Origin of the sequence: Vibrio sp. Vb1729, from assembly GCF_033338655.1 — a bacterium.
In the GTDB taxonomy this organism is placed as follows: Bacteria; Pseudomonadota; Gammaproteobacteria; order Enterobacterales; family Vibrionaceae; genus Vibrio; species Vibrio alginolyticus.
Genome location: NZ_JAWOTB010000048.1, coordinates 1 through 52481, shown reverse-complemented (window position 1 = coordinate 52481; position 52481 = coordinate 1). Strand labels below are relative to the sequence as shown.

General features: G+C 45.9%; 31 protein-coding genes. 13 read left to right on the top strand and 18 right to left on the bottom strand.

Features of this window, described 5'->3' with window-relative positions; genetic code table 11:
- Nucleotides 1-160: 160 nt before the first annotated feature.
- Both R7E29_RS19535 and R7E29_RS19530 read left to right on the top strand, forming a co-directional pair.
- Nucleotides 161-1603 carry a diguanylate cyclase domain-containing protein gene (locus R7E29_RS19535; RefSeq protein WP_054577116.1) on the top strand — a complete coding sequence of 481 codons (1443 nt, stop codon included), beginning with the start codon at nucleotides 161-163 and terminating at the stop codon, nucleotides 1601-1603.
- 333 nt (nucleotides 1604-1936) lie between these two features.
- Entirely contained in the window at nucleotides 1937-2827 is an 891-nt protein-coding gene (locus R7E29_RS19530; protein WP_017635872.1) for an RNA polymerase sigma factor RpoD/SigA, read from the top strand.
- A gap of 26 nt (nucleotides 2828-2853) precedes the next feature.
- Here the strand turns inward: R7E29_RS19530 and R7E29_RS19525 are convergent, their stop codons facing one another.
- The 7 genes from R7E29_RS19525 to R7E29_RS19495 form a co-directional block, all read right to left on the bottom strand.
- A complete protein-coding gene (locus R7E29_RS19525) occupies nucleotides 2854-3228 on the bottom strand; it encodes a hypothetical protein (protein ID WP_005375619.1) in 375 nt (124 codons plus the stop codon).
- A 105-nt stretch (nucleotides 3229-3333) separates the two neighbouring features.
- Nucleotides 3334-5472: an ATP-binding cassette domain-containing protein gene (locus R7E29_RS19520; protein WP_054577117.1), complete on the bottom strand. Its 2139-nt coding sequence runs from the start codon at nucleotides 5470-5472 to the stop codon at nucleotides 3334-3336.
- On the bottom strand, nucleotides 5469-7055 hold the full coding sequence (locus R7E29_RS19515; RefSeq protein ID WP_054577118.1) for an ATP-binding cassette domain-containing protein: 1587 nt from the start codon (nucleotides 7053-7055) through the stop codon (nucleotides 5469-5471). The genes R7E29_RS19520 and R7E29_RS19515 overlap by 4 nt, the downstream gene beginning before the upstream one ends.
- On the bottom strand, nucleotides 7045-8469 hold the full coding sequence (locus R7E29_RS19510) for a TolC family protein (protein WP_054577119.1): 1425 nt from the start codon (nucleotides 8467-8469) through the stop codon (nucleotides 7045-7047). The genes R7E29_RS19515 and R7E29_RS19510 overlap by 11 nt, the downstream gene beginning before the upstream one ends.
- Complete coding sequence (locus tag R7E29_RS19505) at nucleotides 8444-10675, bottom strand: response regulator (protein WP_054577120.1); 2232 nt, start codon at nucleotides 10673-10675, stop codon at nucleotides 8444-8446. The genes R7E29_RS19510 and R7E29_RS19505 overlap by 26 nt, the downstream gene beginning before the upstream one ends.
- A 3-nt stretch (nucleotides 10676-10678) precedes the next feature.
- Nucleotides 10679-12028 carry an HlyD family type I secretion periplasmic adaptor subunit gene (locus tag R7E29_RS19500; RefSeq protein WP_054577121.1) on the bottom strand — a complete coding sequence of 450 codons (1350 nt, stop codon included), beginning with the start codon at nucleotides 12026-12028 and terminating at the stop codon, nucleotides 10679-10681.
- Between the two features lie 9 nt (nucleotides 12029-12037).
- Nucleotides 12038-12406 (bottom strand): hypothetical protein, encoded by a 369-nt coding sequence (locus tag R7E29_RS19495; protein WP_031777210.1) that lies wholly within the window; start codon nucleotides 12404-12406, stop codon nucleotides 12038-12040.
- Nucleotides 12407-12589: 183 nt separating this feature from the next.
- Here R7E29_RS19495 and R7E29_RS19490 point away from each other — a divergent pair, with 183 nt between their 5' ends.
- The 4 genes from R7E29_RS19490 (at nucleotide 12590) to R7E29_RS19475 (ending at nucleotide 34954) form a co-directional block, all read left to right on the top strand.
- Nucleotides 12590-31267 carry a tandem-95 repeat protein gene (locus R7E29_RS19490; protein ID WP_054577122.1) on the top strand — a complete coding sequence of 6226 codons (18678 nt, stop codon included), beginning with the start codon at nucleotides 12590-12592 and terminating at the stop codon, nucleotides 31265-31267.
- Nucleotides 31268-31699: 432 nt separating this feature from the next.
- A complete protein-coding gene (locus R7E29_RS19485) occupies nucleotides 31700-32053 on the top strand; it encodes a hypothetical protein (protein ID WP_054577123.1) in 354 nt (117 codons plus the stop codon).
- A 121-nt stretch (nucleotides 32054-32174) separates the two neighbouring features.
- Nucleotides 32175-34175: a methyl-accepting chemotaxis protein gene (locus tag R7E29_RS19480; RefSeq protein ID WP_054577124.1), complete on the top strand. Its 2001-nt coding sequence runs from the start codon at nucleotides 32175-32177 to the stop codon at nucleotides 34173-34175.
- A gap of 299 nt (nucleotides 34176-34474) precedes the next feature.
- Nucleotides 34475-34954 carry a Dps family protein gene (locus R7E29_RS19475; protein WP_005388254.1) on the top strand — a complete coding sequence of 160 codons (480 nt, stop codon included), beginning with the start codon at nucleotides 34475-34477 and terminating at the stop codon, nucleotides 34952-34954.
- A gap of 108 nt (nucleotides 34955-35062) precedes the next feature.
- Here the strand turns inward: R7E29_RS19475 and R7E29_RS19470 are convergent, their stop codons facing one another.
- From R7E29_RS19470 to R7E29_RS19450, 5 genes are all read right to left on the bottom strand, one after another.
- Entirely contained in the window at nucleotides 35063-35677 is a 615-nt protein-coding gene (locus R7E29_RS19470; protein WP_005375585.1) for an HAD family hydrolase, read from the bottom strand.
- A gap of 142 nt (nucleotides 35678-35819) precedes the next feature.
- Nucleotides 35820-36896: a PQQ-dependent sugar dehydrogenase gene (locus R7E29_RS19465; RefSeq protein WP_054577125.1), complete on the bottom strand. Its 1077-nt coding sequence runs from the start codon at nucleotides 36894-36896 to the stop codon at nucleotides 35820-35822.
- A gap of 150 nt (nucleotides 36897-37046) precedes the next feature.
- On the bottom strand, nucleotides 37047-38195 hold the full coding sequence (gene yiaY / locus R7E29_RS19460) for an L-threonine dehydrogenase (RefSeq protein WP_039988101.1): 1149 nt from the start codon (nucleotides 38193-38195) through the stop codon (nucleotides 37047-37049).
- Between the two features lie 333 nt (nucleotides 38196-38528).
- Complete coding sequence (gene elbB, locus R7E29_RS19455) at nucleotides 38529-39179, bottom strand: isoprenoid biosynthesis glyoxalase ElbB (RefSeq protein ID WP_054577126.1); 651 nt, start codon at nucleotides 39177-39179, stop codon at nucleotides 38529-38531.
- 12 nt (nucleotides 39180-39191) lie between these two features.
- Nucleotides 39192-39341, bottom strand: a complete 150-nt coding sequence (locus R7E29_RS19450; protein ID WP_170960375.1) for a hypothetical protein — start codon at nucleotides 39339-39341, stop codon at nucleotides 39192-39194.
- A 120-nt stretch (nucleotides 39342-39461) separates the two neighbouring features.
- On the opposite strand from R7E29_RS19450, the gene yddG reads away from it, so the two are divergent.
- A complete protein-coding gene (gene yddG, locus R7E29_RS19445; RefSeq protein ID WP_042521459.1) occupies nucleotides 39462-40364 on the top strand; it encodes an aromatic amino acid DMT transporter YddG in 903 nt (300 codons plus the stop codon).
- A 151-nt stretch (nucleotides 40365-40515) separates the two neighbouring features.
- On the opposite strand, the gene R7E29_RS19440 is transcribed toward yddG, so the two are convergent.
- Both R7E29_RS19440 and R7E29_RS19435 read right to left on the bottom strand, forming a co-directional pair.
- Nucleotides 40516-41409: a cation diffusion facilitator family transporter gene (locus R7E29_RS19440; RefSeq protein ID WP_054577127.1), complete on the bottom strand. Its 894-nt coding sequence runs from the start codon at nucleotides 41407-41409 to the stop codon at nucleotides 40516-40518.
- A gap of 176 nt (nucleotides 41410-41585) precedes the next feature.
- Nucleotides 41586-42464 carry a LysR family transcriptional regulator gene (locus R7E29_RS19435; RefSeq protein WP_005375568.1) on the bottom strand — a complete coding sequence of 293 codons (879 nt, stop codon included), beginning with the start codon at nucleotides 42462-42464 and terminating at the stop codon, nucleotides 41586-41588.
- Nucleotides 42465-42635: 171 nt separating this feature from the next.
- Between R7E29_RS19435 and R7E29_RS19430 the strand changes: the two genes are divergently transcribed.
- On the top strand, nucleotides 42636-43211 hold the full coding sequence (locus R7E29_RS19430) for a class I SAM-dependent DNA methyltransferase (RefSeq protein WP_005375567.1): 576 nt from the start codon (nucleotides 42636-42638) through the stop codon (nucleotides 43209-43211).
- A gap of 149 nt (nucleotides 43212-43360) precedes the next feature.
- On the opposite strand, the gene R7E29_RS19425 is transcribed toward R7E29_RS19430, so the two are convergent.
- Nucleotides 43361-45334 (bottom strand): acetoacetate--CoA ligase, encoded by a 1974-nt coding sequence (locus tag R7E29_RS19425; RefSeq protein WP_054577128.1) that lies wholly within the window; start codon nucleotides 45332-45334, stop codon nucleotides 43361-43363.
- Between the two features lie 222 nt (nucleotides 45335-45556).
- Between R7E29_RS19425 and phhA the strand changes: the two genes are divergently transcribed.
- A complete protein-coding gene (phhA, locus tag R7E29_RS19420; RefSeq protein ID WP_005375564.1) occupies nucleotides 45557-46351 on the top strand; it encodes a phenylalanine 4-monooxygenase in 795 nt (264 codons plus the stop codon).
- The gene (locus R7E29_RS19415; protein ID WP_054867569.1) at nucleotides 46341-46679 is read left to right on the top strand and encodes a 4a-hydroxytetrahydrobiopterin dehydratase; all 339 of its coding nucleotides are present in this window, start codon (nucleotides 46341-46343) and stop codon (nucleotides 46677-46679) included. The genes phhA and R7E29_RS19415 overlap by 11 nt, the downstream gene beginning before the upstream one ends.
- 68 nt (nucleotides 46680-46747) lie before the next feature.
- Here the strand turns inward: R7E29_RS19415 and R7E29_RS19410 are convergent, their stop codons facing one another.
- Nucleotides 46748-48517 (bottom strand): choice-of-anchor I family protein, encoded by a 1770-nt coding sequence (locus tag R7E29_RS19410; RefSeq protein ID WP_213906716.1) that lies wholly within the window; start codon nucleotides 48515-48517, stop codon nucleotides 46748-46750.
- A 199-nt stretch (nucleotides 48518-48716) separates the two neighbouring features.
- On the opposite strand from R7E29_RS19410, the gene R7E29_RS19405 reads away from it, so the two are divergent.
- Nucleotides 48717-49061: a HopJ type III effector protein gene (locus R7E29_RS19405; RefSeq protein WP_046873686.1), complete on the top strand. Its 345-nt coding sequence runs from the start codon at nucleotides 48717-48719 to the stop codon at nucleotides 49059-49061.
- A 38-nt stretch (nucleotides 49062-49099) separates the two neighbouring features.
- Here R7E29_RS19405 and R7E29_RS19400 read toward each other — a convergent pair whose 3' ends face one another.
- Nucleotides 49100-49408 (bottom strand): cysteine-rich CWC family protein, encoded by a 309-nt coding sequence (locus R7E29_RS19400; RefSeq protein ID WP_213906715.1) that lies wholly within the window; start codon nucleotides 49406-49408, stop codon nucleotides 49100-49102.
- A 142-nt stretch (nucleotides 49409-49550) separates the two neighbouring features.
- On the opposite strand from R7E29_RS19400, the gene R7E29_RS19395 reads away from it, so the two are divergent.
- Together R7E29_RS19395 and R7E29_RS19390 are read left to right on the top strand one after the other, a co-directional pair.
- Nucleotides 49551-49766 (top strand): DUF3820 family protein, encoded by a 216-nt coding sequence (locus R7E29_RS19395; protein WP_005375557.1) that lies wholly within the window; start codon nucleotides 49551-49553, stop codon nucleotides 49764-49766.
- Nucleotides 49767-49806: 40 nt separating this feature from the next.
- Nucleotides 49807-50052, top strand: a complete 246-nt coding sequence (locus R7E29_RS19390; RefSeq protein ID WP_046873683.1) for a hypothetical protein — start codon at nucleotides 49807-49809, stop codon at nucleotides 50050-50052.
- A 240-nt stretch (nucleotides 50053-50292) separates the two neighbouring features.
- Here R7E29_RS19390 and R7E29_RS19385 read toward each other — a convergent pair whose 3' ends face one another.
- Nucleotides 50293-51687 (bottom strand): BspA family leucine-rich repeat surface protein, encoded by a 1395-nt coding sequence (locus R7E29_RS19385; RefSeq protein ID WP_053303747.1) that lies wholly within the window; start codon nucleotides 51685-51687, stop codon nucleotides 50293-50295.
- Nucleotides 51688-52481: the final 794 nt, after the last annotated feature.

Here is a 52481-nt window from a genome sequence, read left to right as displayed (position 1 = left end):
TTCAGCGAACCAGGCGTTGAAAGTACTAATTAAGTACTAAAACTTACTAAGTTAGATTCATATCAATAAGCGTCACTTCCTGTATTATGCAACTCTACTATATCTTTAGTCTAATCAAACAGCCGAGATTATGGTTTAAAAAGACTGGTGAGAAGTAGGTATGTCATCGACGAGTTATGGTACTTATGGTTGCAAATGTAAAAAAGCGTGTGCTTCTTTATTACTACTGTGGCTGTCCATTTGTCCGATGGCGCATGCACACAAGTCAGAGTCTCATTCTTTAATTGTTGCTAACTCCAAAGCGTGGAAGCCGTTCTCTTACCTTAGCCCAGATGGTGAACCTAAAGGTATTTTAATCGACTTTTGGAAAGAGTACGCGGCGAACAACCAAATCGACGTTCAGTTTCTCCTTTTGGATTGGGATGCTTCTTTGCAAGCCGTAAAAGAGGGTAAGGCTGACTTTCACGGAGGACTTGTCTACTCGCCCGAAAGAGCGAAGTATATGGACTTTGGCGCAGTCATAATGCCTATCCAAACCAAATTGTACGTAAATAAAGATGTACTTTCGGTTGATATCAGGAGTGTTTTAACTGGCGAAATGACGCTGCCAATTGGCGTTGTTAAAGGAAGTTACGAGTCTGAGTTTGTTCAGACGAATTATCCGAATGCACCTATCGCAGAATACATTAACAATGATTCGATGATACAAGCCGCCGTCGATAAAAAGGTGCTGTACTTTGTTGCAGACCTGCAAGTTGCTAACTTTTATATGGCAACCACGCCGGGAGCGGGTATGTTTGTCCCGACAATTAGCTTATATAGTAAAGATCTTCGGATTGCAGCAGGAATGCACAGTGCAACTTCCATTTTAGAGGTATCACGAGCGTTTGAAAAAGTCATCGATACGGATCGTGAGCGGATCCTCACCCGTTGGAGTGTGGTGAAAACGGTTTATCCACTTTATCTTTTCCCTATTGCTATTTTCATTATGGCGGTCGCAACGCTTTATCATATTTTTGCTCTCAAACGTATGGTTGCTCTTCGGACAAGGCAATTAACGATTGCCAATCAGCAATTGCTGGAGATGACGTTGACGGATTCTCTCACAAAGCTATACAACCGTAGACACCTGATTGAGCAATTGGCGCTACTGAATCATTTGAAGCGAAACTTAACGGTGATGGTGTTTGATATTGATGATTTTAAATCAATCAATGATCGATATGGCCACCTTGCTGGAGACCGAGCAATAGTTGCCATCGCAGAAGCCGCTAAGTCGATGACTGATGACCGAATGACATTGGCGAGAATTGGAGGAGAAGAGTTCGCACTCGTTACGTCGTCTCTGTCAGAGCGAGAAGCGCTCAATTTTGCCAATATGCTTTGTAAAGCCGTTTACGATCAGCCTGTTATACTGGGCGGACAAGCAATTCATTTGAGTATCAGTTTGGGCTGTGCTTACTATCCTGAGTTTACCCACATCGTGAGCTTGCAAGATGCTGACGACTTGATGTATCAAGGTAAGTCTGAAGGAAAGAATCGTGCAGTTTTCCAAGTTATAACAGACTGTCAGCTTCAACCTGCGCTTCGTCAAGTGAATTAGGTCTCGCTAATTCAACTGATACTTCAAACCATCCTCAAGCCTCAAAGGTTTAGTCAGAGTAACGTGGTAAGCGTTGACGATTACGTTGCGTTGTTTTCTTTGAGGCCAATTTGCGTACAAATATTCGCACTTTCATATATATAACCCCCCACCTGCTCACGTTTTTATCATAGAAGCAGTAATTGTTTTAAAGTGATAAGCGATTTCTTGGTAAAGATCAGAACCCCTGTCTACACTCAGTGTAAAGTAATGCATATAAAGCATGATGCATACGGTGTTGTACAAAAACAATTAAAGAAGATAAGAAATAAGTTGGCTTGAGAAGGACGGGGAATGAACAACGAATGCTTTGCTAGGTTCCGAGCTGTCACGGATGAACTGTCAATGAAAGAATCGTTGTCAGTTGGGAAAGACCCTTATGCTCACTATCTCAAAGATATTGTGGGGATTGATTTGTTGTCTCGTGAAGAGGAGTTGCATTACGCCAAACTTAATCGAGCTGGTGATGAAGAAGCGCGCGAAATGTTGATTGAGTCTAATCTTCGACTTGTTGTGAAAATCGCAAAAGGCTACCTCAAACGGCCAGGCAATAACTTTACTCTGCTCGATTTAATAGAAGAAGGTAACATTGGTTTGATAAAAGCGGTCGATAAGTTCGATCCTGAGCCAGGCTACCGTTTTTCTACTTATGCGGTATGGTGGATTCGCGAGAATATAGAAGCGGCATTAATGAACAATGGCCGCACGGTACGTTTACCTGCTCATGTGTGCAAAGAGATAAATAGCCTGGCTTTAAAAAAGCTCGATGCGTCAAAAAGTGAGAGCAAGGAGTTGTCTATTTCTGAACTCTCACGCTGCTCAGGGGTGAAAGCAGAGCGTATAGATGAACTTGTTGCTCTTAGTGGTTTTATTGATGTATCGACCACTGCGGACCTTCATCGTGTTCCATTTGTTCTTGAACTGTGTGAAAGTGAGTATACGCCAGATCCACAACAAGACTGTGAAAACCAGTGCTTTACTCAAGCTATTGAAAATATTATTAAAACCTTGCCAACTAAGTTGCAGAAAGTCTTAATCCATCGATTCGGATTATTTGACCAGAGAGTGAAAACCTTGTCGGAAATAGGCCTGTTGTTAAACGTGTCTAACGAGCGTGTTCGTCAGATGCAGATAGAGGCGGTTGAACGCGTGCAGAAACGTCTCCGATTCGATGGTTGGGTTTAAGATTTTTAGCCCCTTATCCTAGCCGATTAATTTACTGGCTTGCTACTCTGTTCTTCCGTAAGTAACAGCAGCTCAAGCTGTGCTTTAGCTGCTGCCTCCAATCTCCATACACTCAATAATCGGTTAAGTGCTGCGCGATAAGTACGACTTTTGAGTAAAAAAGCGAGCGTACTTGTGTAGTTGTTTACGACTTGCGCTTGTGTCTCGACTAATGCGGTTTTGTTTTCGATGTCGATGTGTTGAAGGTTAAAGTCAGGAAGAAACGCACACTCATACCATACCTCTACAATTTCACGAATTTCGAGTTCTTCTTCAGGCACGTCAAAGTCTTGTAACTGGTAGTTTTCTGGTATCGTTGATAAATAAACCACATCCAATTTGTCTGCAACAAATGTATACATCGGATTCCTTAGTGTACGCGCTTACAGAGTAAATAGTCTCATCGTTTACATTTTTGTCAATGACCGTGCTCAATTATGAATGATGAACCACACCACATTCCGAACTTAACTTAGACTTTTTAAGTACTTATCGGTTAACCCGAAATATTTCAGGTTGCCATCTGGCTCCAAGACTAAGCTCATGTTGGATGTAGAGATCATGCCCGAATCATTCGTTGAGAAAATAACGGTCTTATTGAGTAGTTTGTCGCTGAATAACCGCTTGAAGTAGTGCGAGTTTTCTTGCTCAGCACCATTAAATGGCTCGTCAATGATAATCAAAGATTGTTCGCAGTTACCTAGCCCTAATGCGAGCCGCAGTCTTTGTTGAATACCATTTGGTAAACTTTTACAGATATCAACGCTCAATTGAGTGTCCAGGCCTTGTGGCAACCATGTATCGAGCTCAAAGAAACTCACCATTTCACGCATTTTTTCTGTTGGGATTAACCCATTATGCAAGATGAAGTTAGTCTCCAAGGAGCCTTCAAAAATATGCAGGTTAAACGGGATGTAGTTAATCGAGGTTCGATAGCGGTAACTGTTGAATTGTTTGATGTTATAACCGTCCACCGAAACTGAGCCTTGATAGCGTTCCTCTAGCCCAGCGATAATAGAAATGAGCGTCGTTTTACCGCAACCTGTTGGTCCACAAATCACAACTTTTGCGCCCGGTGGAATTTTAAAACCAAGATTAGTTAAGCCTGTTGCCGCACCACTATAACGATGGCTCACACCAGAGCCGACGATACTACCTTGAAATAGGCGAATAGGGGGGCTTTTCTCTAACGTTAGCTTATCGTCATTCATCGCCATAAGGTTGTTGATTTGCGCAGAAGACGCCTTAATGGATTGGAACTTAGAAATAGAGTTGTAGATGCCCATAATAGGCCCCAACGCCTTCCAGACTAAAATTACGGTAGCAAGCATTGCACCTGCATCGGAGGTGCCGTCCATCACGCCGATAACGGCCGCGACGATACTTGCGGTACCAATAACCTGAATCAAACTCCCGCCTGCTGCCTGAACCCTGCTATTAGTCACTGAAACATGTTCTGCATCGTTGGTGCTTTGTAAATGCGATGCGCTAAAGCGGGACTGGATAACACGCAATAATGGCAAGCCTTGGATGGTTTTTATACCACGAAGAATCTCATTCCATTGGTAAGAAACCATGGCGTTGGCGCGAGAGCTCTTGGACGTGGCTTGCGAGTAGATGTAACGAGAATAAACACAGAACACCAACATTAGAATCAACCCCGCCATAACGACTAGCGCTGCGGTACCAGACATAAGAGCAATGGCAATAATGAATACGATAACAAACGGCATGTCGAAGTAGCTTAATGTTGACTCTGCGGTTACCAAACGGCGGAAAGTGTCGATGTCCTTCAATCGTGCTAACTGAGAAGAGACACCAGCGGTAGATGTCATCGAATAAGGAAGCCACAACAGTTTGGATATTACGTTTTGAGAAATATGCACCGCCAAATCCTTTCCTGATGTGGCGATGATGTTGACCCGCATTTTCTTGAAAAAGTATTCCGAGAACCCAACAATCACAGCAAATAACGTGAGCCAATAAAGCGTGGCTTGCGAGCTAGAGGTTAAGGCGAAGTTGTACACACTCATAATAAAAAAGGGCTGGAGTGCGCCGAGAATGCTGACCACGAAGCTGAGAATAATCAGGCTTTTGAGTTCATTGTTGTAGCGATAAAACGCGTATTTAATCCAGTTACTGCGGTCTTGAGATTCAGGTGGCGGTTCTCGGAATAAGCGGGAGTATTCGCTGATCGAGACCAACAAGCACGGCTTCTTGCAGAGCGGGTATTCAATGGTGTTGTTATTTGTGTAATCAAACAGGATCAGTTTGCCGTCTTTAGTGCCCAAGAAAATCGCAGTGAGGTTTTCTATCTCGATAAAACAAGGATGAGGATGCCCCTCGATGTGCTCCAACGTTTTTAGTTTGGTGACGTCACAACGGTAACCAAGGCGTTCAATCGTAGCGATAAAACTGTCGCTGTCTTTTGGTTTAGGGATAAAAGCGTCGCTGAGGATAGAAGGTGTGCCTTCCCATTCAAGCGCTATGAGGGTGTAAGCTAAACCACGAATCAAAGGTGACTCATTGTATCGCTCGTCATAACTGCGAGCCTCAAAGTCCAACAAGCGCTGAGGGACATTATTAAAATCAACCAAAATACTCATTGGTCACCTCCGGTAAGTTTGACGCGTTTGAGGCGATGATTGAGTTTGTCCATCTTGTTGCTGACGATGATGAGGATTTTGTCGTTGGCGCGATAGGCGGTGCTGGTCAAAACCAATCGAGCAAAGTCGTCATCATAAACACAGTCGATGTCGTCGAAGATCAACACACGTTTGTTCGCGAGTAAGGCACGCACTAACAACAAGGCATAAGCGACTTGGCGCGAGAATGGGTTGCGTAAATGTCCTTTAAGCTCGGTGTAAAAACCAGCGGGAAGGGCATCGATTTGTGCTTTCATGTTCATGGTTTCGCAAAGCGCAAATGCCGTGTTATTTAAGCTCGGGCGGAAACAAGTCAAGTTGTCGATGATGGTGCCTTCGACGAACGAACTGGTTTTGTCGACCATGAGCACGCTATTACGCCAGACGTTGTAATTGACGTCATCAAGTGGTGTCTCGTTGATTTGAATATCGAGCTTGCTGTCGGTGTTTTGCCGCGTAATGCAATTGGCGAGGTGGGTTTTGCCTGTGCCGCTTTTCCCTGTCAGCAAGTAAGCCTGACCGCGTTCAAACTCGATGCGTTGTTTTTCCGAATACTTCACCGAGATGCGCTCGACTTCTGTCGTGTCATTTTGTTGTTCTACAGATGCCGCAAGCTCAAGCAACTCGGCGATACGTTGAATATGAAGCTTGTTCAACTCCCAGCGGCTCACCGTGCGCATTACTTGCTGGTATGGCGCGAAGTAGCGGTTGGTAAGCATGATGATAGCAGCCATGATGCCTTGGCTAGATTGCATGTTGATAACTGCCGTTGCCAAAACCACCACCACACAAGCTATGGAGAGCTGTTGTATGAGCGACAAGATAAGGCTGAAGTTCGATTCGATTTGCTCGTATTTGATGTTCTCGACTTCACGCTCTTCCACCATTTGTGTCATGAGGCTCTCAACGCGATATTCCATATTGCGCGCTTTGATATCGAGTGGGCTAGAGATGATCTCGATGATTTTCGACGTGGTTAAGCCTTCGATGTCGGATTTGTTTTCTAGACTGTTGATTTTTTGCTTGGAAAGACTGAGTGCGAACACCGCCAAAATGATGGAGGCGAGCAAGATGGTCACCCCTGCCCAGATGTTGATCAGACCGATAATCAGAATGGTCAGTATGCTGACGGCAAGGTTGATCAATGCCCGTACAGATTCTCCGCCAAAGAAGGATTTAATCTCTGGAATGGTCGCAATACGCTCTAGGTATTCACCGGGTTCTAGACGACGAAACTTCGATATCTCAGCCAAACAGATTGATTGAAACACCTTGTTGGTTAAGTTGGTTTCGAATTGCTTCATGATCACCGACGAAATCTTCTCTTCCTGATTCTTTAAGTGATAGTCGAGGAGGATGGTGATCAAGATAATGGCAAACAGAAGAAACAGCGTGTCTTTGGCTTGGTTAGGTAAAACACGGTCAAAGATAATAAGAATCGAAAAGGGCAGCACTAAACCAAACAGTGTTGAGATGACCGTTGAGAAAGTCAGATAACACTTGTCAGCAAAGTTAATCTTTTGGGAAAAGTGCTCAGTTTGCATTGCGACCTCCTTCCTTAATCGATGGTTTAGAGAGAAGGTGTTTTGGAACTAAGTCTTGATTGCTTCTGCCTTCGATATCGCTCATCAACTGCATGATGCTTTCGATAGATTGAACCGATAGCATGCCTTTGATTTGCTCAAGATTGATCGATTCAATGATGTAGTCATAGCGCGCGCTCTCGTAATCACGTAGTGCGCTGAACAGTTTACTTTCCGCTGCCAGTAAGTCGGTAATGGTTCGCGTACCAAGCTGATAGGCGCGTTGAATGCCTTTGTAGGAAGCGTAGTTGGCACGGATGATGTTCTCGTAACTGCTGATGGCGCGGGAGAAGTCGTTAATGTTGAGTACTGAGGTGTTAACGCTATTGCGCGTCGCGAACAATGAATCTTGGTACAGCAGCTCGGTTCGCTCGATGGCAGTCGACGATTTTTGATAACCGTAGTAATCCGAACCGCCGGAGAAAATTGGCACATTCAAGTTCAACCCGACGCTGGTCGAGTTACTGTCCCCTGTTGCGGTTGGGTCGGTTCGGTCATAGTTGTTCGCATCGTCGTAACGGTAACTGGCAGAGAGCGATACGGTCGGCACAAAGTTTGAACCGCTTTCTTTCAAGCCTCTTCGGCTGCGCTCGACGGTTTTCTTCGCAACCAATAAGTCGTTATTGAGCTTCAAAGCTTGTTCAAGAATCTCACGTTGTTCGGATTCGCTGATTTCCTCCAAGGGAACACTTTCGTAGATGTCTTGTGATGGGGTGACTGGGTATTGAACTTGAATCTCTAAACCGTTCAAAATTACGCGCCGGTCTTTCTCTAAGGTTCTTAAGCGATTGGCAATGCCTTCTTTCTGGGCAATTACCTCATACAACTCGCTCGCCGCAGTGTTGCCAAGTTCCACGTTGCGACGCATTTGGCGCTCACGTGTTTCAGACGATTTAAGTTCTACTTGGGTGGCTTTGATTTGCGCGTTGTTTTTGAGGTATTCGAAATATTGCGTCGCGATTTCAGAAATGGTGCTCTGGATTTTGTTCTCGTGTTTGATTTCCTCAATGTTGAAATCCAGCTTAGCGGTGCCGTATTTGAAGATGTCGCCAAGGTTAAACACCGATTGCGATAAAGACACGCTGTAGCTATTTGAGTTGTAGCTTGAACGTTTATCTGGTGTTCCCGTTAATATGGTCTCGTTTTCATTCCATGTTGTATCAGCGGCACCGTTTAAAGAAGGCAGGAACTTAGAACGGCTAATGTCGATGTTGTATTCGTTTTCTTCCACGCCTTTGTCACTAGCGCGCAGAGATAAATTGTTTTCCAAGCCGAGTTTGACCGCCTCAAGCAAGGTGGTCGCCATTGCCGAAGGAGCATTGCTCAATGTAAGCGCTGCCAATACGCAGCTAGTTAAGTTTCTGTACCGCCACATACTTGTTGATCACCTTGATGATTTCGTCGTTTTTATAAGGTTTGCTGATCACGTAATCCATTCCAGCTTCGATACAAGCTTGGTGTTCATTACTGCTGGTCAATGCTGTCGCGCCTATGATGGTGCAAGGGTTTTGTCCGCTCTCTTGTTCGTATTGTCGAATGCGTTTGGTTGCTTCAATACCGCCCATGCCAGGCATGATGCAGTCCATAAAAATGATGTCCGAGCGCTGATTCATGAAGTGCTGAACAGCGTCTGCGCCATCGCCAACGGTGTCGGCTTCGTATTCTTGCTTGCTCAAAATACGTTTGAGTAGAATCTGTTGAACACGGTCATCTTCCACAATCAGGAATGAGCTGTTCTCCATCTGATCTTCTGAGGCTTCCGCTTCCATGATTGCTAAAAGATTGGGGATAAACTCATATGGAATCGCAGGGGAGTTCAGAATCTTGTCGACAAAGGTATGGCTCTCTTGCGCTTGCTGAGTGCTAGTGACCGAGAGCAGCAACTTGGTGTTCGGGTGATTGCGCAGTTGCGATTTCACCGTTTTGCTCAGTGAGGGCAGCTTGTTTGGCTCGAACGTGTCGGTCAGCATGATGGCATCGTATTCGCCAAAGGTTTTTGCCGCAGAGAAGAGTTCGTTCGGCGTTCGAATTGGCGTAATCTCTAAGCCCAAGTTGACTAACATTTTGCTCATCACATCAATGCGCAGCTGAGAGTTGGCACACAGTAATAGGCGCTTATTGTCGAAGCGAGTTTTCTCGGTGTGGAAGCTTTTGGCTTTCAAATCGAGCTGAATTTGAAAACGTTCCTGATTGCCCGATTGATACCAATGGCTCTCGTAATAGCCATAATCTTTCAACACGCTTTTCGCCAAATCGTCTTTGGTTGCAGTGTGCTGTTTATGGTCGCTCCAGTGTAGGGTATTGAGCTTGGCAAGCGGCACATCCAGCGTGGTTAAGAAGTTTAGATTGATGGTCAGGCGAGTGTTTTCAATGTCTGACGCCGCACCTGATTCAATGGTGACAAACAGTTTCTTGTCGGCTTTGAGTTGGATGGCATTTGATAGCTGTAGGAACAACACCCAGAATAAGCTGGTGGATTGTCCTTCAACACGGTTTGGTAGGTTATCCGAGATAAAGCAGTCTAGCTCACCTTCATTTCGCTGCACTTTTGAACTGATGTGAATCATCAATTCAGACAGTACATTCAGCAGTGAAAACTCTTTCGATTTGCTCTCGGTCCCTTGTGAAATGAGTCGGTTGTAGTTCTCTGCCAATTCAGACAGGGTATTGGCAGCCGAGGTTATATCTTGCGCCATCAACACGCCGCTCTCATCGGTCTCTTGAACGAGATATTGCACGCCGCCGTTAATGGTGTTGGTGATGCCACGAATCTCGTAACCAATCAGAGCATAGAGCTGCTTGTAGAGATCGTTATTGCGTTTTTGTTCTTCGAGTTTGCTGAAAATCAGTTTTAGGTGAGAGTAGATCTGACGCTGCTTCGGATTGATGCTCACTTCATTCAGCAACTCTTCCAACCTTTGTAAATCCAGTTGTTTGAGCTCTTGATAAAGCTCATCGAATTCTTGGTCAATGTCACGCTCATTCGAGCTGGATTTTTTCAGCTTAAGGATTGCCACCAAGTTCGATAGCACTGCGATACCAACCAGTACGACAACGACCACAAACAACCAAATGAAGAACTCGTTTTTCTCCATCATTAGGTCGCTCGCATGGTTGTTAAATATGGTCCGGTAGTTGTCGTCCATTTGTAGGTAGTTATTGGTGAGCGAGAGGTACAGTGCCAACACATCGTCGCGTGTTTTTTGGCTGTCTGAGAAGCGATTGATTGCCAGTTCAAGCTGCGTGTATTCGGTCGCGCCCACCAAGCTAAACTCGGTTTTGTTGAGTGACGCGAGCGACTTAAATTGGTCAATTTCGTCTTTCAGAACCTCAAAATCAAGCTCTGTTGTACTGCAATAACGTGCGCTTAAACAGCGTTGAAGCGTTTGAATATCAAACTCGATAGTTTGGTTGAGCTGTTGAGCTTGAACCAAAAGAGGCGCGTTTTGCACTTTCTCGACTGAATCCACTTTGTCCCAAGAGATATACAAATAAAAGGCGAGGGCAGCCAGCATCAAGCTGAAAGCAATGCTTAGGCGCATAACAGGAACGGAAATATTGTAAGAAGGCTTGCTACTCATCCATCACCTCTCATCGAATGCGCCTTCGATAGCCGACATAACCGGCTTCGCTGCGTATTCGATAACCCGGCGTGAACCTGTTTTCACGTCTGCGGTAAACTCCATATAAGGGGACAGCTTGTATTGTGTACCTCCGCGCTCTAGATAGTTTTGACTGATTTGGATTTCCGCGAGGTAGAATTCAGCGTCTTCTTCTTCATAAGAAGAACGGCTGATCGATGCAATTCGACCTTCCAAAAATCCGTATTTGGCAAAGTTGTAGGTATCCATCTTCACTTTGACCGCTTGTCCGATTTCTACAAAACCCATGTCTTTACGCGGGATCTTCGCCTCTCCATGAAGGGCGTTATTGATCGGTGCAATGTCCGCGATGCTTTCACCTGGCGGTATCACAGCGGAGCGGAAATTGAAGTGCACTTTATCTACTACACCGTCAATAGGGGCGTAAACCACGAGGCGATCCACTTTATCTGAGTGTTGAGGACGTAATATACGTTTCAACTTTAAGTCCTTGTTTGCTTGAATGATTTGTGCTTGATACTCGGCATTACGATTCTCCACCAAGTCTCGGTACTGCTTCTCTAGTTTGTCGAGTTGGAAGCGCTCATTCATGACCGACTCATCAAGGTTTTCAATCTCACGCACCATGTTTGACTCTTGAACCTGCATATTCAGAACATCGACGTAAGACGCCATTTCCTCCTTGTACAAGGTGTTTTTAATATTGAGCTGCTTGCGTATTAAGGAGAGCTGGTTCTCGGAGCTTTTACGGCGCTTGAGCATTGAATCAATAAGCGAATTCTTATGTTGGATATCGTGAGTGATCAACTCTTCATTGGAACGGTTTTTAGAAAATTCTTGCTGCCAGGTATTCATGTTGACTTGCACTAATTCTGGGTACTTTTCGATGTAGGCAGAAAAATCGGGTTCCACCATATCGCGCAGGCTTTCGTAACGAATCTTGTCTAGCTCAAGCTGAATGATCTCTGTGTTTACCGTATCAAGTTGAGTGTTTCTATCCAGAGAGCGAAGGCGTGCAATAGGTTGACCTTCATAAACCACTTCGCCTTTGCGCACTAGCATTTCTTCTAGAATACCGCCTTCAAGGTGTTGCACTTTTTCGATGTCAGATTCGAGCAATAGCTCACCGCGCACCGACACCACAATGTCGATACGAGCCTGAGATGCCACGGCGATAGCCACCATGGAAAGCAAAAAGATAACCAGCAAGGTTTTGTGTACGCTGGTCATTGCACTGGCTAGCACGATTGTATCGTCTGTTGTTACCTTCGAAGCTTCGTTGTTCGAAACGAGCGCCTTTTTGAGGTGATGTTCTATTTGCTTATTACTCATGAGCCACCCCTACGATTCACTACCTGTGCGGCTATCGATTGAATTTTCGATTTTTAACAGCTGGCTAATTTGTTTGTTTACGTTGTTAAGCTCGGTTTTAACGTCCTCAATCAATTCATTAGGAGCAGGGAAATGGTGTTTGTTTAAGTGTTCAAGCTTTGCCAATTTTGGTGGTAAGTCGTCATCACATAACAAGACGAGAATGGTCTTTAGTCTTTTTGAATAACATCTGAGTGCTTCAAAACGGTTTTGTTTATGCAGCATCTCAATATCAATCCCTGCGTCACTGAAATCTTGGTAAAAATCGCCTAATAGCAATTGCAGCCCTTTATGGCTATTGTCGACTGAGCGCAACAGATTTGTCATATTTATCATTATCCCACCGCACTAATTGCTTTAATGACAACAAGTAAGGATCTTTATACTGGGTTTTCAAATTTTTTTGTTTTTATAGAACTCGAAATGTATGAAAAAAGTTGTATAAAAAAGTTGGTTTCTAAAAATGGTGTCCTTTACTGCCTCTAAACACGATCAGTTAGCTAAAAAGCAACGGAGGCTGTAATGGCAGGCGACACTAATCAAGAAAAAGACAATGAAAAGCTTAACGATGCGGTAGAGCAAACAGAAACGAAGGATACGGGGACAAAAGAAGAAAAACAGCAGTCGACCGTCTCTTCGACTGTAGCGACCGGTGCTGAAAGTGCAGATGCTGTTGATGAAGCCAATCGTGCGATGGAAGAAAATCCTAGTGGCGCGGGTACGGAAGAAGAAGCAGTGAGCTCGGGTGGCGCAGTTCAAGAAGAGGATACTGAAAGTAGCAGCGACTCTGACGCTGCACAATCCAATGTTGTTGATAGTGTAGCTTCTAGCGGAGAATCAGGTGACGAGGCTCTGGGCAGCGGTGGTTCGGATTCTGGGGCGGGTGCCCAAGCGGTCGGTGGTGGTGATGCCTCTGGCTCTGAAGGTGGTTCGGACGCAGAAGGCAATGAAGCGCAAGGACAAGCGGCACAAACTTCATCTGCGCCAAGTGCGTCTTCAGACTCTGAAGGTTCTCAAGGTGGTGACGAGCTAGATTCAGAAACCACTGAAGAGAGCTTCGCGGTGGATGTACAAGACACCAGCGAAGAAACCACGACGCAAGTAGAAGACGATTTCGACTCCGAAACTACGAGCGAAACGTTCCAGATTAAAGTCGAAGGTGAAAATGACGCGCCAGAAGTAGGGCAAGATCTGGCATACATCATGGATGAAGATGGCACTATTACCTTCACTCAAGAACAACTTCTCGGATACGCGAGTGATGTTGATGGCGATGATCTTGCCGCATTCAACGTGCAAGTGGGTGCTAATGCATCGGTTGTGGATAATGGTGATGGCACTTATACCGTCACACCTGATACTGATTTTAATGGTGAACTCGGCTTAACGTTTGATATCAGTGATGGTCAAGAAACCATTTCTAGCTCGATTGATTTAACTGTTCGTCCAATCAATGACGCACCAGTGCCTGAAGATAAAACCTTTGAGGTGGAAGAAGACGGCACGCTGATCTTCACCGATGCTGACCTGCTTACTGGCGCAACGGATATTGAAGGCGATAACCTAACGGTTGAGGGCGTAAGCTACGACGGTGGTGACGGCATCCTGACCGACAACGGTAATGGGACTTACACTTTTGCGCCAAATGAAAACTTCAATGGTGATGTGAACTTCAGCTTTGATGTGTCCGACGGCACGGATACGGTTTCTGCCAACATTGATGTAAGCGTCACACCAGTCGATGATGCGCCGGTGTCTGGTAATCTTGCTTACTCGGTGGACGAAGATGGCTCGATTCGTTTGAGCCAAGAACAGTTGTTGTCGCAAGCTTCTGATGTCGAAGGCGACGCACTGACGGCATCAAATCTTTCGGTAGATGGCAATGCGACGGTGACTCAAAATGACGATGGTAGTTTCACTATCACGCCAGACGCAGATTTCAATGGTGATATCGACATTAGCTTTGATATTTCCGATGGCACGAACACCGTTCAGGCAACCGCTGACCTAACTGTTAATCCAATCAACGATCTCCCTGTTCCTCAAGACCAACAATTCAGTGTGGAAGAAGACGGCACACTGCAATTTACTGATGCGGATCTGCTTGCTGGCGCGACCGACATTGAAGGCGATGACCTTTCTGTAACGGGAATCAGCTATGAAGGCACCGACGGCGTTCTAACTGACAATGGCGATGGCACATATAGCTTTGCGCCAAATGAGAACTTCAACGGTGATGTGAACTTCAGCTTCGACGTATCTGATGGCACAGATACGGTTTCAGCGAATGTCGATGTGAGCGTCACGCCGGTGAATGATCCTCCGGTGGCTGGTTCAACGTCTTACACAGTTCACGAAGACAACTCTATTACCATTTCTGACGCGCAACTGTTGGCAAATTCTTCGGATCTAGAAGGGGATGTCTCGATTGATAGCGTGAGCTACTCTGGCAGCGATGGTGTGTTGCAAATCAATGGCGACGGTACGTACACCTTCTCTCCAAATGAAAACTTTAATGGTGAAGTGACGCTTGATGTTGTCGTCGCTGATGAAGAAGGCGCAACGGATGTCACCACTGCTGGCATTACGGTGCTGGAAGTGAACGATCCACCAGTCGCAGGACCAACTTCTTACACCATTGATGAAGATTCTGTTCTGACCTTTAGTGAGTCGCAAGTGCTGTTGAATGCCTCTGATGTGGAAGGCGATGTAGAGCTTGTTGGCATTAGCTACGATGGTCCGGATGGCATTTTCACCGTTAACGATGATGGCACGTGCAGCTTCGCGCCAAACGAGAACTTTAACGGGCAAGTTCAACTTGATGTGACCATTCGAGATGAAGATGGAGCAGAAGTTGATACCGTCATCAATGTGAATGTATTGCCAATCAATGATGCGCCAGTATCGGGTGATTTGGCTTACAGCGTTGATGAAGACGGTGCGATTACACTCAGCCAAGAGCAGCTTCTTTCTCAAGCGTCTGATATTGAGGGCGATGACCTGACTGCTAGCGATTTGACTGTAGATGGAAACGCAACCGTCACAGCGAACGATGATGGCAGCTTCACGATTACACCAGATGCGGACTTTAATGGTGACATTGATATCCAATTCAACATTACAGATGGCACAGACACTATCCAAGCAACGGCGGATCTAACGGTTAATCCAGTTAACGATCTTCCTGTTCCTCAAGACCAGCAGTTCAGTGTTGAAGAAGATGGCACGCTTCAGTTTACCGATGCAGACTTGCTTGCTGGCGCGACCGACATCGATGGCGATAACTTAACGGTTGATGGCATTAGCTACACAGGCAGCGATGGTGTGCTGACTGACCACGGTGATGGTACTTACACCTTTGCACCAAATGAAAACTTCAACGGCGATGTCAGCTTTAGCTTTGGTGTTTCTGACGGTACTGAGACCGTACCAGCCAACGTGGACGTGAGCGTCACTCCAGTGAACGATCCTCCGGTTGCGGGTTCAACGTCTTACACGGTTGATGAAGACAACGCGATTACCATTTCCGACGAGCAGCTTCTGGCTAACTCTTCAGATGTGGAAGGTGCAGTGTCCATCGATAGCGTGACCTATTCAGGCACCGATGGCGTATTCCAAGACAACGGTGACGGCACTTACACCTTCATGCCGAATGAGAACTTCAGTGGTGACATCAGCCTTGATGTGATTGTGGCGGATGAGCAAGGAGCGATTGACGAAACGACCGCAGGCATTACCGTCATTGAAGTGAATGACCCTCCAGTTGCCGGTCCAACGTCTTACACGATTGATGAAGATTCAGTACTGACATTCAGTGAGTCACAAATTCTTGCCAACGCATCTGATATCGAGGGTGATGTAGAGCTTGTTGGCATCAGCTATGAAGGCTCGGATGGTATCTTTACCGTCAATGGCGATGGTACTTGTAGTTTTGCGCCAAACGAGAACTTCAATGGTCAAGTTCAGTTGGATGTGACCATTCAAGATGAGAATGGGGCAACCGTTGATACGCACATCAATGTCGACGTATTGCCAATCAACGATCCACCAGTATCGGGTGATTTGGCTTACACCATCAACGAAGACAGCTCAATTACGCTAAGCCAAGAGCAACTGCTTGCCAAAGCGGGCGATATTGATAGCGAGAACCTTGAAGCCATCAATCTATCGACAGATGACAACGCGACAATTCAATACAACGATGATGGCAGCTACACCATCACACCAGATGAAAACTACAACGGTGACCTAGATCTGACCTTCGATATCATTGATAACGATGGCGGCTCGGTACAAGTTGGTCTGGATATTACGGTTAATCCTGTGAATGACTTGCCACAAGCGCAAGATCAACAGTTCACGGTAGAAGAAGATGGCACCTTGCTGTTCACGGATGCAGACCTATTGGAAGGTGCATCGGATATTGATGGCGATGATCTGTCTATCGAAAACGTTCTCTACACAGGTGCGGATGGTGTACTTACCGACAATGGTGATGGCACTTATAGTTTCGCGCCGAATGAGAACTTCAACGGTGATGTTCAGTTCACATTCGATGTGTCTGACGGCACAGGTTCAACACCAGCATTCATTGATGTCAGCGTGACACCAGTGAACGATCCACCGGTTGCCGGTTCTACGTCTTACACGGTTCAAGAAGACGGTCAAATCACCATTAGTGACGAGCAGTTGTTAGCTAACTCTTCTGATGTGGAAGGCGATGTAGCCTTGGCGAATGTTAGCTACTCTGGTAACGACGGTAGCTTCGTGGACAATGGCGACGGCACATATACCTTCACGCCAAATGAGAACTTTGACGGTAACATTTCTCTCGACGTTACGGTTATCGACCAAGATGGTGCAACGGATACAACAACCGCAGGCATCGATGTTATCGCGGTGAACGACGCACCAGAAACGTCAGGCATTCAAGCGGAGGTGGATGAAGATAACGCCATCACCATCACGCAAGAACAATTGCTTGCGAATGCGACAGACATTGAAGGTGATGACCTTGTTGCCAGCAATCTACAAACCAATGATCCGGATGCGACGATCGTAGCCAATGACGATGGTTCTTTTACCATTACGCACACCGAAAACTTTAACGGTGAGTTGGACTTTACTTACAACATCAGCGATGGCGAAAATGATGTTCTGACCACGTTGGATCTGACCGTTAATCCTGTCAACGATGCGCCAGAAGCGGGCGACGAGATCTTTATTCAAGCGGAAGAAGACCAAACAGTGGGTGTTTCTCTGCGTGAAGAGCCTGCTTTACGTCTCGACCAAGCCCCTGAAAACGGCATCATTGAAGCGAATCTAAATGACGAATGGGTACAGCTAGAAGTCGGGCAGGAGGTTCCTGCAGACACGGAAGTGCGCTTCATTCCAAATGATGATGCATTGGCGAACGGTACGCATACGAGTCAAATTGGTACCTTTGACGACAACGCTAGCCTCGATGATTGGGGTACTGCTGTTGACCCTTACACACGTGAGTTTGTTGATGGTGATTTGAAAGTTACCGTTCAAAGTAATGATGACCCACTCGGTGCGTGGAATGGTAAAACACACATCGGTCACGGTATTGGTGATACTGACCGTCAAGGCTTGAGCGGTGATGAAAAACTAACTGTGACCGTTGAAGGTCAAGATATCAACGAAATCAGCTTCCACCTAGATGGTCTAGGCGGCTGGTTTATGGAAGAGTCTCGCCACTTTACCGAAGTCGAAATTCGCGCATTCAACTCCGATGGTGACTTGATCGACTCGATGACTTACCACAAAGAAGATCGTGGTAGCTATGAGACGGATTACACTCTAACGGTGAACGAGCCGGTGTCTTACTTTGAGCTAGGTACGATTCAAGGTAACGGTACTTACGTGGTTCAAAACATGACGGTTTCGCAAACTTGTCATGATGAAGCGGTGTTCACATCTATTGGCGTGGACGGCACGGAAATCACGGAAACGGTAGAGCTTAATATCCGTGAAGGTGACAGTGAAATCGAACTGACCGCTGACCTGCCAAATGTGACCATTGATACCGAAGGTTCTACGCAGTTTGCCTCTGTGGTAATTACAGAAGAGCAGCTTTTAGCACAAGCGAGTGATATCGATAGTGACGTTCTTGATATTCAAAACCTTGAGCTGGTGGGGGACAACGCGGAGCACGCTACGTTAACCGACAACGGCGATGGTACATGGACAGTCACACCAGATGAGAACTTCTACGGTGAGATTGAGCTGGGTTACCAAGTTACGGATGGTGAACTCACTGACGACAACATCATCAACATCAACTTCGAAGCAGTAAACGATGCGCCAATCGTTTCTGGTCCGATTGTGTTGTCGACTGATGAGGATGTGGGCATTACGTTTAGCGCGGATGATTTGCTTGCCAATGCAAGTGACGTGGAAGGCGATGCGCTGTCTATCTCTGATATCTCTTACAGCGGTGATAACGGTGAGCTTGTCGACAATGGCGACGGCACTTACACCTTTATGCCGAATGAAAACTTCAATGGTGAAGTCGACATCGATTACAAAGTCTTCGATGGCACCGATGAAGTCGATACCCATTTAGATCTGACCGTTATTCCGGTCAACGATGTGCCAGTCCCTGGTGCACCGCTGCATACTCAAATGCTAGAAAACGGCACCATCATCATCGAAGCAAAAGACCTGTTATCAGGTGCGACTGATGTGGATGGCGACATTCTGCATATCGAGAATCTACTGCTTGTTGACCAGTCACAAGGTACGTTGACAGATAACGGCGACAACACCTTTACCTTCGAGCCAACTTCGAACTTCTACGGTGAAGTGAACTTGACCTTCGACATCAGCGATGGTCAAGCAAGTGCACCAAGCACTGCGAAGATCGATGTTGAGATCGTCAACGAAGGTCCAGAGGTTAGCGGTCCAGTTGATGCGGTCGTTGATGAAGATGGCTCAATTACCATCACTCAAGAAGACTTGTTAGCGAACGCGACGGACGTGGATGGTGACAACCTTGAAGCGGTGAACCTATCGACCAACGATCCTAATGCAACTATCGTTGAGAACGCTGATGGTAGCTTTACGATTACACCGAGCGAAAACTTCTTTGGTGAAATCGAATTTACTTATGACGTAACTGACGCGATTGAAACCGTCGCTGCGGATCTAAACCTCACCGTTAACCCAGTGAACGACCTGCCAGATGTGCCTGATTTGTCCTTCACCACAGAAGACGGTGAAGCTATCACGATTACTGAAGCAGAGCTGCTGGCTCAAGCGACGGACATCGAAGGCGATGACCTGTCTGTTGTTAACGTGACGAGTTTAAGCGACACGGTTCAAGTGACAGACAATGGCGATGGCACTTACACATTAACGCCAGAGCAGGGCTTCTTTGGTAATGTTGACCTCACGTTTGATGTGAGCGATGGCACCGATGTGGTGGCGGCAAACATCGACTTGAAAGTTGAGTTCGTCAACGACGCACCAGAAGCAGCGCCAATCGTGGCAGACGTGGACGAGGATGGATCTATCCTCGTGACACAAGAAATGCTGCTTGAAAACGCCAGCGATCAAGATGGTGATGACCTGTACGCAACGGCATTAGAAACCAATGATCCTAATGCCTCTATCGTGGATAACGGTGACGGCACCTTTACCGTTACGCCTTCACAACATTTCAATGGAGACATAGAGTTTACTTATGAAGTAAGCGACGGTGAATTGAGTGTTGCCAATGAAATGACATTGACGGTGAACCCAGTCAATGACATTCCAATTGTTGCGCCTGGCATGTACCACATTGAAGAGGATGGCAGCATCCTGTTCACGCAAGAAGATCTGCTAAGTGGTGCGATTGATATTGATGGTGATGACCTCACTGTTACCAGCATTAATTACTCGGGTGATGAAGGTACTGTAACGGACAACGTTGACGGTACATTTAGCTTCGTACCAGAAGAGCACTTCAGTGGTGACTTGCAGTTCAGCTTTACGGTTTCTGACGGTACTGATGAAGTTGAGCAAGACATTAATGTTCACATCGAAGCCGTGGCAGATGCGCCAGACCTAGTCATCACTGATGGCGATGGTCGAAATGTGGATGATCAAGCAATCTTGGTTGAGCCAGGCGGTATTGTTGAAGTGAACATCGCCGCAGCATTGGTTGACCAAGACTTGTCAGAAACGCTGACTGTGACCGTTGATGGCGTTCCAGAAGGTTCGGTGATCAGCTACGACAACGAAGGGGTACTTAACGATCAAGACAACGGTATCACCAGTTTTAACGATACTGAAATCACGGTTACCTTTGAAGGTGAAACCGCGGGTTACCAAAACGCAGCTGGCTATTACAAAGTTGATGAAGACGGCAATATCACGGGCGTTGAAGTGGTGTACGAAAACGCCTCTCAAGTTGGCGGAGGCGGTGACCTCATTCCGGGACAAGATCAGTTCAGCTTCCAAATCTCGGAAGGGGAAAGCTTCAACCTATTCTTGATTCCTAACGGTCATAACTTCAATGACTTTGCGTCCATGCAAGATGGTCAGTATGAGTTCCGTGCGGCAGATGGCTCTCCTGCGAACATGGATACGGTCGACCCACAACTCGTGTTTGTGGGTGCTGATGGTTCTGAAACCGTGATTCAAAGCCAATTTGGTGATGCAGTCTTCCATGGCGGCACAAGCTCAGAGCTCAACCAAGATGGCATTGAACATACTCGAACTACTGTGAACGAAGACGGTGAACTGGTTTACGGCTTTGAAGATCTCTACGGTGGCGGCGATGCCGATTATAGTGACTTCAACTTCACCATTGATGTAGGTGAAGTGAACAGCCAGATCTACAGCGGTGAAGTAACAGTCGGTCCAGATGGTTCTGTAACGCTTCCAACCACAGCAATTGAACAAGAGCTACAGATTCAATTGCCAGAAGACTTTAACCAACAGCTAGAAATCAATGTAACGGCAACGGCGACAGAGCTATCAAATAATGATTCTGAAACCGTTTCTCAAACCATCTACGTCAATGCAACGGGTGCTCACATTGAACATACGCCTGAAGCATTGCCTGTTTCTGCTGTGGTTGAAGAAGATGGTTCAATCCTAATCACGCAAGAAGATTTGCTCGCTAATGCGCGTGACTTGGATGGAGACCAACTGACAGCACTGAACTTGGCAACGGATGATGAAAACATCACCATCACAGACAATGGTGACGGTACTTACACCTTAACGCCAGATGCGGACTTTAATGGTGACATCACCTTTACGTTCGATGTGTCTGACGGCGATGATGTTGTCTCAACCAACCTTGAGTTATTGGTGTCACCAGTTAACGATGCGCCTGAACCACAAGATCAAGCGTTCACCATTGGTGAAGATGGTGTGCTGACCTTTACTGATGCGGATCTCCTAACAGGCGCTACCGATATTGAAGGGGATGACTTATCTGTTGAGGGCGTCACTTACACAGGCGCGGACGGTGTTCTTACTGACAATGGTGATGGCACATATAGCTTCGCACCAAACGAGAACTTTAATGGCGACGTGAACTTCACTTTCGATGTTTCCGATGGCACGGATACCGTGACGGCGAATATCGACGTAAGCGTGACGCCGGAGAACGATCCACCGGTTGCAGGCAGCACGGCTTACACCGTTCATGAAGACAATTCGATTACCATTAGTAACGAACAGCTGTTGGCTAACTCGTCTGATATAGAAGGCGAAGTGGCGATTGATAGCGTGAGCTACAGCGGTAACGATGGCGTGCTGGAAATCAACGGTGATGGTACGTACACCTTCTCACCAAACGAAAATTTCAGCGGCGAGGTGAGCCTAGATGTTGTCGTTGTCGATGAAGATGGTGCAACGGACTCGACCACTGCAGGCATTACTGTGATTGAGGTAAATGACCCACCAATCGCAGGTCCTACCGCATACACTATCGATGAAGACCAAGTTCTAACCTTCAGTGAATCGCAAGTGCTACTGAATGCTTCGGATGTTGAAGGGGATGTTGAGCTAGTAGGCATCAGCTACGACGGTCCAGATGGCATCTTCTCAGTAAACGGTGATGGTACTTGTAGCTTTGCACCGAATGAAAACTTCAACGGTCAAGTACAGTTGGATGTGACCATTCGCGATGAAGATGGCGCAGAGGTTGATACTTACATCACAGTCGATGTCTTACCAATCAATGATGCACCTGTATCTGGTAACTTGGCGTACAGCGTTGATGAAGACAATTCAATTACGCTAAGCCAAGAGCAGCTACTTGCTCAAGCATCGGATGTAGAAGGTGATGCGCTGACTGCGTCTAACCTAGTGGTTGACGGTGATGCAACGGTTACGGCAAACGACGATGGTAGCTTCACTATCACGCCAGATGCGAACTTCAATGGCGACATTGATATCACGTTCGACATCAATGATGGCAGCGACACTATTGTTGCAACGGCGGACCTAACGGTTAACCCAGTTAATGACTTGCCGCAGCCAGAAGATCAAGCGTTCACCATTGGTGAAGATGGTGTGTTGTCCTTCACTGATCAAGACCTGCTGGATGGTGCAACGGACATCGATGGCGATGACCTATCGGTAGAAGGTGTCACTTACACAGGCGCAGATGGTGTCCTAACTGACAATGGAGATGGTACCTATAGCTTCGCACCGAATGAGAACTTCAATGGCGACGTGAACTTTACCTTCGATGTTTCCGATGGCACGGACACCGTGACCGCGAATATCGATGTGAGTGTGACGCCAGAGAACGATCCACCAGTGGCAGGCAGCACGTCTTACACGGTGCATGAAGATAACTCGATCACCATCAGTGATGAACAGCTACTAGCGAACTCATCGGATATTGAAGGTGATGTATCGATTGATAGCGTTAGCTACAGCGGCACAGATGGTGTGTTCCAAGACAATGGTGACGGTACGTACACCTTCTCGCCAAACGAGAACTTCAATGGTGAAGTGAGTCTAGATGTTGTCGTGGTCGATGAAGACGGTGCGACGGATTCAACTACCGCAGGTATTACAGTACTTGAGGTGAACGATCCACCAATCGCAGGCGCGACCAGCTACTCAGTGAACGAAGACGAAGTCATCATTATTAGCTCTGAGCAGTTATTGGCGAACGCTTCTGACGTTGAAGGTGAAGTTGCGATTGATAGCGTCAGCTACAGCGGTTCCGACGGTATCTTTACTGACAACGGTGACGGCACATTCAGCTTCGCACCAAACGCCAACTTTGATGGCGATGTGAGCCTAGATGTTGTGGTTGTTGATGAAGACGGTGCAACTGCGGCAACTAACGCAAACATCGATGTATTGCCAATCAACGATGCGCCAGTATCGGGCAACTTGGCTTACAGTGTCGATGAAGACAATTCAATTACGCTTAGCCAAGAGCAGCTTCTTGCTCAAGCATCGGATGTAGAAGGGGACGCGCTAACCGCGACTAACTTAGTGGTTGACGGTGATGCAACGGTTACTGCAAACGATGATGGCAGCTTTACCATTACGCCTGATGCGAACTTCAATGGTGACATTGATATCACGTTTGATATCAGTGATGGTTCTAACACCTTGGTCGCGACGGCAGATCTAACGGTTAATCCAGTTAACGACCTACCACAGCCAGAAGATCAAGCGTTCACTATTGGTGAAGATGGTGTGTTGACCTTCACTGACCAAGATCTGCTTGATGGCGCAACGGATATTGATGGCGATGACCTATCGGTAGAAGGTGTCACTTACACTGGCGCTGATGGTGTCCTAACCGATAACGGTGATGGGACCTACAGCTTTGCGCCAAACGAGAACTTCAATGGCGACGTGAACTTTACCTTCGATGTTTCCGATGGTACGGACACCGTGACCGCGAATATCGATGTGAGTGTGACGCCAGAGAACGATCCACCGGTTGCGGGCAGCACCTCTTACACGGTGCATGAAGACAATTCGATCACCATCAGTAACGAGCAGTTATTGGCTAACTCATCTGACGTCGAAGGTGAAGTAGCAATCGACAGCGTGAGCTACAGCGGCGCAGATGGCGTGTTCCAAGACAATGGTGACGGCACTTACACCTTCTCGCCAAACGAGAACTTCAATGGTGAAGTGAGCCTTGACGTTGTGGTTGTCGATGAAGACGGTGCGACGGATTCAACCACCGCAGGTATTACGGTACTTGAGGTGAACGATCCGCCAATTGCCGGCGCGACCAGCTACTCAGTGAACGAAGACGAAGTGATCACCATCAGCTCTGAGCAGCTATTGGCGAGTGCTTCTGATGTTGAAGGCGAAGTCGCGATTGATAGCGTCAGCTACAGCGGCTCTGACGGTATCTTTACTGACAACGGCGATGGCACATTCAGCTTCGCGCCAAACGAAAACTTCAACGGTGATGTCAGCCTAGATGTGGTCGTGACCGATGAAGACGGTGCAACGGTAGCAACCAATGCAAATATTGATGTATTGCCAATCAACGATGCTCCAGTATCAGGTGATTTGGCTTACAGCGTGGATGAAGATGGCTCTATCACGCTAAGCCAAGAACAGCTTCTTGCACAAGCAGGCGACGTAGATGGCGATGACCTAACCGCGGCGAACCTCACTGTTGACGGCAATGCGACCGTTGTTGCGAATGACGATGGCAGCTTCACTATCACACCAGATGCGGACTTCAATGGCGACATTGATCTGAGCTTCGACATTACGGACGGCGATGCGACCATTCAAGCCACTGCCGATCTGACTGTGAACCCAGTGAACGACCTACCAACGGTTGGTCAACCACAGTTTGTTACGCAAGAAGACACCAGTTTCACCTTCACCGAAGAGCAACTGCTGCAAAATGCAGGTGATATCGATGGTGATAACCTAACGGTTGAGAACGTTGCTTCTGACAGTGGTACGTTAGTCGACAACGGTGACGGCACTTACACCTTCGCACCAAACGAAAACTTCGATGGCAACGTGAACGTGACGTTTGATGTCAACGATGGCACTGCAACGGTTCCTGCTGAAGCGAACATTGATGTTCAATCTGTGGTTGATATGCCAGAGTTGTCGATTGCTTCGGACTTGGTGATTGCGTCTGATAACTTCGAGTCTGGCTCGAACGGTTGGAACGCGAACACTGAAAGCTCTCAAGGCTTCGAAACGGGCGACATGCTGGGTCGTATTGGTGGCACTGGCGGTGATGAAACGGTCAGCAAAACCTACGAGATCCCAAGTGATGTTAATGAAGTGAATATATCGTTTAGCTTCTACGAAATCGATTCTTGGGATGGCGAGTCGTTCCAAATCTTTGTGGGTGGCGAACAGCTAACCACCTTGGAGAACTCCGCGTTCCGTACTCAAGATGGTACGACAACGCTATACGATTCTGACGGTAACGAAGTGGGTGAAGTGATCCACGGAGCCTCTCAACGTGAAGGCTTCAGTGGTTGGAATGACCAAGCTCACCAAATCAACCTGACGGTTCCTGTCGAGGATGGCGAACTGCAACTCGGCTTCGGTTCAACCTTGAATCAAGACGTTTGGGATGAATCGTTTGGTATCGACAACATCGAAATCACGGTAGCGGATGCGGATTACCAAATTATTGGTACCGAAGATACACCAGTGCCGCTTGATATCGATGCAGCGTTAAGCGATACCGATGGTTCAGAAAACCTCTCAATCTTGATTGAAGATGTGCCAGAAGGCAGCGCACTATCAGCGGGTGTCGATAATGGTGACGGCACTTGGTCACTACAACCAGGCGAGCTAGAAGGACTAGAGTTTATCCCTTCTGCGGACTTCAACGGCGATGTGACGCTAACCGTAAATGCAACCTCTACGGATGTGGATACAGGTACAACGGCGACAGCGACGCAAGATGTGACGATTCATATCTCGCCAACCAATGATGCACCAGAAGTAACGGGTGACATCACTGCAGTCACTGCCGAAGACAACAGCATTACGCTAACTCAAGAGCAGTTACTGGAGCACGCTGTTGATATCGATGGCGATGACTTAAGTGCAATCAACCTGAGCACCAATGATGAAAATGCAACGGTTGAAATGAACGAGGATGGCAGCTTCACCATTACTCCAAGCGAGAACTTCTACGGCGACATTGAGTTTAGTTACGATGTCACGGATGGCGAAGAAGTGGTTGCTGCTGGTCTTGACCTAACCGTTACACCAGTCAATGACGCTCCAGAGCCACAAGAGCAAGCGTTCACCGTGGGTGAGGACGGTCTTCTTACCTTTACAGATGCAGACCTATTAACAGGCGCGACGGATGTAGAAGGTGACAACCTAACAGTTGAAGGCGTGACTTACACTGGCGCGGACGGTGTCCTAACCGACAATGGTGATGGCACGTACAGCTTCGCGCCAAACGAAAACTTCAATGGCGACGTGAACTTCACCTTTGATGTTTCTGATGGCACGGATACCGTGACCGCAAATATCGATGTAAGCGTGACGCCAGAGAACGATCCACCGGTGGCAGGCAGCACGTCTTACACTGTGCATGAAGACAACTCGATCACCATCAGTGATGAGCAACTACTGGCTAATTCGTCTGATATCGAGGGTGATGTTGCGATCAGTAGCGTGAGTTACAGCGGTAACGACGGTGTGCTAGAAATTAATGGCGATGGTACTTACACCTTCTCACCAAACGAAAACTTTACAGGCGATGTTAGCCTAGATGTTGTCGTGGTTGACGAGGACGGCGCGGTTGATACAACAACAGCGGGTATTATCGTTCTTGAGGTGAACGATCCACCAATCGCAGGTACAACCAGTTACACCATTGATGAAGATGAAGTCATCACCATCAGTGCAGAACAGTTGTTGGCAAACTCTTCCGATATTGAAGGTGAGGTAGCACTAGATAGCGTGAGCTACAGTGGCAGCGAAGGTATCTTTACCGACAATGGTGATGGTACGTTCAGCTTTGCACCAAACCAAAACTTCAATGGTGAAGTGAACCTTGATGTTGTAGTCGTGGACGAAGATGGTGCGACCGCTTCGACGACGGCAAACATTGATGTTCTGCCAATCAATGATGCCCCAGTATCGGGTGACTTGGCTTACAGTGTCGACGAAGACAACTCAATCACGCTAAGCCAAGAGCAGCTTCTCGCTCAAGCAACGGATGTAGAAGGTGATGCACTAACCGCTTCCAACCTAGTGGTTGACGGTGATGCGACGGTTACGGCTAATGACGATGGTAGCTTTACCATTACGCCCGACGCGAACTTCAATGGCGACATTGATATCACGTTTGATATCAGTGATGGTTCTGACACCTTGGTCGCGACGGCAGATCTAACGGTTAATCCAGTTAACGACCTACCACAGCCAGAAGATCAAGCGTTCACCATTGGTGAAGATGGCGTGTTGACCTTTACTGATCAAGACCTGTTGGATGGTGCAACCGATATCGATGGCGATGACCTATCGGTAGAAGGTGTCACATACACTGGCGCGGACGGTGTCCTAACTGACAATGGCGATGGCACATACAGCTTCGCACCGAACGAAAACTTCAATGGCGACGTAAACTTTACCTTCGATGTTTCCGATGGCACGGACACCGTGACCGCGAATATCGATGTGAGTGTGACGCCAGAGAACGATCCACCCGTGGCAGGTAGCACGTCTTACACCGTACACGAAGACAACTCGATCACAATCAGCGATGAGCAATTACTAGCGAATTCGTCAGATATTGAAGGCGATGTTTCGGTTGATAGTGTGAGCTACAGTGGCGCAGATGGCGTGTTCCAAGACAATGGTGACGGTACGTACACCTTCTCGCCAAACGAGAACTTCAATGGTGAAGTCAGCCTAGATGTTGTCGTAGTCGATGAAGACGGGGCGACGGATTCAACTACCGCTGGCATTACTGTTCTTGAGGTGAACGACCCACCAATCGCAGGCGCGACTAGCTACTCCGTTAACGAAGACGAAGTCATTATCTTCACGGAAGAGCAACTGCTAGCGCAATCAAGTGACGTGGAAGGCGACGTGAGCCTAGAAAGCGTCTCTTACAGTGGTAGCGACGGCATTCTAACGGCGAATGACGATGGCACTTACAGCTTCGCGCCAAATGAAAACTTCAACGGTGGCGTAAGCCTAGACGTAGTAGTCGCTGATGAAGACGGTGCAACTGCGACAACCAACGCGAACATTGATGTATTGCCAGTCAACGATGCTCCGGTATCTGGCGACTTGGCTTACAGCGTCGATGAAGACGGTTCAATCACATTGAGTCAAGAGCAGTTACTGGCTCAAGCGGGTGACGTAGACAGCGATAATCTAGAAGCAGTGAACTTAACCGCGGTTGCCAATGCAACCGTTGTTGAGAACCAAGATGGTAGCTTTACGATTACGCCTGATGCGAACTTCAATGGCGATATCGACCTAAGCTTCGACTTGATTGATAACGATGGTGCGAGCGTGGAAGTGGGCGTCGACCTAACGGTGAACCCAATTAACGATGCGCCGCAATCAACGCCAGTGAATATTGCTGGCACCGAAGATACCACCATTCTAATCACGCAGGACATGTTGCTTGCTAACGCAACAGACATCGACAACACCTACGACGAACTGTCTGCTGTCGACCTAGTGATTGATGAGCAATACGGTGACTTGCTAGACAACGGTGATGGCACTTGGTCATTCACTCCGGCTGAGAACTTCAATGGTGATGTGCCAATGTCGTTCGGTGTCAGCGATGGTGATTTAGTGACGCCAGTTGAAGGCAATCTAAACATCGAAGCGGTTAACGATGCACCAGAAGCACCAACCATCCAGATGCAGGGCGAAGAAGATGTGGTCATGGTGATTGACCCAGCTTACATCGCTGATCAAGTTACGGATCTTGATGGTGACGAAATCAGCGTAGAAAGCATCACGGTTCGTGCTCCTGCAAATGCGACATTAACCCAGCAACCAGATGGTATGTACCACTTGGTGACCACTCAAGACTTCAATGGTTTGGTGGAACTGGGCTATACCGCGACGGATGGTGAAGAAGTGGTTGAAGGCTCGTTGAATGTGGATGTTATTCCAGTCAACGATGCTCCATTCAATGTGGGTAATGCCTTTATGGCAACCGACGAGGATGGCGCATTCACCTTCGACGCTGGCGACCTGATGAACTTGTTCGGCGATATCGACACTGAAAACCTAGTCGTATCACGCATTATCACCGCAGAAGGTGAAGATGGTGGTGAGGTAACAGACAACGGTGACGGTACTTGGACATTCACACCGACTGGCGATTTTGCAGGGGTTTCTGACTTGCAAGTTGTGGTCAGTGACGGTGAGTTTGAGACGGTACTTGATGTACCAGTGTTTGTTCGCCCTGTTGCGGATGGCGCAGTCATCACAACCGACCATGATGGTCCGTTAGTCTTCGGTGAGGACGAAACGGGTCACCTAGGCTTGAATGTCGGTCTAATCGACGATTCAGAAACGTTAAGTAACCTAGTGATGACTGGTTTCCCTGTTGGCTTCGAAGTTACGGATGGTGTGAACACCATTACCATTACGGAACCGGGTCAATACATCGATTTGAACGAGTGGGATATTTCAGACCTGCAAATGACGCCTCCGGCTGACTTTAATGGCGAGTTCTTCGTAACCGTGACCGCAACAACGGTGGATTACGGTGACGAGCCAGAAGAGTTCGAAGATGGCATCGATTCAGGTGACTTCGAAACCCTAGCGGGTGAGCCAGTTATCCTAACCGCTGATGACCTAATCGGATTGGCAGAAAACGTAGACGCTGACGCGGGTGATGAAGTGAAATTCGTTCACCTAGCTGATCGCAGCCAAGGTGAGATTGTCGATAACGGTGATGGCACATGGACATTCAATCCAGCACCGGGCTTTACTGGTGAAGCGGATATCGCTTATGTGATTGATAAAGACGGTGTGCTTCATGATGAGCAAACAGGCGTGGTCGTGAAAGAAGACGCACCACAAGAGAATGCTTCTCCAGAAATCGACAGCATTTCTACCACAGAAATGGCAGCGGATGGCACCTTGTCGTTCACCAATGACGACATGCTATCGACATTGAGCGATGCAGAAGGCGACAGCTTGAGCATTGAATCAGTGAGCCTAATGGAAGGTCAAGGTGTGATAGAGACCGATAACCAAGGTAACTACCAATTCACACCAGCAGAAGGCTACACCGGAGATGTTCAAGTTGGCTTCATTGCAACTGACGGTGAAAACCGCATTGAGAGCTTCTTTAATGTCGACATCCAAGGTGAAGGTGAAACCACAACCAGCGAAGGCTACGCACTGGCTGATGATGGTTCACTAACCCTAACGGAAGCGCAGTTGATTGATGAGCTTGGCATTAGCCCTTCAGCAGAAGTGTTGGATGTCGCCGATGCAAACGATGCAGGTTTCTTCGCGAAATCAGGTGATGAAGAGTGGACATACTGGCCGAACGATGACTTCGATGGCAATTTAGCTATGGATGTTCAGGTCAACGATAACGGTGAAGTATCGACTCAGAATCTGAGCATCCAAGTTGCGGACGATTCAGCGCAAAGTGACGAGCCACAAATCCAAACTGCTCAAGCATCATCAGAGCAGCAAGTTGGCGAAGCGCAACAGCCTGAAGAGCAAGCAGCAAACGGTGCAGACAGTGAAGAGGAGAGCGCAGCTGATGTGACTGCAGCGCCAGGCGATACCATTTCTATCTCGGTTCCAGATGAGGTCAGTGGTAACGAATCGGTGGATTATGCAGAAATGTCCGGTCTACCTGATGGTGCATCAGTAAGCAACGCACTGGATAATGGCGATGGCAGCTTCACATTAAGTGGCAACCTGAACCAACCAGTATCGGTTGACCTACCAGAAGGTTACGAAGGTACGAGCGAAATCCAATTCCAAGGTTACGACGAATTGGGCAGCGCGGTAGAAGGTGCGAGTGGCACAGTTGAAGTTGAAGTCGATGATCAATACACCATGCAAGGTTCTGCGCAAGATCAGCAACCAGACATGGCGGGTATGGAATCTGGCGGCAGCGACTGGACAAGTGCGGGAGGTCAAGATCAAGGTGTTGACTTCACGGATGACTCTGGCAGCTTCGACTCGGATACTCAAACGGGTACTGACCAAGGCAACGATTTCGATCAAAGCTCAATGTAACCAGTCCTAGACGAGGGCAGTGTCATTGCTGCCCGAACCAAAGCCATGCAGAGCCTACTTTGCATGGCTTTTTTGTTGGTCTTCTTTCTATGAGCTCTAGAAAAAAACTTGGAAATTGAAAAAAGTATTCTTAGCTAGTTTATACCCAAGTAACCTCGAGATGTTAGGTTCAGCGAGAATGGCTTGGTTTGTAGACGCGGCGGCGATTTAAAGGTCTAGTGGGTCTAAATCAAGAATCGACAACAAAGTATACAAACCAAGACAGCTCGCCCTTCGGGAGCGTGTCATTGACTCGGCTTCTGTGTCAAACAACTTGGAAAGAGCTGACTATTACGCTGCGTTGTTTTCCTTGACCCCGAATCAATGACAACGCTCTGAATCCTGCATCTTGAAGTCACTTGGGTATAAGAGTCATTTACAAGGAGGAGCGACATGTACCGTTATGTCAGTTCGCCAAAAGCGTCAAAGTACATAGTACCGCCGCCACTGCATCGTGAGTTGTCGTGTATGGATGTGCCGGAGTCAGAACTAGAGATGCGTGAAATTCTGAACAATTGGTTTGCCGATGGATTGGCGCCGATCATTCAAAATGAAGACAATGACATCTCTGCTAATGAGCAACAGCGCTTTAAGCAGCTCAGCCGCACGGTGGGTGTGCTACTGCGTAATAAAGATTACTACTTCGCCACTAAGCGGATTCTTTCGTTGTGGGATCAAGACTGCTTAGAAACGACTTACGTTAATTATCTGATTTTACGTAGTGAGCGCATACCATACTTCAAATAAGCCCTATTTATCGGCTTAAAATAGTGATTTACATGGTTTTCTTAGTAACTTTTGATACCAGTATTTAACATTTTTGTAAACATCGTTATATTTAAGGCTCATCGTTGTCAGGAGTTTATGGATGAACCTTACGATATCAGGGAAGTTGCAGCTCAGTTTTGTGCTGCTAGCCGTACTTTTTATGGCATCAGCGGTATTCACGTATCGCAACGTCACCACCGTAGAGCAATACGCCTCTTCGTTACTTAAATCTGATCTACCGACCGTCGACACCAGTCGCGGTATCCAACAGTCCGTTCAAGCGTCGCTGTCTTCTATTCGAGCCTACATGTTGCTAGGTGGCGATGAAGAGGCTAGCGCACGTCTCAGTGAGGACGTACGCAATATCATGGCTTCAACAGACGAGTCGCTTCCGACGTTGCAGGCTTTGATCTCTGAACAGGATTTTCAAGCGATTCAAAACCAGTGGGATGCGGTCAAAGTCTCTTTGAACAAGCTGATTGAACTTAGCCACAGTGACGAGAACTTACCCGCGCACAACCTCTTTATTAACGAAGCGGCACCCATTGCAGAAGTTGCACTTGATCAGCTTCAAAGCTTAATCAATGAAGAGTCGGGAAACCCATTTGGTGGAGACAGAAAACGTCTGTTTAAAGTCTATGCCGACAGTTATACCTCCCTCGCCAATGCTCTGTCCGCCTTGCGAGATTTCCTGTTGTACGGGCAGCAAGATCACCTAGATAAATACCACGACTTGATTAAATACCACAATCAGTCTGTGGCGGAAATCGACAGTAAACTCGACAGACTAACTGATAACGACCAATCATTGTGGTCACTGTTTAAGGAAATGCAGCAACTGTACTTTCCTTTAGCAGAGCAGGTAATTGCATTGCGTCAATCGCCAGAGTGGAACGAATCAAACTTGCTGATGGCGAATGAACTGTTGCCAGCAGCGGATGCCCTAGACCAAAGTTTAGAAACGATCGTATTGGCTCAGCAAAGTCGTGCTGATCAAAGCGGACAGGGTATTAATCAGTCGATCAAGAACGTACTGACCACTATGTTGATTGCAGCGGCATTGGTTTTGTTTGCCGCAGTAGCGATTTCAAAATACATGGGCAATACCATTGGTCGCCGAGTGAAAAACTTGTCGGAGCGTGCAAAGACGATCGCTTCAGGAGACGTTTCTCAGCCCCCGCTCACCGTTGTTGGGAAAGATGAATTGGCAGACCTTACCGATTCGATTAACCGCATGAACCAATCGTTAGCGAGCATCGTGGCAGGGGTGAGTGAGAAAGCGCACCAAGTGGATACCAGCATGGGGGCTTTATTGGAATCGGCGCAAGTCACCTCATCGAATGTAGAACAGCAACAGACCAGCATTGTTGAAATGGGAAGCCAATTGGATGAAATCGCTTTAGCAGCGCGTAACACTCTAGATCAAGCCAATCAATCTGTGCAGAAGCTTTCTGATTCAAAAGGCGAGATTGAACAAGGTCGCGATGCTTTAGAGCAAAACAAAGTCACCATGGAAAGTTTGCACGGCAGCATTGAAACTGCGAGTACGCAAGTCACACAGCTAAGCAAAGAGAGCGAAGCCATTGGTCGAGTGACGGAAGTGATTGAAGGTTTGGCAGAGCAAACTAACTTACTGGCATTGAATGCCGCGATAGAAGCAGCGCGCGCAGGTGACCAAGGGCGAGGCTTTGCGGTTGTGGCGGACGAAGTGCGTATGTTAGCGACGCGCACTACTCAATCGACGACGGAAATCAACGGCATTATCAACGCGATTCAACGCTCGACCAATTCGGTGGTTGAGGAGATTGAACACAGTCAATCACTTGCGGAGCAGGGCGCTGAGCACATTGAAAAAGCGGTAACTCGTTTGCTTGTTACTACTGAGCAAATAGGTTCCTTGAATGAGCAAATGGCAGAACTTGCAGCAGCGGCAGAGCAGCAATCTCATGCGACCAATTCGATCACTGGATTGATGTCCGGTATTACTCAATCAGTGGATGAAGTTTCGAATAACAGCCAACGTGCATCAGAGACATCATTGCAAGTAAAAGAGCAAGTTACTGAGCTGAATCAACAGATGGCAACTTTCAAAACGGCGTAGATAAGGTTTACATCTTTCATCGACTTTTGAACGTTAACCAAATAGTAAAAAAGCCCCAATCCTTTTTACACAAAAAGGGTTGGGGCTTTTTGTTGGATGATACGCCGATATTCGTCTGCTTGCTCATTGGATTTGGCTATTTAAATCATAGCTAAAACCAAATTCTCTTCGCCGAGCCGGAGTCGTAATATGACTCCATCGGCAGCAAATACTGCAAAAGAATTTTTAAACTTTATACCAATCCCGGTAAGAGAATCGTTCGTTACTACGATTGGTATCATCCTTCTAGGAGCAAGATTATGAACAAACAAGTAAGCCTAATTGGTCTAGACAGCGAACAATCAGCACAACTAGCTCAACAGTTAAATCAACTGCTAGCGCATTACCAAGTGTTGTACATGAACTCTCGCGGTTACCACTGGAACATTAAAGGTGCGCAATTCTTCGAACTGCACGTAAAATTTGAAGAGATTTACACTGATCTACAAACAAAAATCGATGAGCTTGCAGAGCGTATTCTAACTTTGGGTCATACGCCAGCGCACGCATTCAGCAACTACTTGGAAGCAAGTGAAATTAAAGAACATCAAAACGCGACTTCTGGTGAGGAGTGTGTACAAGGTCTGGTTCAAGGCTTTAGCGTTCTACTTCTAAAACAGCGTGAGATTCTACAAAACGCGGGTGAAGCAGATGACGAAGGTACAGCGGCATTGATGGGTGACTACATCCGTGAGCAAGAAAAATTAATGTGGATGCTTAACGCTTACCTACAAGGTTAAGCAGCGCATCACCCAAGCAATCCTTGGGAACGCATGAAACAATCGGGAATAAGTCATAAGGGGCACGTTGGTGCCCCTTTTTTTGTTTGCGTATTTTATATGTGTGCTTTATTTGCGTGGTAAGGATTGGAAATGGCTCAATAAATCGCTGAGTTCATTAAGCGCCAACGAGGCTGAATCATTGAAAGTTTCTTGATTACCGTGATGAACAAGGCAAGAGGGCATCTGTGCGTTATACGCTGCCTGTAAGTCGTAAAGGTAATCGCCGACATAAAGCACTTCATCAGGCATCAAACGCCACTCTTTCGCCAATACCTGAAGAGACAAAGGGTCTGGCTTGGGCGGGAAGCATTCACGAGTGATGACTCGTTCCACTGAGATTTGGTTGTGTTCTAGTTTGCGCTGCGTGGCGATTTGACAGTTGCGCGTCACGATAGCGGTTTTGATTTCATTTTGATGCAAGTGGGCGAGTAATTCATGGCAGCCAATCATTGGAGCAGACTGCTCAGCATCAGAAATCTCGTAATCAAATATCACGTTATGAGCGTGCTCTCTATGGTGAGGATGCTCAAGTGCGTCGACAAAATCCAATAGATCTTCACTCTGCGGACAACCTAGCTGTTGTCGCAATTCGCCGAAGTTCATATCAGAACTCACCAAGGTGTTGTCTAAATCAAACACCACGGCTTTAATTTTATCGAGCTGTAAAGGGAATGGAATCATAATGACCTCGTACAACTTAACCGAACTATCGTTTTAAAAAACAAAAGGTTATTGTTAAGTTTAGATTCTTCTGCTTAGATTGTACGAAAATAAATCACTAGTACGTCACAAATTAAATAGTCTTAACGATTTTAGTGTTTGATTACCTTTCCTCAAGACGAAAGATTTTGCCGCTGTCGGTAGAAAAGTAGATATAGCCATCGGGGCTGATGGTTATATCTCTTACTCGCTCTCCAAGACTCTCCATCAATCTTTTTGATTCGGTGAGCTTGCCATTATCAATAGAAACCACGTTGATGTGCGCCAGTTTCAATGCGCCTGCGAGGATTTTCCCGTCCAATTCTGGGTATTTATCACCACGGTACAAAATCATATTACTGGGCGCGATAGAAGGGATGTATACCAGTTTTGGATCTTCCATTCCCGGTAACGACTTAGCTTCCCCGACGTCCAACGGACCCCAATACTCTTTACCATGAGAGACTTTTGCCCAGCCGTAGTTCGCGCCTTTCTTGATTAGATTAATTTCATCGCCACCCCGTGGTCCATGTTCAATAGACCACAGCTGTTTTGTTGCTTCGTCGTAAAACATACCTTGTGGGTTACGGTGCCCGTAACTCCATATCTCATGACGAGCTTCGGAAGGTTTGAATGGGTTGTCTTGCGGAACCGAACCATCAAGATTAAGGCGTAGAATACTGCCAGCATGGGTTTGAGTGTCTTGTCCATTATCACGTTCGCCACGGTCACCGATTGAGAAGTAAACTTTATCGTCTACAAATGAAATTCGACTGCCGTAGTGGCGACCTGTATCGGTGAAGGCATCAGCAACAAAGAGATCTTTCCAACCTACAAGCTGATTGTTTTGCAATTGCGCCGTCGCTAACGCCACCGTATTGCCTTTGCTCGTACGCTTGCTGTAGGTAAAGAAGAGTTGCGGGTTTTGCTTATCGGCATTCGGTGCGAGCGCAACATCCAATAAGCCGGCTTGTCCACTGGTGTTCACATCGGGAACGTTAAACAGCTTTTGAGGTTTGCCTGTGGTGATATCCAGCAACGAAACCGTACCGTTCTTTTCATTGACGATAACGCGTTGGCTATCTAAGAACTCGATCCCCCAAGGGATCTGAAATCCATTCGCCACTTCGTTAGCGCGGTATTCGGCAGCGTTGGCAGAAAAGGATAAACAAGCGAGTAGGGCAGCAGCAATCGTTCTCATGGTTCCTTCCAATATGAATCGTATTAATGCTTAAAAGCTAACACTAAAAGAGAACGTTTTGCAGAGCATGGATTGTATAAGAATGTAAAAAAATCCCCGATACGAGATCGGGGATTGAATTAAGGCTAGAGAATTGTTTATGTAGCGAGATTACATCGCTTCTTCGAAGATCTTAGAGATTTCTTCGTGAGTTGCTTGTTTAGGGTTAGTGAAACCACAAGCGTCTTTCAGTGCGTTATCTGCTAGTGTTGGGATGTCTTCTAGTTTCGCACCAAGCTCTTTAATACCTGCTGGGATACCCACATCTTTCGCTAGAGTAACGATAGCGTCGATTGCTGCCGCTGCACCTGCTTCAGCAGACATGCCTTCTACATTTACGCCCATTGCTTTTGCTACGTCACGTAGACGCTCAGGACATACTTGCGCGTTGTAACGCTGTACGTGAGGTAGAAGAATCGCGTTACAAACACCGTGTGGAAGGTCGTAGAAACCACCTAGCTGGTGTGCCATTGCGTGTACGTAACCTAGAGACGCGTTGTTGAATGCCATACCCGCCATGAACTGTGCATATGCCATTTGTTCACGAGCTTCTAGATCTTCACCATTTTTCACTGCTGTGCGTAGGTGCGCTTGGATAAGCTCAATCGCTTTAATTGCTACCGCATCAGTGATTGGTGTTGCCGCGATAGATACGTAAGCTTCAATCGCGTGAGTTAGGGCATCCATACCTGTTGCCGCAGTTAGCGAAGCAGGTTTAGCGAGCATTAGCTCTGGATCGTTTACCGAGATAAGCGGTGTTGTGTGCTTATCAACGATTGCCATCTTGATGTGACGCTCTTCGTCAGTGATGATGCAGAAACGCGTCATTTCAGATGCAGTACCCGCCGTCGTGTTGATCGCGATAAGTGGCATCATTGGTTTTGCAGATTGGTCTACGCCTTCGTAATCTGCGATTTTGCCGCCGTTAGAAGCAACAAGCGCGATACCTTTCGCACAGTCGTGTGGTGAACCACCACCTAGAGAGATAACGAAGTCACATTCGTTATCAGTAAGAAGTGCTAAGCCGTCGTTAACGTTGCTGATAGTCGGATTTGGTTGAGTGCCATCGAACACAACGGTTGCAACATCGCGCTCAGTGAGAAGGTCTTGAACTTGTTTGACTACACCGATTTGGTTAAGGATCTTATCCGTAACGATCAAACCTTTTTTAAAGCCTTGAGATTGGATGCTGTCTGCTGCGTCTTTCAAACAACCAGCGCCCATTAGGTTTACCGTAGGGATAAAAAATGCACTTGTCATATTGGATAGCTCCGTCGTTATTTTTAATAATCTTTCTTAATTTGCCATTTACTGTCGCACATTCGTTTCCAGATTGAAGTTGATCTGAAGCAAGTTTACCTACTTAGAGGTACTTGCAAGAGAAAAACTGTGACAGTGATCTTGTTGCACTGCGTATAAGTGCAACACTGATATAAAGTAGAACAAATATGAAACTATGGACGCAAACGATTGGCGGAAATTGACTTCTGACGCGGATATATCTCTAAATTCGACTAAAGTATAAAAAATCCCCATTAATAACTTAATTATCAATGGGGATAGAGAAGTGTTTTATAAGATAACTACTAATAATTAAGCTATTTTAATCAGCTTTGATACTAACTTTTCGATACCTGAAGCTGCTTGAGAGATATTCTCTGCCAACATGTAAGCAGGGGTTGAAAGTACGAGGTGTTTTTCATCAAAAACGATGTCTTCGACAGGGCACGTGGTGTGTTCACCGCCCATTTGATTAAATGCTATTGAGACTGCCTCATCGTTGCCTACCGTTCCTTTCACGCCTTGCTCATAAATCATCGGAATAATGACAGGAGAAATACACAGATAGCCAGCTGGTTTTTTCGCATTAGCAAACGCGCGACAAGCTTGAGCTACGTGTGTGTTAATGGAGCACTCTGCACCTGAAACGGCGAAGTCGGTTAAGTTTTTCGCAGCACCAAATCCACCAGGAAGCAGTAGGGCATCGTATTCATCAACGTTAAGTTTGGCAACATCGTCAATGTTTCCGCGTGCGATACGAGCTGATTCGATCAAGACGTTACGGGTTTGATCCATTTCGTCACCAGTTAGGTGATTGATGACATGGAGTTGGTCAATGTTAGGTGCAAAGCAGTGCCAAGTTGCCCCTGCTTTCTCGATGGCGTAGAGCGCCAACACTGCTTCGTGGATCTCAGAACCGTCGTAAACGCCTGAACCACTTAAAATGACTGCGACTTTTTTCATGTTTGGATTCCTTTACTCTGAACGTTCCTTAGATTGCTCTTCGCTATCTAGACCATGCGTTTCCGAGTGTGTTTTAACGTTTTCACTCTCGTTGCCATCTTCATCATAGTAGCGCACAACAAAGGGTGTAAGCATAACACTAGAGGGCAGAAAATGTTTCATATCAACTCCAACGGCTTAATAGAATGATTTTTATACTGATTTTTATAAAACAGTACGTTGAACCTGATCATTTTTGAGTTAAGCTGACGTTTCCTTTGGCATTCGTGAGTGGTAGGTCACATGAAATCAGTGCAATTTCGTTTCACACTTTATGGTTGTATCGCGATTCTCTCTTGGAGTTGTCTGCTTGGCATCGCGAGGTTGGTTACGGAGAGTTTAGGTCCTGTAGGCGGGGCAGCCATGTTGTACTCTCTTAGCTCTGTTTTCCTTCTTATCGTGGTCGGTATTCCAAAGTTGTCTTACTTTTCTCCCAAGTATCTTGTGCTTGGTGGTGCGATGTTCGTTTGTTATGAAATATTTCTCGCTCTATCTTTGGGATATTCCAACTCGCGCGCGCAGGCAATTGAGGTGTCGATTGTCAACTACCTTTGGCCCGCACTGACGGTTTTATTTGCGGTCCTTGGCAGCAATAAAAAAACAAACTGGTTGCTTTATCCAGCAGTTACGCTGGCGTTTGTTGGGGTTGCTTGGACTGTGAGCGGTGAGAATGGCTTATCCATAACTCAGATCATGTCCAATGTTAGTAGTAACCCTCTGGTGTATTTTATGGCTTTCGCTGGCGCGGTTATATGGGCTTTTTATTGCAACTTAACCCAAAGGCAGCAATCTAAACATAATGCGATTACCCTGTTTTTTATTGCAACAGCTGTTTCGCTTTGGGTCAAATACGCGTTTACGGATGAGCCACCAATGACATTCAGTTGGGAAGCGATGGGGTACTTAGTGGCCTCTGCGGCTTTAATGGCTGGTGGTTATGGTTTATGGAATATCGCGATCGTTGGCGGCAATATGGTTTTTCTCGCCACCTTGTCTTACTTCACACCCATTTTTTCCGCTTTATTTTCTTCCATTATTCTTGGCGTAACTCTGAGCCATAGCTTTTGGCAGGGCGTTGTGATGGTAACGGTGGGTTCGCTGATGTGTTGGTTAGTCACCAAAGAGAAGCGCGAAGCTGCTGGGTAAGTTACCAACGAGATCGGAGAATTTAAGTGAGCAACGAACAGATCTCCCTTGCGAGCTGTATTCGAAAACGAAGCAACTAAATCGAAAAAATTAAAAAAGCTCCCGAGATTGGGAGCTTTTTATTGAGTTTTAACGGCTCTTTGGTGGCGCTCTAATAAGCGACGTTCAAGTGTAGTTGAAGCTTGAATCTGTGCTTCGACAGTCGCTTGATAAGCTGCTTACGAGTGTGCTCTAGTGTATCAAGCTCCAATGTGTCGTCATCAATATGTACGTCCACATTTACTCGTAGCTCTTGGCCAACCTTCGTTACGCCAGCCAGTTTCAATTGATGCTCAGTTACTTTTTCAATCTCAAGAACATCTTTGCCAACGCTCTGACACAGCTCTTTGCTTGGTGCCATCATTAGTAGTTCACGTAAGGCACCTACTAGCATATCGAACGGTACTTTGAGGAAGTAAAAGCCCATTAAAACCATCATCATGGGGTCGGCATATACCGCATACTCAGAGAATGGCGTTAGTGAAACAGCCCAAGCCGAGATAAATCCTACGGTCACCGCCACACTTAGCAGAGTATCCATTTGCCACTGTTTTTTCTCCGCTTCAATCAAGCCTGATGAGAAGCGGCGGCTGCGTTTCGCCATAAACCACCAAGCGTAACCACAGCCGATAACATTCACAACGCCGAATAAGGTCGCAATAGAAGCATCGACCTCACGACCTCCAGACATCAATGCTGATATCGCAGAGTAGAGAGAGAAGCTTACAACCACTAAAATGACGGCTGCTTTTATCGCAATAACGATTGGTTCTAAGACCGCTTTTCCAAATGGGAATACAGATTTTGAAGGCTTGTTAATATAGTAAGAAGCGGCCAGTGACAATAAAGTTAACAGTAAGCTGACCAAAGAGTAAACACCGTCAAACACGATGACAATTGAGCCTACAAGCAAGCCAAGTACCATACCACCAGCAGCGAACCCAGATGCCAAAAGGGCTGAAATGGTTAGAATACGGTTTTCGTTTTTGCTTGTCCTGTCACACATAAAAGATGCCTTTGAATTTTAATACCTTACTATTCTTCGCTCATAAGGTAATTTAGGCAACCACAAAGTGACCAGTAACTAATCTAAAAAATTGCGTTTTTATTTATATTCCTATAAAACAATGGCTTACTGTGATTTTTTGGTGTCAGTAAAATTGACGCTCACTGATAAAATGTTTAGAAGTCAAATAAATACTCGCTCAATTTATCTGCTAACCACGTCATTGCTGGATGCTCAGTATGGCCGTTAGGTGAAAACATACAGTAGTCTTCTTGCGTCAATCCGTATGTGTGTTTGATAACGGCGAGCTTCTGCTGACGAAGGTAATGGCGGATTAATGGTTCTGGAAGCACGCCCCAAGCGTCTTCTTCTAAGATGGTGTTCAGCATGTAGTCAAAACTCGAAAAACCAATATATCGAGTCGAGAAAGGTTGCAGTTCAGGGTTGTCTTTCTCATTTAGGTACACCATTAGTGCTTGCATCTGACTACGTAGATCTTCGTCTGAGACACGGCGCATCTTACTTAGGCGGTGTTCTACACTGCATACTGACATCATACGTATCTTGCCTAATGGGTTATATACGATACGAGGATCGTCTACTCGCTCATAATCAACGCCGAAAGCAAAATCTACTTGGTGGGTACTGACCAAGTTGGCTAAGTCGCCACTGGATGCCAAGATTAAGTTGAAGGTTGTTGAAGGAAAGCGGTTATTCAATGTATGAGATAATTCTTGCCAGAGATCATCAGGTAAGGAGTCGTCACGTGCTACCCAAACTTCCGCGTTAAACCCTTCCGAGATTTGAGCGCAGGTCTTTCTGACCCGTTGTGCGATGATAAGTAGGTGTTCGCAATCTTTGTAAATGGCTTTCCCAGCTTCAGAGAGGGTGAGCTGGTTGCCAGTTCGGTTAAACAATTCAACGTCGAGATCTTTCTCTAATGCCTTAATCGACATACTGAGTTTGGTACGATTGCAGTCGAGTTGCCTTGCCGCTTCAGAAACAGAACCACACTCAGCGATGGTGCAGAAGGCTTCTACTTGAGTTAAGTTCATGATTTGACACAACCAATAAATGAATTCAAATAATTTGGGTATTATGCAGATGCGCTCCCAAAGCCATGAAAGATTATCGAAAAAAACGCGAATCCGCCAGATAAGTCTATGGTCTTTTAACGGTTTTGCGGTAATCTATGTGGGTTACAAAAAGTGAACATGGAGGCCACGATGGCACAAGATTGGGACGGCTTAGCAAAAAACTGGGAATCAAATCCAGCAACAGAGCAATTTGCGCAGTCGGTGTTTGAGCAGTTACAACAGCTAACTCAGCTTGATGGCATTAAAGTACTAGATTTTGGATGCGGAACAGGGCAGTTAAGTCAACGATTGTCACCGATGGTTAAAGACATCGTAGCATTAGACGCATCGGAAGCCATGATTGAGGAACTCGATAAAAAAGAGCTCGTCAACGTAGAACCTGTGGTAGATGCATTATCTCGCGGCTTGGTCGCTCAGCACCCTGCGTTTCGTGGACAGTTCGACTTGGTGGTTGCATCATCAGTTTTAGCGTTCGTGGAAGACTTAGACGCGTCATTAACGATCTCGCATTCTCTACTTAACCACGGCGGCTATTTTGTTCATTTTGATTGGATTGCAGAATGTGAACAAGACGGTTTTACCCTTGCGAAGTCTGAGCGTGCACTGAAAGAAGCAGGCTTTACTGAAGTTGAATCGCAACACGTTTTTGACATTGTATCTGACGGTAAAACAATGTCGGTATTAATGGGGCTTGGTCGCCGCTAATACTGCTGAATAAAGAACACAAAATGACAAAAGCGAGCTAACAAGCTCGCTTTTTTCTTATCTGCTGAGGGTATATGTAACTTCACTTGCTCTAAACAAGTCGTCGTGGTGCAGGCAAGGACATACTCGAACAACTTAGTCTTCGGAGGTTATTTTGAGACGACTATCCTGCGTATCTCCTCCAGCACTTCAGGGTTGGCTATTGCGCCTAAATTTTCGACGCTTCGGTTGTTAACGACTTGCTTAACGGCTAACTCGACCAGCTTTCCTGAGCGTGTCTTAGGTATATCGCTTATTGCGTAAATTGCACTAGGTACATGCCTTGGAGAACATGCAGACTTTAGCTGTGCTTTGATGGAAGCGATCATCTCGTCATTGAGCTCTACCCCTTTGACTAATTGGACAAACAGCCATATTTGTTCGTTGCGATCGACTTCTTTTCCTACTGCGATCGAATCTAGAATACCGTCTATACAGTTCACTTGCTGATAGATTTCGGCCGTGCCGATTCTTACGCCACCGGGATTCAACGTGGTATCACTTCGACCATAAAACACGTATCCCCCAACGCTGGTCTGTTCAACATCATCGCCGTGGTGCCAAATATTGTCGAATTTATCCCAATAAGCGCGATGATATCTCTCACCGGTGTCGTTCCAAAAGCCAGCAGGAAAGTTGGGTAATGAATTGGCGCAAACCAACTCACCGCGCTCTCCCATTACGCTATTACCTTGTGGGTTAAAGACTCGGACATCGACCCCTAACCCTGCTGATTGGCACTCTCCCCGATAAACGGGAGAAATAGGGTTGCCTAATACAAAGCAGCCACAAATGTCTGTTCCGCCAGAAATCGAGGCGAGGTGTACATCTTCTTTAATGTGCTGATAGACATAATCAAACTGTTCTGGATACAGAACAGAGCCCGTTGAGCAAATGGTTTTCAGACTTGGAAATGCATCACTTTTCTGCGGAGAAAAAGATGCTTTTTCCAGCGCCTCTAGGTATTTTGCTGAGGTTCCAAATAGCGTCACTTCGGCTCGTTCTGCGAGGTCCCAGAGCACATCATGAGTGGGGTAAACAGGGCTACCATCAAAAATCACCAAACATGCACCGCTCGCGAGTGAAGAAACGTGCCAGTTCCACATCATCCAACCGCAGGTCGTGTAATAAAACACGCGTTCGTTCGGTTGAATATCGCAATGCAGTTGATGCTCTTTCAAGTGATTAAGCACCGTTCCGCCGACGGAATGAACGATGCATTTCGGTTTGCCTGTTGTGCCTGAAGAATAGAGCACAAATAGCGGATCGTTAAAATTCACACGAGTAAAAGTCAGCGCTTCGGGTGTGTATTGATTCAGGACGTTTTGCCAATCTTGGGTGCAGACATCGCATTCAAAAATGTGTGGTTTAAGGTAGCTAATTTGGCAAACTTGTTTAAGACCATCAAGATGATCCGCAATATGCTGGTTTTTCTCAGACATATCGAAAGTTTTGCCATTGAATGTATAGCCATCACAAGTAAACAGGATTTTGGGTTTCACTTGACCAAAGCGCTCCAAAACGCTTTCGACGCCAAAATCAGGTGAGGTGGAAGTCCAGGTCGCCCCTAAACTGGTGGTTGCTAGCATAGCTATCACCGTTTGAGGTAGGTGAGGTAAATAACCAGCGACGACATCACCTTGCTTAATTCCACATTCTTTCAACCATTGCTGCACACTCGAAACTTCTTCGCACAATTGTTTCCAGGTGTAGGTCTGTTTTTCTTCACGTTCATTTTCAAACCAAATCGCGAGATCATCGGGTTGGTGACACGCGTAGGTTAGCAAATTTTCGGCGTAGTTAATTTGCGCGTTTGGGAACCATTTTATATCCCTATTTTCAACAGGTTGCTGCCAGCGACTTTCTGCTCGCTCTTTTATGGTCTCTCCCTGAGTGCCAATGACGTCGCAGAATAGCCAAACTTCCTGCCAAAACTTTTCTACATGATCGAGTGACCATTGATGCAGATCAGCGAAGCTTTCAAGGGTATTTCCTTGTCGATTAATGTGTTCAATAAACTGTGTAATGTTGGCTTCTTCGATACGACTTTCGCTCGGGTGCCATACTTTGCTGCTCTCGCGCATAGGTCCCTCTATAACAAAGTGATAACAGGTTTTAGTTTGAGAGGAATACACGATAAAGTCAAACAAGCCAGAGATTATATCGTGTCATAAAAATCATGCAGTTATGATGCATTGTAAACAATATGTTACATCGGGATGGTGCTGAGAAAATCGCGCAGGGATTGGAAGCTCTTAAGACTACAGATAGGCTTAATGTAAAGGATTTGTTAATGGAGATGAGCCATGACGCAGTATCGTTCTAAACCCGTAAACCAGGAAGGCAGGGTTGAATGGAGCCGTGAAGAAGACGCCATTTGGCGAGATTTGGTAACACGACAAATGGGTGTGATCCAAAACAGAGCTTGTGAGGCTTATTTACACGGTTTGACGCTGCTTGATTTACCTCAAGACCGCGTTCCTCAGTTACCAGAAATTAATCGTGTCTTGATGGAGACAACAGGTTGGCAAGTGGAGCCCGTTCCCGCGCTTATTGATTTCGACCGATTTTTTAATCTACTCGGTAATAAGCGCTTTCCAGTCGCCACATTCTTGCGTACAAGAGATGAGTTCGATTACTTACAGGAGCCAGATTTCTTCCACGAAATATTTGGTCATTGCGCGATGTTAACCAACCCAGACTTTGCTGCATTTACCGAGCATTATGGTCAACTAGGGCAAGCCGCTACCCCAAAACAAAGAGCCTATCTCGCTCGTCTCTACTGGTTTACCGTAGAGTTTGGTTTGGTGAAAGAAGGGGACAAAACCAAAATTTACGGTGGTGGTATTCTTTCATCTCCTGGCGAAACCCTCTACGCATTAGAGAGTGATGCAGCAATTCGCGACCCATTTGAATTACAAACTGTGCTGAGAACGCCTTATCGTATCGACATCATGCAACCGAAGTACTACGTGATTGATGACTTTTCTCAGCTTTTTAAAATCAGTCAGTTGAATTTATTGAAACAAGCCGATCTAGCGATTGAAGCTGGACTGCTTCCTCCACTTTTTGAACCAAAGGAACCTGCTCATGTTGAATGAACAAAAATGCGAAGCTTGTAGTATCGATGCCATTGCACTAAGCAAAGAAGAACAACAATCTCTGCTGCTGCAATTGTCTGATTGGCAGATCATTGAAAGAGAAGACATACCTCAACTAGAAAAGGTGTATAAATTTAAGAACTTCAAACAAGCATGGGCTTTCAGTAACAAAATCGCGGAACTGGCAGAAGATGAGTTCCACCATCCTTCTATTATGTTGGAGTGGGGTAAGGTCACCGTAACTTGGTGGAGTCACTCGATCAAAGGTCTGCATAAGAACGATTTTATCTGCGCATCAAAATGTGACGCGCTAGCATCGGCAGAGTAGGACATTACCTCATAAAAAACGCCCGGCTTACGTCGGGCGTTTTGGTTCTAAATGACTTTTACATTACTTTATAGATTGATTCGGAAGACGGATGTCGTGCCAGATACCTCATTGCCAACAGCGATAAAATGACTACCATTACGGGTAAAGTAATTGATGGATTCTGGGCCTAAATCGCCTGCTTTTGGATTGTATGTGTCGTTGGTGCATTCTCCACCTTCCACTTGTGTACACACTGGCTGACTGTAATCACGACGGTTTACGTAATGTAGGAACTGCACTTGTTTCGGATCGGTAATGTCATAAATCATAATACCGCCTTGGCGCTCTAAGCCGATGAACACGTAATGGCGACCGTTAATTTGTGCTACTTCAATCGCCTCTGGCTCAATGCCTTTATCATCACTTCGGTCATCGCCACTGTGATTGTTATCGTTGGTACTGTTGAAGTTTTTACCTTCATTCAGCAGCGCGATGGTCGCGAAATCGTCACCACTATCGAAGACCAACTTGCCATTTTCATCCCAAATCGAGAATGAACGCGCGCCAAATGCTTGAACATTCTCTTGTGCAGAAAGCGTTTGTTCCGGCTTAATCACTTTTAAACGCGCGAGTTGTTTGTTGTCTTTTAGTGCTTCTGCCAGTGGGTGCTCTGCTGCTACTTTCAGCTTCTTACCGCGCACTTCATCAACATGGCTTAGACAGGTCCCTTGCTCAGATGTGTATTCATCTGTACCAAGGAAATCGTCTTCATCCCACATCAAGCCTGCTTTGTCGCAGTGTTCTTGAGTGGTTTTGAATCCGTACTCACGCCCGTCTCCTTCATTTGCAGATACGATGTAAGTACTCCCATCCACTGAGTAGCTGTCGATGGTGTCAGGCATAAATAAGCCAACCAGTTGTGGGTAGCTTTTCAAGTTTCCAATAATTTTGTCTTTGTTAGATGCATCGAGTTTAGCGTCCGACCAAGACTTCTCACCTAAGCCAACAATTTTTTCTACCGATTTGCTCACTGGATTGACGATTGCCATGGCGTTATTTTCTTGTAGCGCGACATAGATTTTACCGTTATCTGCAAAAGTGAGGTATTCAGGCTCTAGATCTTGTGCGATGGTGGCGTTTGGCCCCGAAATACGTACATTCATTGGAAGCTCTGCTTTTCGTGAGCCATCAAACTCGTTAAAGCCAATTTGTGACACTTCTGCTTGAGTAACACCAAGGCTCAGATCGATCAAAGTGACGCTACCTTCAGGATCGACGCTGTAATCGCTGTTTGGTTCGCCCTCATTAGCGGTTGCGATGTATCGGCCATCTTTCGAGAAGCCCACCATGTCTGGCAATGCGCCTGTTGGGAACGTCGTGACTAATGACAAATCGTCGGAGCGGTACAAACCAACAATACCATTCGCTTGTTTATTACTGTTTTCAATCGCAACCGCGACCAAACCATTGAATACAGCGACACTGTTTGCAGCGCCAATTTCAACGCCCGCTGCTTCGCCAGCGCTGTTGAGATCAATGAATGCGGTTTGCGTTGGTACGCCGTTGTCATCCATAGAAAGTACATCGACACGTTTTGCTTCAGCATTGATCACATAGAGCTTATCTGTACAGGCGTCATAACTGACGATTTCAGCTGCCGATGTGTCGAATGGGGCATCAGCAACGGATGTCCCGATAAACGTTAACCCTTGAATTGAAGTTTCCCCAGCAACGGGCGCAGTGGTAGGTTTGCATTGTGTAGCGAATGAAGCCACGGTATCTTCGGGTTGTGATGAACACGCGATGGCAAGTGATGACAATGCGAGTGCACCGATTGCCTTTAAAGGGGTGATCATGATATCTCCTTATCAATCCGATACGTTGTCAATCAGCATGGGGTTTATGCTTCTGTCCATTTCCGCAATTGGAATGATGGAACGCTGAATGACGTGTGATTTGGTAAGGCTCTGAATATATGTATGATTGATGACTCTTATATTGGCTTTTTATGAAACTAATGTGTCATCAAAATGATGAAGTAGGGATAGAGGAATAATGGAATTAAAATCGTTTTTAGATTTGTTGGCAGCTTCACCAGAGCAGGTCGAATTTGAAGCAACGATGGCGGTGATCGAAGAAAACTATACGTTTGAGCCAACCGCTTTTGTTAATGGTGAGACGCAAAACAACGCGGGTGAGAACAACGGTTCGTGTAAGATCTTCGCTTTCGGCTTGCTAAATAACCTAGACAAAGAAGCGACGCTAGCCTGCTTTGGCCGTTTTTATCGTGAAGATGTATTGCAGCATCCAGAGAATAGCGATCACCAGAATATTCGTAATTTTATGGTAACAGGGTGGGATGGTATTAAGTTTGAAGCACCCGCTTTAACCGCTAAATAAACACCAGTCAGAAAACGCAGAACAGTAAGCCAGTCGTATTATGCGACTGGCTTTTTTTCTAGACATTTTCGGCACAAACACAACTGGTTGGCGCTTGGCTTGGGTAAATCACGGGTTTCAATAGTAAAGCACCAACAGGTTTCTTTGCCTGCGTCGATATCACAATGGGCTTGAGTCCCGCACTCAGGACAATTGTGCGTTGAATCTTTTCCTGCGATTTGTTCGATAATCGCATCTCGTTGGAGATCGGTTTTGCCTTTCCATTGGATGATTTCATCCATCGTTCGGTGACAACCAGAGCATATTCCGGCGTTATTTTTACATGCTGCTCGACAAGGTGACTTCATTGCTTTCTCGTTCCATTTTTTATGCCGCGTACTCTAGCACAAAGCGAGTCAAGGCCGCCAAAATAAACGTGAGTGCGATTTACTGGTGAGGAGAGGGCGGCAGTGATATTCTTGGACGAGTTACCTCAAATCTTTGTCACTTATGTTAGAAAAAGAAAACCTCATTAAACTCGCTAGAATGCAAATGCCATTTGGGAAATACGCAGGGCGAGTGTTAATCGACCTACCTGAAGAATACTTACTGTGGTTCGATAAAAAGGGCTGGCCAAGCGGCGAACTAGGGGATTTGCTCAAGCTGTGTTTAGCGCTCAAAATTGAAGGCTTAGATAGTGTCGTGAAGCCTTTGAAGCGTATGTAACTAGCCACAGAAACTGCCACTTTTAATGAAAAGACTTATTATGAATTTTGATATCGATGCACTGAAACACCACCAATTGGTCGAAGATGGTAAATTAGAGGGATGTTACATTCATCAGCCAGCTCAAGGTAGCCAGCAAGATGACAAAGCTGTTTTGGCAGAGCGCCAAGCGTTGGAAAAAATGGGGTATAAGGTAATACAGGTAAAAGCTAAAGGCGGGACAACAACGTTTGCCGAGGCGATGCAAAAGCTTGCGAAGGAAACTGGTCACCTGCCTAAGGAGTAAGTGAGTGTAACCTGCCACAGCCTTACAAGTTCTCCCACCAGACTATTTTTTCATTCAAAAGAGCCAGACCGTTAGGCTGACTCTTTTTGGGCCATTCAGTCCTAGCACTGTATCCTTTTGGTGTGTGTACCAATTAGATTATACCGTTTACAATTGAGAACGCTTATTTAGAGAAATAAGTATCCACGCAAATGTACATGCTTTATCAGTGATTTAACTATAGGAAATCTAGAGAAAGGATTAAAGAGTAGATTCTTCAGGATCTGCGTATAAAATAGAATCAAGAGCCCAATCGGATAAATCATAAGAGAAGGACTCTGTACCATGAAGCATTCCCCACATTGAGTTAATATTTCTTATATCCCAATTGCTTATGTCCTGATTAAAAGATTTGGCTCCGTAGAACATAATATAAGTACTATTCACTCCAGTAACATCCCAGTTGGAGATGTCTTGATTAAAATTCTCTGCTTGATAAAACATACCTTTCATGTAGTGCACAGAACCCGTGTTCCAAGATGAGATATCTCCATTAAATTTACTCGCTCCATGAAACATATACGACATATATCGTACACTAGTTGTATCCCATTCTGATAAGTCTTGGTTGAATTTTCTCGCCAGATAAAACATGTAGGACATATTTTCAACATTACTTACATCCCAGAGATTTATGCTATGATCGAATGATACAGCATTAGCAAACATACCTTCCATAGTCTTGACTTTGCTTACATTCCAGCTTGAGATATCCTGATCGAAAGACTTTGCCTTAGCAAACATTCCATTCATATCCTCAACCTTGCCAACGTTCCAGTTTGAAATATCTTGGTTAAAAGAGCTAGCACCACCGAACATAGTTCTCATATTGGTCACATTGGAGACATTCCATTTTGATAGGTCTTGATTAAAAGAGTCTGCTTTCCAAAACATTCCCGCCATGTTGGTTACATTACTAACATCCCAATTAGAAATATCCTGGTTAAAGGAATGCATTTCATAAAAAAGCTTACTCATATCTGTTATTTCAGAAGTATCAACGTTTGATATATCCTCCTTGAAGTAGAGCATCGCCTTAATATCATCGACAGTAACCTTCATTGGAAGAAATTTGGGTCTATGCTCATCCGTCAGCGCTGAAGTCATTTCATCATCATCGTAATTGAAAGTCATATAGTTGGCCACATTCAAGACATTCCAAGCACTCAAGTCCTGATTAAAGGTCCTAGCCGCAAAGAACATGGCTGTCATATCCGTCACATTACTAACATTCCACCCCGATATGTTCTGGTTGAAAGAATGAGTATGGCTAAACATATTGGTCATATTGGTAACGTTACTAACATCCCATCCAGAGATATCCTGATTAAACGCTTTAGCATCATGAAACATATAGGACATGTTAGTAACGTTACTAACATCCCATCTAGAGATATCTTGGTTAAATGTATGCCTATGAGCAAAAAGTCTACTCATATCTTTAATTTTAGAAACATCTACCTGAGTTACATCTCTACCTGCTTTGATCATTTCAACCAATTCTTGCCGCATAAGCGGATGTGTTGGGGTAGCTTCTTTTTCGCAGCCTGCCAGTAAAAATAATCCTATCAAAAGAATTGGCTGTAACTTCTGCATTATCTTCCCTTATTCAATAAAACTTAACCTGTTGTATATTATGTCTATTCTACTATAAAAAACAGACGAAGCTTTCCATATACAAGGTGCCCCTCTAAATTTTAGTTGACCACTACAACACAACTGTTCAGCATATGTTTTATTTTTAAACTCCATATCAGCAATGGCTAACATACTTACAGTATCTGTTTATATTAGCCTCAATGTTGTTTCTAATGACTTATCCCCAATCATCAAATGAATGATTGGTACGTTCACGTCATTATGTTCCAGTCATACTGCAAAAGTGCTTCTACCGATTAGTATGCTAGGATGCTCACCATCTTTTAACCGCAAAGAATTTTGTTAACTGTCCATTCTTCTTCACAATATCACGAACTTGGATGCGGTATATCTCTAGTGTTGTCATTCCACTATCCAAGAATAACCTCATTAGACAAGCATTTAGCTCTGGTATTTAGGTAATGACCTTGAAGAGTCAAGCTTTGCCTTTATCCTCGGTGAGCGTGGGTAGTGCCATGTGTGTTATTTCCTGTTTTACATCAAGAAACACACACGCTAGCAGTGGCAAGCTAAGAAATCAGTGATCTAGATATTGGTGTGATTGGCTTTAAGGGAAAACTGAATGATTGTCATTGCTCATTCATTTGCAATGAATAAAAATTTTTTATAGGCCAAAATTAAGTAACGTCAGGCGGAGCATGTGAACTAAAACGCTAATAAGATGGTACGCCCCACACCTGCACTACACTCAGCTATGTCGCTGAATATTGGGAGGTGCCATCATGTCGGCA

What these genes read in the sequence shown, in the direction of transcription:
- R7E29_RS19535 (WP_054577116.1), top strand. Translation starts at nt 161, where the DNA reads ATGTCATCGACGAGTTATGGTACTTATGGTTGCAAATGTAAAAAAGCG.
- R7E29_RS19530 (WP_017635872.1), top strand. Translation starts at nt 1,937, where the DNA reads ATGAACAACGAATGCTTTGCTAGGTTCCGAGCTGTCACGGATGAACTG.
- R7E29_RS19525 (WP_005375619.1), bottom strand. Translation starts at nt 3,228, where the DNA reads ATGTATACATTTGTTGCAGACAAATTGGATGTGGTTTATTTATCAACG.
- R7E29_RS19520 (WP_054577117.1), bottom strand. Translation starts at nt 5,472, where the DNA reads ATGAGTATTTTGGTTGATTTTAATAATGTCCCTCAGCGCTTGTTGGAC.
- R7E29_RS19515 (WP_054577118.1), bottom strand. Translation starts at nt 7,055, where the DNA reads ATGCAAACTGAGCACTTTTCCCAAAAGATTAACTTTGCTGACAAGTGT.
- R7E29_RS19510 (WP_054577119.1), bottom strand. Translation starts at nt 8,469, where the DNA reads ATGTGGCGGTACAGAAACTTAACTAGCTGCGTATTGGCAGCGCTTACA.
- R7E29_RS19505 (WP_054577120.1), bottom strand. Translation starts at nt 10,675, where the DNA reads ATGAGTAGCAAGCCTTCTTACAATATTTCCGTTCCTGTTATGCGCCTA.
- R7E29_RS19500 (WP_054577121.1), bottom strand. Translation starts at nt 12,028, where the DNA reads ATGAGTAATAAGCAAATAGAACATCACCTCAAAAAGGCGCTCGTTTCG.
- R7E29_RS19490 (WP_054577122.1), top strand. Translation starts at nt 12,590, where the DNA reads ATGGCAGGCGACACTAATCAAGAAAAAGACAATGAAAAGCTTAACGAT.
- R7E29_RS19485 (WP_054577123.1), top strand. Translation starts at nt 31,700, where the DNA reads ATGTACCGTTATGTCAGTTCGCCAAAAGCGTCAAAGTACATAGTACCG.
- R7E29_RS19480 (WP_054577124.1), top strand. Translation starts at nt 32,175, where the DNA reads ATGAACCTTACGATATCAGGGAAGTTGCAGCTCAGTTTTGTGCTGCTA.
- R7E29_RS19475 (WP_005388254.1), top strand. Translation starts at nt 34,475, where the DNA reads ATGAACAAACAAGTAAGCCTAATTGGTCTAGACAGCGAACAATCAGCA.
- R7E29_RS19470 (WP_005375585.1), bottom strand. Translation starts at nt 35,677, where the DNA reads ATGATTCCATTCCCTTTACAGCTCGATAAAATTAAAGCCGTGGTGTTT.
- R7E29_RS19465 (WP_054577125.1), bottom strand. Translation starts at nt 36,896, where the DNA reads ATGAGAACGATTGCTGCTGCCCTACTCGCTTGTTTATCCTTTTCTGCC.
- yiaY (WP_039988101.1), bottom strand. Translation starts at nt 38,195, where the DNA reads ATGACAAGTGCATTTTTTATCCCTACGGTAAACCTAATGGGCGCTGGT.
- elbB (WP_054577126.1), bottom strand. Translation starts at nt 39,179, where the DNA reads ATGAAAAAAGTCGCAGTCATTTTAAGTGGTTCAGGCGTTTACGACGGT.
- R7E29_RS19450 (WP_170960375.1), bottom strand. Translation starts at nt 39,341, where the DNA reads ATGAAACATTTTCTGCCCTCTAGTGTTATGCTTACACCCTTTGTTGTG.
- yddG (WP_042521459.1), top strand. Translation starts at nt 39,462, where the DNA reads ATGAAATCAGTGCAATTTCGTTTCACACTTTATGGTTGTATCGCGATT.
- R7E29_RS19440 (WP_054577127.1), bottom strand. Translation starts at nt 41,409, where the DNA reads ATGTGTGACAGGACAAGCAAAAACGAAAACCGTATTCTAACCATTTCA.
- R7E29_RS19435 (WP_005375568.1), bottom strand. Translation starts at nt 42,464, where the DNA reads ATGAACTTAACTCAAGTAGAAGCCTTCTGCACCATCGCTGAGTGTGGT.
- R7E29_RS19430 (WP_005375567.1), top strand. Translation starts at nt 42,636, where the DNA reads ATGGCACAAGATTGGGACGGCTTAGCAAAAAACTGGGAATCAAATCCA.
- R7E29_RS19425 (WP_054577128.1), bottom strand. Translation starts at nt 45,334, where the DNA reads ATGCGCGAGAGCAGCAAAGTATGGCACCCGAGCGAAAGTCGTATCGAA.
- phhA (WP_005375564.1), top strand. Translation starts at nt 45,557, where the DNA reads ATGACGCAGTATCGTTCTAAACCCGTAAACCAGGAAGGCAGGGTTGAA.
- R7E29_RS19415 (WP_054867569.1), top strand. Translation starts at nt 46,341, where the DNA reads ATGTTGAATGAACAAAAATGCGAAGCTTGTAGTATCGATGCCATTGCA.
- R7E29_RS19410 (WP_213906716.1), bottom strand. Translation starts at nt 48,517, where the DNA reads ATGATCACCCCTTTAAAGGCAATCGGTGCACTCGCATTGTCATCACTT.
- R7E29_RS19405 (WP_046873686.1), top strand. Translation starts at nt 48,717, where the DNA reads ATGGAATTAAAATCGTTTTTAGATTTGTTGGCAGCTTCACCAGAGCAG.
- R7E29_RS19400 (WP_213906715.1), bottom strand. Translation starts at nt 49,408, where the DNA reads ATGAAGTCACCTTGTCGAGCAGCATGTAAAAATAACGCCGGAATATGC.
- R7E29_RS19395 (WP_005375557.1), top strand. Translation starts at nt 49,551, where the DNA reads ATGTTAGAAAAAGAAAACCTCATTAAACTCGCTAGAATGCAAATGCCA.
- R7E29_RS19390 (WP_046873683.1), top strand. Translation starts at nt 49,807, where the DNA reads ATGAATTTTGATATCGATGCACTGAAACACCACCAATTGGTCGAAGAT.
- R7E29_RS19385 (WP_053303747.1), bottom strand. Translation starts at nt 51,687, where the DNA reads ATGCAGAAGTTACAGCCAATTCTTTTGATAGGATTATTTTTACTGGCA.